We start from the raw sequence: 52,293 nt of genomic DNA, 5'->3' as shown, positions 1-52,293 counted from the left end.
CCGCGCTCGCGTGCAAGTCGGTCGCATCTCGCGCTTCGGCCTGCTGGAAATGTCCCGTCAGCGCCTGCGTCCATCGCTGGGCGAAAGCAGCGGCATCGTTTGCCCGCGTTGCAACGGCACCGGCATCATCCGCGACGTTGAATCGTTGTCGCTGGCGATCCTGCGCCTGATCGAAGAAGAAGCCCTGAAAGACCGCACCGCCGAAGTTCGCGCACAAGTGCCGATCCCGGTGGCTGCGTTCCTGCTCAACGAAAAACGCAACTCGATCACCAAGATCGAACTGCGCACCCGTGCCCGCATCGTCATCCTGCCGAACGATCACCTCGAAACGCCGCACTTCGAAGTTCAGCGTCTGCGTGATGACAGCCCGGAAGCCCACATCAACCAGTCCAGCTACGAAATCGCTGCTGCCGCTGCCGAAGTGGAAGAAGTCCAGCCAGCCGCCGCGACCCGCACCCTGGTTCGCCAGGAAGCCGCGGTCAAGACTGCGCCGGCCCGCGCCAACGCGCCGGTGCCGACCGAAGTCGTTGCTGCCGCCCCGGTTGCTGCACCGGCCGCCGCGCCAGAGCCAAGCCTGTTCAAAGGCCTGGTGAAGTCGCTGGTCAGCCTGTTCGCCACCAAGGAAGAGCCAGCCGCCCCGGTTGTGGTTGAAAAACCTGCGACCACCGAGCGTCCGGCCCGTAACGAAGAGCGTCGCAACGGTCGTCAGCAAAGCCGCAACCGTAACGGTCGCCGTGATGAAGAACGCAAGCCTCGTGAGGAACGTGCACCGCGTGAAGAACGCGCACCACGTGAGCCACGCGAAGAGCGTCAACCACGCGAAGCTCGTGAAGAGACCACCACTACCCCGGTAGTTGCTCGCGAAGAACGCGCACCACGCGCCCCGCGTGAAGAACGTGCACCGCGCGCTCCACGCGAAGACCGCAAGCCACGTGGCGACCGCGAAGAGCGTCCGGTACGTGAACTGCGCGAGCCACTGGATGCCGCTCCTGCTGCACCAGCCGCTGCCGCTGCCGTTGCTGCGACCACTGAAGAGCGTCCAGCCCGTCAGCCACGCGAAGAACGCGCGCCACGCCCACCGCGTGAAGAGCGTCAGCCACGTGCCGAACAGGCTGCCGCCGCGTCCGAAGAAGAACTGCTGACCAACGAAGAGCAGCAACAGGAAGACGGTCAGGAAGGCGCCGAAGGCGATCGTCCACGCCGCCGCTCCCGTGGCCAGCGTCGTCGCAGCAACCGTCGCGAGCGTCAACGTGATGCCAACGGCAATGTGATCGAAGGTTCGGAAGAATCCGAGTCCGCCGAAGGTAGCGAAGCCAGCGAAACCAACGAAGCGCCAAGCGCTGCCGATCTGGCCGCCGGCCTGGCTGTTACCGCAGCCGTTGCCAGCACCGTGATCAGCGCTCCTGCTGAAGCACAGGCTCACGAGCAAGCCGAACGCGCCACTGCTGCTGTTCAGGAAACTGCAGTAGAAGCGCCGGTTGTTGAAGCGACGACTCCGGTAGAAGCCACAGCCGCTCCGGAAGTTGAAGTAGCGCCGGTTCGTGAAGCACAGCCTGAAGTTCAAGCTGCTGCCGAGCCTGCTTTCATCGCCGAGCCAGTGGTTGCGGAAACCTCGTCCGAAACCGTGACCGAAGCGGTCCGCGAAGTGCGTGAAGAGCAAACCGCGTTCAACTGGGTTGCCGAGCCGGTTGTTGCCGAGCCAGTAGCCGCCGAGCCGGTTATCGAAGCGCCAGCGCCAGTCGTTGAAGCTCCGGTTGCGCAAGCGTTGGTCTCCGAGCCAGTGTCCGAGCCAGTGATTGTTGCTGCCGAACCTGCTCCGGTCGTTGAAACCCCGGTTGTCGCCGAAGTGGCTGCACCAGTGGTCGAAGCCGCCCCAGTCAGCGCCCTGACCGAAAATGGCCGTGCGCCGAACGACCCACGGGAAGTGCGTCGCCGCAAGCGTGAAGCCGAGCGTCTGCAGAAAGAAGCCGAACTGGCTGCCGCTGCTGCACCGGCTGTTGCCGAGCCAGCACCGGTTGTGGCTGAAGTCGTTGAGGCAGCTCCTGCCCCGGCCGCTGAAGTCGCTGCCGAGCCGGTTGAATCCGTGATCGACGAAGCGCCACGCTCCGTTCAGGAAGCGGTACAGCAACACGAAGAAGCCCTGGAAAAAGAACACGAGCCTAAACCCCTCGTCTGATTCCATCGGCCACTAAAAAGCCCCGCCTGGTGATCCAGGCGGGGCTTTTTTTATGCCCGTTAACCTCAGCGCAATCCGCTGTGGGAGCGGGCTTGCTCGCGAAAGCGGTCTAACATTCAACATTCATGCAGGCTGACCCACCGCATTCGCGAGCAAGCCCGCTCCCACACGGGATCTATGCCGATGGGTAGATCAACTTCTCAGGCACATCCACATCCCACAACACACCGGGATCATCCACCGCCACCTCGACCACTCGCGTTTGGGCAAACAACGGCTTCGCCCCACGATCACCGGACAGCCCCATCAACCCCGGCCCAAAGCGCCGGCCAAATCCCACCGGATGCCCGAACTCGCCCTCGTGCACTGGCACGCTGATGCAATCGTCCGCAATCCCCGCCACCACTCGCTCGATACTCGACGGCAGCATGAACGGCATATCCCCCAAAACAATCAACCAGCCACTGAGCTGCGAACAAGCCGCCACACCCGCCGCAATGCTGTCGCCCATGCCAGTGGACTCGATCAGTACAACCTCGTAACCATAAGCCTGGGCCATGCGAATCACCTGGGGACGATCCTCGGTGGTCACCAATACGCGCTTCTCAAGGTTCGCGGGCAGATTCACCAACACCTGCTCGATCACCGAGCGCACCGCACCGTCGCGACCGGCGCAGTCGGCCAGTAACTTATCCTTTTCCGCACCGGCAACCTGTTGAAAACGACTGCCCTGCCCCGCCGCCAGCACAATGACGCCGATGGGTTCGCTCATACGCCCTCCCGCAACGGCTTCTTCTGCTTCAGCTCGACGCCGTTCTTGATCGCCACGATTTCGGCCAGCAACGACAAGGCGATTTCCGCCGGGGTGTGGCTGCCGATGTGCAGACCGATCGGGCCGTGCAGCCGCTCGATAGCCTGTTCTGACAAGCCTAGCTGAGCCAGGTTGTCCCGGCGCTTCAGGCTGTTGACCCGCGAACCGAGTGCGCCGACGTAAAACGCCTTGGAATCGAGCGCGGTGAGCAGCGCCATGTCATCCAGTCGTGGATCGTGGGTCAGGGCGACGATGGCGGTGCGTTCATCGGTCTGGATATTCAGCACGGCTTCGTCGGGCATGCCCGGCACGAAGCGGCCGTGCTGCTCTTCCCAACCGTAGACGAACTCAGTGCGCGGATCGCAGATCAACACTTCGAAATCCAGCAACCGCGCCATTTCCGCGACATAGCGCGACAATTGCCCGGCGCCGATCAGCAACAAGCGCCAGCGCGGGCCATAGATCGCGCGCAAGGTGTTGCCGTCAAAACTCAGCACATCGGTCTTGTGCGCCGGTTGCAAAACCACGTCACCGGACGCGAGATCCAGCGAACGGGCGACGATTTCGTGGGCTTCGCAACGGACCAGCAACTCAGCGACCCACGCAGGATCACCGACCCGCTCCTCGGTCAGGCGCAAGGTGCCGCCGCAGGGCAAGCCGAATCGCGCCGCCTCCTCGCGGGTAACGCCGTAGGTGATCAATTGCACCGGCGGCCCGTCGGCCGGGATGCGGCCATCGTGCAGCCGCGCGATCAGATCATCCTCGACACAACCGCCCGACACCGAGCCGATCACCACGCCGTCCTCACGCAACGCCAACATGGCGCCAGGTGCCCGGGGCGCGGTGCCCCAGGTCTGGACCACGCTGTACAACACCACCCGCTGACCGGCGCGGCGCCAGTCGAGTACGCTGCGCAGGACGTTCAGATCGACGCTGTCCATCAGGCGTCCGCCTTCTGCCAGCCCTGCAGTTGAAAGCGGACCGGCAGGCTGCGGATGCGCTTGCCGGTAGCCGCGAAGATCGCGTTGCACAGCGCCGGCGCAATCGGCGGTACGCCCGGCTCACCGACCCCGCCCAACGGCACATCGCCCGGCGGCGTGACCAGATGCACCGCGACTTCTTTCGGCGCCAGGGACATGCGCGCCACTTCGTACATGTGGAAATTGTCCTGCTGGACCTTGCCGTCCTTGAAGCTGATCTCACCGAGCACCGCGTTGCCCAGGCCCATGACGCAGGCGCCTTCGAACTGCGAGCGAATCCGCTCGGGGTTGATCTGTGGACCGCAATCCACGGCGATATCGGCCTTGTGCACAATCAAGGTGCCGTCGTCTTTGACTTCAACCTCGATCACCGCCGCCACATAGGTGACGAAGCTGTAATGCACCGCCAGCCCCAGGCCTCGGCCCTTGGGCAACTGGCGGCCCCAACCGGCAGCTTTGGCGGCGGTTTCCAGCACCGTGCGCAGGCGCGCGGTATCGATCGGGTAACGTTCGGGTGATTCGCCATAGTTCCACTCTTCACTCAAGGTGCGCGGATCGATCTGACGGTCCGGGCCGAGCAACTTAATCTGGTACTTGAGCGGATCCTCCCCGGCCTTGTGGGCCAATTCGTCAACGAACGTCTGAATCGCAAACCCATGGGGAATGTTCGACACCGAGCGATACCAGCCGACCCGGGTGTGAACCGTCGCTTCCGGGTTTTCCAGGCGCACATTGGGGATCGCGTAGGCCATGTTGGTAAAGCCCATGCCCAACTCGAACGCCGCTTCGTGGTTCATGCCCGGGGCGAACAGCGCGGTGATGCTCGGCGCCACGGTGCGGTGTAACCAACCGGAGGGCAAACCGTCCTTGTCGAGGCTGGCCTTCAGGTATTCGGCGGACACGGTGTGGAAGTAGGAACAATGAATGTCGTCTTCACGGGTCCACTGCACTCGCACAGCCTTGCCAGGGAATTCCTTGGCGAGGATGGCGGCTTCGATAACGAAGTCCGGTTTGGACTTGCGCCCGAAACCGCCGCCCAGCAAGGTCACGTTGAAGGTGACGTTATCGAATGGCAGGCCGAGGCGTTCGCCAATCCGTTCGCGGGTAACTTGCGGCGCCTGACTCGGCGCCCAGGCTTCGCACACGCCATCCTTGAACCGGGCGATGGCGACCATCGGCTCCATCGGCGCTTGCGCCAGGTGCGGCAAATAATAGGACGCTTCGAGGGTGCTGCCGGTGCTGGCCAGGGCCTTGTCGATGTCGCCGGTATTGCGCACCACTTTGCCCGGTTTGAGCGAGGCGGCTTCCAGTTCCTTGCGGTAGGCGATCGAGTCGTAACTGGCGTTGGGGCCATCATCCCACTCGATTTTCAGTGCTTCGCGGCCCTTGATCGCAGCCCAGGTGTTGCTGGCGACCACGGCCACGCCACCCAATGGCTGGAACTCGGACGGCAGCGGACGGCTTTCAATCTGCAAGACCTTGATCACGCCGGGGACTTTCATTGCCGCGCTGGCATCGAAGGATTTGACCTTGCCGCCATACACCGCTGGACGGGCGATGGTTGCGTAGAGCATGCCGTCGAAATGCACATCAGCACCGTAGACCGCACGACCGTTGACGATGTCGGCACCGTCGATGGCGCGCACGCCCTCGTTGCCGATGTAGCGAAATTCCGACGGCTGCTTGAGCCGCAGGCTGTCACGGGCCGGCACCGCCAGCGCACCGGCCGCAGCGGCCAAGTCGCCGTAACCGAGTTCGCGCTTGGTAGGTTGGTGAATGACTTTGTGCAACTGGGCGTGGCACTCACCAACCGGCACTTTCCACTGCTCGGCCGCGGCCTGTTCCAGCATGGTCCGCGCGGCGGCACCGCAGCGGCGCATCGGCTCGTACCAGTGGCGCATGCTGCGCGAACCGTCGGTGTCCTGGTTGCCGAAGCGCACTTCGTCACCCGGCGCCTGCTGCACTTTGACCAGCGCCCAGTCGGCGTCCAGTTCATCGGCCACCACCATGCTCAGGCTGGTGCGCACACCCTGGCCCATTTCCGAACGGTTGCAGACCACCGTCACCGTGCCGTCGGCGGCAATGCTGACGTAGACCTTCGGATCGTCGACCGAGCCGTGGGGCATGCCGTCGGCGCCGAACTTCTTCGGTTTGTCTTCGGCGAAAGCGTCTTGCCACCCCCAACTCGCGGCGAGCACCAGCGCACTGGTGGCGCCAACGCCTTTGAGAAAACCGCGACGGCTGAGGTTACTCAGATTGCTCAGGGCGAAATCATTCGGGAGCTGGCTCATGCCTTGGCCTCCTTCAGATGAGTGGAGGCTTGGCGAATGGCGGTCTTGATGCGGTTGTAAGTGCCGCAACGGCAAATATTGCCGACCATCGCCTCTTCGATTTGCTCGTCGCTCGGATTGGGATTGATCTTGAGCAACGCGGTGGCGGACATGATCTGCCCGCCCTGGCAAAAACCGCACTGGGCCACGGCGGTGTCGAGCCAGGCTTGCTGGACGATTTGCCCGACCGGATCAGCGTGCAGGTTGTCGATGGTGCGGACGTCCTGGCCGACCACCGAACCAATCGGCGTGATGCAACTGCGCGCCGGCAAACCGTCGATATGGATGGTGCACGCGCCGCACAGGCCCATGCCACAGCCGAATTTAGTACCGTTGTAACCGGCCACGTCGCGGATCGCCCAGAGCAGCGGCATATCCTCGGTCACGTCGAGTTGATGGTCTTGACCATTGAGCTTCAGGGTAATCATGGGCACGCCCGCATATTGTCATGGTTATGGGGTCGAGCAATCTGCCGCCAGGGGGTTAGCGGTGGGTTCACGCAGATCGGCTCAGGCTAATGGGCTCTCTTACGCAAACGGGAACGTCTGCATCGGGCCTTTGGTGGAGCAAATGCTTGCATCGTTAGGTGGATAAGTTAACCCAGCATTAACAAAGAAGCCCTGCACAATTGAAGTTGTGCAGGGCTTCGAAATTCGCCTGTTTAAAGCGTAGCTTCAATAGCGATTGGGTTCCATTTCCAGCTCGACGCTGAAGCGTTGCGAAATGTCTTTCTGGATCCGTTGCGCCAAGTCCAGCAATTGCAGACCGGTCGCGCCACCGTAGTTGACCAGTACCAGCGCCTGCAATTTATGCACGCCGGCGTCAGCCTCACGGAAGCCTTTCCAGCCAGCCTTCTCGATCAGCCAGCCGGCCGCCAGTTTCATTTGCCCGCCCGGTTGCACGTAGGCCACCAGATCCGGGTATTCCAGCTTGAGCCGAGTCACCAGCGCCGCCGGCACCAACGGGTTCTTGAAGAAGCTGCCGGCATTGCCGAGCACGGCCGGGTCCGGAAGTTTTTCGCTGCGGATGCTGCAAATCGCCTGGCTGACATCGGTCGGCGTCGGGTGATCGATGCCCTGCTCGGTCAGGCGCTGGCGCACCGGGCCGTATTCAAGATGCAGGTGCGCGGTGCGATTCAGGGTGAAACGAACCCGCAGGATCAACCAACGCCCCGGCTGCTGTTTGAACAGGCTGTCGCGGTAGGCGAAGTTGCATTCTTCCAGGCTGAAATCCCGCAACTCGCCGGTCTGGCGATCCAGCGCGGTGAGGCCGGCGAACACGTCTTTGATCTCGACGCCGTAGGCACCGATGTTCTGCATCGGCGCCGCGCCGACGGTGCCGGGGATCAGGCTGAGGTTTTCCAGGCCCGACAAGCCTTGGGCCAGGGTGTGTTGCACGAACGGATGCCAAGGCTCACCGGCCTCGGCTTCGATCACCACTTGGCTGCCGTCATCGCTCAACACGCGAATGCCGCGCGTGGCCATGCGCAGCACCAGCGCGTCGATATCAGCGGTCAGCAGCAAGTTGCTGCCACCGCCAATCACCAACAGCGGCACCGCGTTCGAAGCGGCATACGCCAGGGCTTCACGCACCTCGGCGTCGTTATGGGCCTCGGCAAACAGTCGGGCCTGGACGTCCACACCAAAACTGTTGAACGGCTTGAGTGAAACCCCGGATTGGACCTGCAAACTCATAACCGTCCCTTCAACTCGATCACCAGCAAATCACTGGCGCGCTCGATCAAATCCAGCACTTGTTCAAAGCCCTGGTCGCCGTCGTAGTACGGGTCCGGCACTTCATCGATTTCCGACTGGTAGCGGCGCAGGAACAAGTCCAGCTCAGCCTTGCCCTTGGCCGGTTGCAGGGCCTTGAGGTTGCGCAGGTTGCTGTTGTCCATCGCCAGGATCAGGTCATAAGTGGCGAAATCCGCACGGCTGACTTGCTGGGCACGCTGGGCCGACAGGTCGTAGCCGCGCAATTTGGCCGCCGCCTGGCTGCGCTTGTCCGGGGCCTTGCCGACGTGCCAGTCACCGGTGCCGGCGGAAGCCACTTCGACTTGATCGGCCAGCCCGGCCTCACGCAATTTATGTCGCAATACACCTTCGGCCGTGGGCGAACGGCAGATGTTGCCCAGGCAGACGAACAGAACCCGCATCAGGCCTCCAGCAGGCGACGAACGCGCTCAAGGTCTTCGACGGTATCGACACCGTGCGGCGGAGCGATCAGCGCATCGGCGACGTGAATCCGCACGCCATGCCACAAGGCGCGCAGTTGTTCCAGGGATTCGGTGTTTTCCAGCCAGCACGGGCCCCAGCTGACGAAGTCATGCAGGAAACCGGCGCGGTAGGCGTAAATGCCGATGTGACGACGATACGGCACGCCTTCCGGCATTTGCTCACGCGTCTTGGCGAAAGCGTCCCGGGCCCACGGCAACGTGGCGCGACTGAAAGTCAGCGCCAGGCCATTGAGATCGCTGACGACCTTGACCACATTGGGATTGAACAGGCTTTCCACGTCCTCGATCGGCTCGGCCAACGTGGCCATGCGCGCTTCGGTGTGGGCGGCCAGGTTGGCGGCGACCTGATCGATCACGCTCGGCGGGATCAGCGGCTCGTCACCCTGGACGTTGACCACGATGGCGTCGGGCGCCAGGCCCAGTTTCGTCGCCACTTCGGCCAAACGGTCGGTGCCGGAGTTGTGGTCTTCCCGGGTCAGCACCACTTCGGCGCCAAAGCCTTTGCAGGCCTCGACGATGCGCGCATCGTCCGTGGCGACCACTACGCGCTGGGCACTGCTTTTACTCGCCTGTTCCCAGACGTGCTGGATCATCGGCTTGCCGGCGATCAGCAGCAGCGGTTTGCCCGGCAGGCGGGTGGAGGCGTAACGCGATGGAATGACAACGGTAAAGGCTGTGGTCATTTATCCAGGCGCTCATCGGTGGTCAGGGTGCGGGCTTCGGTTTCAAGCATCACCGGGATGCCATCGCGAATCGGGTACGCCAGGCCGGCGCCCTTGCTGATCAGCTCGGTCTTGTCGGCACTGAGCTTGAGCGGGCCTTTGCAGACCGGGCAAGCGAGGATATCGAGCAATTTGGTGTCCATGAGCATTCCCTGGATAAATACGGTTTTAAGGCAAAAGACGATTCGGCAACAGGCGCATCAGCTGCGTATCGAACCAGGCCACGAAGGCCGGTGACGGCACAGCATCGACCGCCAGGTACCACCAGTCGGCGGCGGCAAAGGCACGGCACTTCACCGCATCCTTTTCGGTCATCACCAACGGCAATGACGGGGTGAAATTCAAGGCCTGCACGCTGTATTCGGCGTGGTCGGCAAACCCATGGGGGATTGGCTGCCAGTGTAGCGTTTCGAGGGTTTTGAAGAAACGCTGGGGATTGCCGATCCCGGCCACGGCGTGCAACGCCTGGCCTGGGGGAAAATGATCGAGCGGCTTGCGTTCGCCGGTTTTCAGATTGATCAGTGCGGTGGGTTGCAGTTGAAAGGCAAAACCGTCGTCGCGGTCATGGGCCGCGCCGTTGTAGAGCACCGCGTCGACGCTTTGCAGGCGCTCGATCGGCTCACGCAACGGACCGGCGGGCAGGCAACGTTTATTGCCCAGGCCACGGGCGGCGTCGATCAGTACCAACTCCAGGTCCCGGGCCAATCGATAGTGCTGCATGCCGTCGTCGGACAGGATCAGGTCCAGCGGTTCACTGGCCAGCAAGGCTTTGACGGCGCGGCTGCGGTCCGGGTCGATCATCAAGGGCACGCCGGTGCGCTGCACGATCAGCAGCGGCTCGTCGCCGGCGATATCGGCGCCTTGATCGGCCTCGACTCGCCACGGCAGTTGCGGCGGCTTGGCGCCGTAACCCCGGCTGACCACGCCCACCCGCAAACCGCTGCGCTGGCAGTGCTGGATCATCCACAGGATCATCGGTGTCTTGCCGGTGCCACCCACGGTGATATTGCCGACCACGATCAGCGGCACCGGCGGCTGGTAGATGTCGCCCTCACCCGCCAGGAAGCGCTGACGCTTGCCCGTGACCACCCGCCGATACAGCCACTCCAGCGGCTGCAACAGCTTCAGGGCCGGATGACCGGCATACCACGCGGCGAGCAATCGATCGGACATGGCCATCAGTGCGTCGGCGCTGCCTCGACAGTAGTCATTCGCAGATGGCTGAAACCGAGCTTGCCGGCGGCGTCCATGGCGGTGATGACGGATTGATGCTGGGTCTTGCCATCGGCGGTGATCGACAGCGGCAGGTTGGTGTCGCCGTTGGATTCTTTCTGCAAGGCGTCCATCAGGCTGCTCAGGTCATTCTTTGGCAACAACTGGTTGTTGACCGAAAACACCCCCTCGGCGCTGATGGCGATGTCCAGTTGCTTGACCTGCTGGTCTTCCGCCGGCGAGCCGCTGACCGCTTCCGGCAGCTCGACGCGCAATTGGGTTTCCCGGGTAAAAGTCGTGGTCACCACGAAAAACAGCAGCAGGACAAACACCACGTCGATCAGCGACACGAGATTGATGTCCACGTTCTCCCGTTGCTTTCGGCGGAATTTCACGCTTTTTTGCCCTCGGACAGGTCCACGTCACGGTCGCCCTGCACCACTTCAACCAGCTTGATGGCTTCCTGCTCCATGCCCACTACCAGTTCATCGATGCGCCGTTGCAGGAACCGGTGGAAGAATACCGACGGGATACCGACGATCAGGCCCGAAGCCGTGGTGATCAAGGCTTTGGAAATACCGCCGGCCAGCACGGCGGCGTTGGTGGTCATGCCGGTGCCCATGAACGAACTGAAGATATCGATCATGCCCAGCACCGTGCCGAGCAACCCGAGCAACGGGGCCATCGCGGCGATGGTGCCCAGAGCGTTGATGTAACGCTCCAGTTCGTGGATGACCCGGGCGGCGGCCTCTTCGATGCACTCTTTCATGATCTCGCGACCATGCTTGGAGTTGGCCAGGCCTGCGGCGAGGATTTCGCCCAGCGGCGAGTTGGCGCGCAGTTCCTTGAGTTTTTCTTTATTGAGCTGTTTGTCTTTGATCCAGACCCAGACCTGCCCGAGCAAATGCTCCGGAGTCACTCGGCTGGCACGCAGGGTCCACAGACGTTCGGCAACGATCGCCATGGCCGCGATGGAACTCAGAATGATCGGCAGCATCATCCAGCCGCCGGATTTGACCAATTCCCACACAGTGACAGTCCCCTCGAAAAAGTGCGCCACTCTAACATAGGGGGTCGGCGCACCGAAGACCGCGATGTCGCATCCCGTCTGGCTGGTTATTTGTTCAACACCGGCACATCACGCCAGAAGCGCCGTTGTTGACGCATCGTTTGCGGTGGCTTGAAGCTGCCCAGTTGCAGACGGACGGCGCCGTGCTCAGCACTGTCATAGATGTGCAGGCCCCGTTTGCGATAGCGTGCCATGACCATGGGATGGGGGTGACCGAAGGAATTGCCTTGGCCACGGGAAATCAGCACAGCTTTGGGTTGCAACGCAGTAAGCAGGGCCATGGATGACGAACTGCGACTGCCATGGTGCGGCGCCGTGAGCCAATCGGTGGGCACCGCCAATGGACTGTCCAGGAGCGCGAGTTCGGCGTGGGTATCGATGTCGCCGGTCAGCAGCAAGCGTTCGCCGTTGGCTTCGATCTGCAGGACGCAGGATTTTTGATTGCTTTCGCTGGCCGATGACCATTGCCAGAGCTGGAAGGTCACGCCGTCCCAGGTCCATTGCCGGCCACTCTCGCAGCCCTCGGCCTGTAACTCGACGGGGAGCGCCAGCGGATCGCCGCTGAACACCCGCGTCACCGGCAATCCTTTTGCAATTGCCCGCGCACCGCCGGCATGGTCGGCATCGGCATGACTGAGCAGCATCAAGTCGAGTCCATTCACGCCGAGTTTGCGCAATGCCGGCAGCACCACCCGTTCACCGAGGTCGAAATCACCGAAACGCGGGCCAGCGTCATACAGCAGCGTGTGCTGGCGAGTGCGCACCAGGATTGCCAAGCCCTGGCCGACATCCAGTTGCCAGATCTCGGCCCGGCCTTCATGCACCTCCTCGCGCGGCGGAAACACCAGCAGCAACAGCATCGGCCAACCCAACGGGCGCAGCGGTACACCTCGGGGCATTAATAGAAGAAAGGCGCCCAAAGCGCCGATGCCCCCTATCCATAACGGCACCGCCACCGGCACCCACGCGGGCAACTGATTCGCCATGAGTGCCAGGCCCTTGAACAACAAGTCGATCAGTCCGCCCGCCAGCCACAGCAATCCTTCCCCCACGTAAGGCACCGGCAACAGCAACGTCCCGAGCAAGGCTGGCGGCAAGACCACCAGACTGATCCACGGCACCGCGAGCAGATTGACCAGTGGCCCGCTGACACTGATAGGCAATCCCAGCATCAGCAGCAAGGGGCACAATCCAATCGCAATCAACCATTGGGCGCGGGTCCAGGTTTGCCACCAGCGCCAGGGACCCAGCCGACCGCCGAAGGTGAAGATCAACACCGCCACCGCCGCAAAGGACAACCAGAATCCCGGCTGCAAACTGGCGAGCGGGTCCAGCAACAAGACACCATTAAACGCCAGCAACAGCGGCCACCACGCACCGAGATGACGAAAGCGCAGCCGCCACAAAAGCACCAGGCCGATCATCACGCAGGCCCGGCGCACCGGCACGTCGAAACCGGCCAGCAACCCATAACCGAGCGCCGCCGCAAACGCCAGTCCGCACGCCCACGGCAGCCAGGGCCAGCGCACCGGCCACAAGCCATAACGGGCAAGCCCGGCGATCAGCAAATACACCACGCCCGCGAGCAAACCAATGTGCTGCCCGGAAATCACCAGCAGGTGCACGGTGCCGGTGTCTTGCAACACCTGCCAGTCCTCACGGCTCAACCCGGCGCCATCGCCCAGCACCAACGCCGCCAGCGCTCCGGCTCGTCCTTGGGCATCGACACTGAGCAAGCGTTGGCGGATGCCATCGCGCCAGGCCCAGCGGGCGGGTGACAGGCGCTGGCCATCCTTGACCGTTCCGGTGGCGCCGATGCCCTGGGCCAGCAGCCAGGCGTCGTAATCGAAGGCATGGGGATTGAGCAACCCGGTCGGGCGCTTCAACTTCACCGCCAGGCGCCAGCGTTCGCCGCTGTTGACCGGCGGCCCTTCATACCAGGCCAGGCGCATCAGCGGCGGCACAGCTCCGTGGCGCGAGCGCGCATCCGCCAACTCGAAACGCACCACCGTCTCGCTGTGCTGCGGCAATCCCACCACTCGGCCTTCGACCCAGCGAGTTTCACCGTCCAGGCTCGCTGGCAGTCGATCATCCAGCGCCGATTGCGCCTGCCCGCACGCCCAACTGAAGCCGAACAGAAAAAACGCCAACGGATAGGTGCGAAACGGCAGCAACATCAAACCCACTGCCGGTAAGAACAGCCATAACCCGACCGGCGGTAAAACCGGTAAAAAACGCAGCGCCAACAACCCGAGCGCCAGCGCCACCATCCCTGTGCGCATAAGCCCGTCCTTGAGAGTTCCCTCACCAGTCATAGACGGCCCGGCGCACGGGCGCGGTTATTAATTGTCACAAAGTCTGAATAGGCCGCTAGTAGAATCCAGACATACTTGCGGCCTGAACCGACCGAGAAGCCTTATGCCCCGGCGCTTATTCAAACGATACATGCCAGACCCGACCAGCATCAGGGAACACAAATCCTTACGCTTTCTCGGCACGCTGCTGCATGACCCGAACCTTTGGCACCTCAATCGCCATTCGGTGGCCCGGGCAATGGCCGTCGGCCTGTTCGCGGCGTTCCTGCCGATTCCGTTGCAGATGCTGGTGGCTGCCGTCCTCGCGATCATGGTGCGCGGCAATATGCCGATTGCGGTGAGCCTGGTCTGGCTGACCAACCCGATCACCATGCCTGCCGTGTTCTTCTGTACGTACCAGACCGGTGCCTGGCTGATGGATGTGCCCGCCCGGCATCTGCCCGATGAGCTGACCTGGGAATGGATCAGCGGCGAACTCTCGACCTTGTGGCAGCCGTTTTTGCTGGGCTCTGTGGTGGTGGGGTTGGTGTTGGGCGCCCTCGCCTATTGCCTGACCATGATGTATTGGCGGTGGTGGGTGGGGCGGCAGTGGGCGCGGCGCAAGAAAAACCGGATGTGAGAATGCAAAACGGCCTCCATTGTTGGAGGCCGTTTTTTATGCGGTGTCTGGGCTGGCGCCTTCGCGGGCAAGCGCGCTCCCACAGGTAAGGTGGTGTCTTATGAGAGCGGGCTTGCCCGCGAAGGGGTCGACGCGGTCCCGAATCAGGTCCGCATCCCGCGTCCACTCACCAGCAACCGCGCGCAACCGATGTACAACGCCACGGTCGCCACCAGCATGAAGGTGATTGCCACGCTGATCTTGATGTCCGACACCCCGAGGATGCCGTAGCGGAACGCGTTGACCATGTGCAGCACCGGGTTGGCCAGGGACACGGTCTGCCAGAACGGTGGCAGCAACGAGATCGAGTAGAACACCCCGCCCAGGTACGTCAGCGGCGTCAGCACGAAGGTCGGGATGATCGAGATGTCATCGAAGTTGCGCGCAAATACGGCGTTGATGAAGCCCAGCAGCGAGAAGATCGTCGCCGTCAGTACTACCACCAAAATGGTCACGCCCAGGTGATGCACCTGCAAATCGGTGAAGAACAGCGACAGGATCGTCACGATGATCCCGACCATCAACCCGCGCAGTACACCGCCCAGGGTGTAGCCGATCAGAATTGTATGCGGCGAGACCGGCGAGACCATCAATTCCTCGATGGAACGCTGGAACTTGCTGCCGAAGAAACTCGACACCACGTTGCCATAGGAGTTGGTGATCACCGACATCATGATCAGCCCCGGCACGATGTACTCCATGTAGGTGAAGCCACCCATGCCGCCAATCTGCTTGCCGATCAGGTTGCCGAAGATCACGAAGTACAGAACCATGGTGATCGCCGGCGGCAGCAGGGTCTGCGGCCAGATCCGGGTAAAGCGCTTAACTTCGCGGTAAACGATGGTATTGAGGGCAACGAGGTTGGGTTGCAGCTCGGAACTCATACCGCCACCTTCGACAGATTTTTCTCCACCAGGGACACGAACAACTCCTCGAGGCGATTGGTTTTGTTACGCAGGCTCAGCACTTCGATGTTCTGCTGCGCCAACTGGGTAAACAGCGCGGTGATGCCCATGGCCTTGTCCACCTGGACTTCCAGGGTGTGGCCGTCGAGCAGCCGGGTCGGGTAACCGAGCAACTGCGGCACCACGTTGAGCGTGTTCTTGGTGTCGAGCAGAAAGGTTTCCACATGCAGTTGGCTGAGCAACTGCTTCATGCTGGTGTTCTCGACGATGGTGCCGTGGTCGATGATCCCGATGTTGCGGCACAACTGCTCAGCCTCTTCCAGATAGTGCGTGGTGAGGATGATAGTGATGCCTTTCTGGTTCAGCTCGGTCAGGAAGGTCCACATCGAGCGACGCAATTCGATGTCCACCCCCGCTGTAGGTTCGTCAAGGATCAGCAGGCGCGGTTCGTGAACCAGGGCGCGGGCGATCATCAGGCGACGCTTCATGCCGCCGGACAATGAACGGGACGGCACATCGCGTTTGTCCCACAGGCCCAATTGCGTCAGGTACTGCTCGGCGCGTTCCTTGGCGATTTTCGGCGGAATGCCGTAGTAACCGGCCTGGGTCACGACGATGTCGAAAGTCTTTTCGAACTGGTTGAAGTTGAATTCCTGCGGCACCACGCCAATGGAGCGCTTGAGCTGCGCAGGATTCTTGTCCAGGTCATGACCGAAGATATTCACCGTGCCCGTGGTCTTGTTCACCAGGGTCGAGAGAATGCCGATGGTCGTGGATTTGCCGGCGCCGTTAGGGCCGAGCAAAGCGAAAAAGTCACCTTCGGCGACATCCAGATCGATACCACTCAAGGCCTGGAAACCGTTGCCGTAGGTTTTGGTTAGCTGCCGGATGGACAGAGCGGAACTCATATCGGATTACGCACCAAGAAGGGAGGAAGGGAATAAATAAGGGCGGGCGGCGATCAATACAACCACGGCGCACGAGCGCAATGGTGCTTGTCGCCGCCACACAAGTACAGTCAAGTGTGTCGATAGTGAGTATTAAGTCAACGCGGTCATGACGGCTTTCTGATACGCCGGGCGCTGTTTCAGTCGCGCATACCAGGCTTGCAAATGTGGCTGCGGTGCGCGCTCGATCGGCATCTCGAACCAGGCATAAATGAAACTGCCCAAGGGAATGTCGCCCATGCCGATTTCATCGCCGGACAGGTACGGTTTCACCGCCAGCGCCTGATCGACCATCGATAGCAAATCATCGCACTCCTTGATAGCAGCGTGGATGGCGGTCCAGTCCTGCTGGTCTTTCGGGGTGCGCAACACGCCCCAGAACACGGTGCGGAACGGGCCGGCGAAACTTGACGTGGTCCAGTCCATCCATTTATCGGCCGACGCCCGGGCCTGAAGATCTTCCGGATACCAGGTCGTGCCATTGGCGTGACGAGCCATCAGGTAACGCACGATGGCGTTGGATTCCCACAGCACAAAACCATCGTCCTGAATCACCGGCACGCGGCCATTGGGGTTCATGGCGCGGTATTCAGGCGTGTCCACCACCCCGAACGCGCCGCCGGCATCAATGGCTTCATAGGCCAGGCCAAGTTCCTCCGCGGCCCACAGTGGTTTCCTGACATTCGACGAGTTTTTCCGACCCCAGATCTTCAGCATGACTGCCTCTTTTTGGATGAATGTGCCGGAAGCATACGCCGGATCAGGCGCGACTCAAATCACTCTGCATGTCTCCCAGCAACACCGGCAGTTGCTCGCCAAACAGATGCGGATAGCACTTTTCCAGGTGTTCGAAAAAGAACGCTTCCGGCACATCGGGAAACTGGCCGTGATCCACGAGATACTCCATCAGCTGCGCGCCGTCGCGGTTGAAGGGATGGAAAACGCTGTCGTTCAACCCATCGAATTCCAGCGGCGCGACATTGAACAATTCGCACAAGCCTTGATTGAACGCGGGCGTGGCTTTCACCCAGCGCTCGTTCAGGTACAACTCGGTGTAGCCGTGCATGGCGAACACGTCGCTCTTGAGCAGTTCGAGCAGGCGTGGAGTCGACAGGTGATTGCGCACGTCCGCCAGGCCAATGCGCGCCGGGATCCCACAGTGCCTGGCGCACGCGGCCAGCAACGTGGCCTTGGGCACGCAATAACTCTCGCCGGCCGCCAGTGCATAACTGCCGCGCAAGGTGTCTGGGTCGCGACTGAAGGTGTAGGGGTTGTAGCGCACGGCCTCGCGCACGGCGTAATAGAGATTGATCGCCTGCTCAAGCGGATCGCGACTGGCACCGCGATGTTTTTCGGCGAACTCCACCACCGCAGGGTGGTCACTATCGATGAAGCGGCCGGGATTCAGATACTCGTGCATGAGGGCGATCTCCTGGGGGAGCTTCGAGTCTAACGACACCTTCAGCACAGAGATAACGACGATTCGGCCAAACATGGGCGCTTTGCCGCTCACCTTGCGAACGATTTTCGAGGCCTGATGCCAACAGGTCTTACAAAACCCATCCAAGGTTTCCCACGAATTCAATCCATTGCTCTGACCACCCGATTTTGCGGATGCCGTCTAAGCTCTGAAAGTTGGTTTTGCCCTGGTTTCACGGAGGATTAAATATGCTGTTGTTGTGGATACTGGTTCTGATCGTTGGAATAGCCTATTTGGCCCACCGCCGCATCGCCCCGCTGCCTGCCTTGGGCATCGTTGCGGTTTATGTGGTGGCGATGGGCGCCTTCAGCCATGCACCGGGCTGGCTGCTGCTGATCATCTGGGTCTTGATCGCGGCGGTCGCAGCGCCATTGTTGCTGCCTGACCTGCGCCGCAAATTCTTCAGTGCGCCGTTGTTCAGCTGGTTCCAGAAAACCCTGCCGCCGATGTCGCAAACCGAACGCGATGCCATCGACGCCGGCACGGTCTGGTGGGACGGCGAGCTGTTCAGCGGTCGTCCGGACTGGGACAAATTGCTGTCCTACCCAAAAGCGCAATTGAGCGAAGAGGAACAGGCCTTTATCGACGGCCCGACCGAAGAACTCTGCGCGATGGTCAGCGACTGGCAGATCGGCCAGGACATGGATCTGCCGCCGGAAGCCTGGGCGCATATCAAGGAAAACGGCTTCTTCGCCCTGATCATCCCCAAGGAGTTCGGCGGCAAAGGCTTCTCCGCCTACGCCCACTCCCAGGTTGCGATGAAACTGGCAACCCGCAGCGGCGACCTCGCGTCCACCGTGATGGTCCCCAACTCCCTTGGCCCCGCCGAACTGTTGCTGCACTACGGCACCGACGAACAGCGCAACCATTACCTGCCACGGCTGGCTCGCGGCGACGATATCCCGTGCTTCGCGTTGACCGGTCCGTTGGCCGGCTCCGACGCCGGCGCGATGCCCGACACCGGTGTCATCTGCAAAGGCGAATGGGAAGGCCAGGAAACCCTGGGCCTGCGCCTGAACTGGGAAAAACGCTACATCACCCTCGGCCCGGTGGCCACCCTGCTCGGCCTGGCTTTCAAGGCCTACGACCCGGACCATTTGCTGGGCGACAAGGAAGATCTGGGCATCAGCCTCGCGTTGATCCCGACTGACACTGCCGGAGTAGAAATCGGCCGCCGTCACCTGCCGCTGGGCGCCGCGTTCATGAACGGCCCGAACTCCGGCAAGAACGTGTTCATTCCGCTGGACTTCCTGATCGGTGGCCAGGAAATGCTCGGCAAGGGCTGGATGATGCTGATGAACTGCCTGTCGGTGGGGCGTTCGATTTCCCTGCCGGCAGTGGGCACCGGCGCGGCGAAGTTCACCAGTCTGGTGACTGGCCAGTACGCTCAGGTACGCGAGCAGTTCAACGTGCCGTTGTCGGCCTTCGAAGGTATTCAGGAAGCCATGGCCCGGATCGGCGGCAACGCCTGGATGATGGACGCCGCACGCCTGCTGACCGCCAACGCGGTGGATCTGGGCGAGAAACCGTCGGTGCTGTCGGCGATTCTCAAATACCACCTGACCGAACGCGGCCGCGAGTGCATCAGCCACGCCATGGATGTGCATGGCGGCAAGGCAATCATCATGGGTCCCAACAATTACCTGGGCCGCAGCTGGAATGGCGCGCCGATCTTCATCACCGTGGAAGGCGCGAATATTCTCTCGCGTAACCTGATGATCTTCGGCCAGGGCGCGATCCGCTGCCATCCGTTCGTACTCAAGGAAATGGCCCTCGCCGGCCGTGAAGACAAGGATCAGGCCCTCACCGAGTTTGATGGCCTGCTGCTCAAGCACATCGGTTTTGCCGTGAGCAACGCCGCCAGCACGCTGGTGCTGAACCTCGGCTTTGGGCACTTCGAACACGCGCCAGGCAATAAACTCAGCCAGGGTTACTTCCGTGCGCTCAACCGTCAGGCTGCCGCGTTCGCCATGCTCGCCGACTTGAGCATGATGTTGCTGGGCGGTGAATTGAAACGCCGTGAACGCCTGTCGGCACGCCTGGGGGATGTGCTCAGCAACATGTACCTGGCCTCCGCCGCGCTCAAGCGTTACCACGACCTCGATTCGCCGGACCACATGGCCCCGCTGTTTATCTGGGCGATGGAAGAAAGCCTGGGCCAGTCCGAGCGCGCGCTGGATGAACTGCTGACCAACTTCCCGAACAAGGTGCTGGGTTGCCTGCTGCGGGTGATCGTGTTCCCGTTCGGTCGCCGCCACAAAGGGCCGTCGGACAAACTCGGCGCCGAAGTGGCGGCGGTGATTGGCCGGGCCAAGGGCGACCCAACCCTGGAAGAGTTGCTCGGCGGTTGCTACCGTCCGCAATCGGCCGACGACGCTGTCGGTGCCCTGCAACATGCCTGCAACCTGCTGAACGCGGCGCAACCCTTGCAGAAAAAACTGCATGTGGCGCTCAAGAGCGGCCAGGTCAAACCGGCCGCCGGGGAGCACGCGATCGATGCAGCGCTGGAAGCCGGGGTCTTGCAACCGGTTGAGGCGCAAACCCTGCGTGACGCCGAAGTGGCGCGGCGCAAGGTGATCGATGTCGATGATTTCGACAAAGAGGAGCTTATGCTGGAGGAGGGAAAAGTCCGCTGATCCAGCCATCGATGTAAAAATGGGCGCGGGAGCTTTATACTCCCGCGCCCGTTTTGCTCTTGAGGACTTATCTCGTGTCCAATGTCGTTGCCGATCATCTCGTCTTGCTTGACCACTTGCGCAGCATCCTGGTCGCCGTGGGTGAGGCCGAACAGGTTCCCGAAGAAAGCCATGCCTTGTTCCTGGAGCGCTTCGACGAACTGCGTGCATTGCTGCCGGTCGATCCGATCGAAAGCCAATACCTGGGCCAGGACATCCTCTGCCAGGTAATCACCCGCTACCCACAAATTGCCCACCTGGTACCGCGCGACCTGCTGTGGTACTTCGCCGGGGACTGCCTGCACTACATGCCCGATGATGAAATCGACTTGTATCAGGCGCTGGAAGAGCGTCGTTTCGAAGCGGAACAGAACGACGAACCGTTCGACTGGAACCAGGAAAAACAGCTGCTGGCGATGTCGCAGGACGACAGCAAGCACTGATTCACGGTTGGAAATGCAAAAGGCCCGCATGGTGATCATGCGGGCCTTTTTTGATCTTGATTTCAGAGCAATCCATCACTCTCCGGCAACTCATACTCCGCCGCGACCTTGCTCAACGCACTGGGCTTACCCGGTTTGCTCAAGGTCGGCTCCTTCTCCAGGCACTCCACCAGATAATCAATAAACACCCGCAACTTGGGTGGCAGGTAACGGGTCGGCGAGTGCAGCAGCCAGGCACCGCCGTGATACGACGCCAAGAAAGTCCAGTCCGGCAACACTTGCACAATCAGCCCCTGCTCCAGCGCATACCGGGCGGTGAAGTACGGCAGACTGCCGATGCCGATGTGCTGCAACACCGCGCCCAATCGCACGCCGGTGTGATTGGCCGCATAACGTCCGCGCACGCCGACGGTCACAGCCTTGGTGCCTTTCTTGAATTTCCAACGGGCATCGCTCGGGGTTTCGCCCAAATAGATGCAGCTGTGATTGAGCAAGTCGTGGGGATGGGTCGGCGTGCCGTGTTCGGCCAGGTACTGCGGCGTCGCGCAGAGCAAATGGTCGATGGTCAGCAATTGCCGCCCGACCAATCCCGCGGGCGGCCGATCGGTAATACGAATCGCCAGATCGACGTTGTCATCGATCAAATCCACTTGCCGATCTTCAAGCAACAACTCCACATCCACTTTGGGATAACGACGCAGAAATTCCGGCATATGCGGGTGAATCACAAAACGCCCCACCGCTTTGGGCACGCTGACCCGCACCAGGCCTTCGGCTTCGTGGGTGAACTGACCGCTGATTTCCATCACCGACTTGGCTGCGCTGACCATCTCCTGACAACGTTTGAACACCTCTTCGCCACCATCGCTCAACCGCAATTTGCGCGTGGTGCGCTGCAGCAACCGGGTGGCCAGGGCTTTTTCCAGGCGCGAAATGCTGCGACTGACCGCCGAGGGCGACGAGCCTAATTGTCGTGCCGCTTCGGAGAAGCTGCCGGTTTCGACAACCTTGACGAAAATCGCCATTTCACCCAACAGCGGCAGCGGTAGATTTATGCTCACAGCGCAACAGTCCTTTGATGTTTGAACGGATTATCACGCAATTCCACGCTTCATATAATAAAAATAGAAACTTTAATAAGGGCATGGAATATGACGCTTCGCCTCTTTTTCCATAGTGATGACCTCAAGGCCAATGTGGAAGTCCTGGATTGCACGCCCCACGAGAATGAATTCGCGGTCGTTTTGCGCGCCACACTGTTTCACCCCCAGGGCGGCGGCCAGCCCTTCGATACCGGCTGGATCGGTGAAAGCCGGGTGCTGCGGGTGGTTCAGGATCCGGACCGGATCGTCCATTACGTCGACCAACCGGTGAAACTCGGCATGACCCAGATCCGGGTCGATGAACCGCGCCGCCGACTCAATACCCGCCTGCATTCGGCCGGTCACCTGATTGGCCATTTTGTCCAGGCGCTGGGCTGGATGCCGATCAAGGCCCATCACTGGCCAGGCGAAAGCCGTGTGCAATTCAAACCGGCAGAGTCGGCCGCCGAAGTGGATATCGAAGCCGTGCAGCACGGCATCGAGCAGTGGATCGCCCACGACCTGCCGCGCCTGACGTCACTGCGCGAAGGCGCCCGGGAAATCGGTTTCGGTGAACTGCCCGCCTACGGTTGCGGCGGCACCCATGTCCGTAGCCTGAGGGATTTGGGCACGGTCACGATCGACTCCCTTTCACAGAAAAAGGGCACGTTGTCCGTCAACTACCACGTGGATTGAGCTTTTTGGCGATGTCGACACCGTCATCGCCTGACGCCGGGGGAGCCTGCATTCGCGAGCTCCGTTGACTACTCGATAGATGGACCTAAACCATGATGCTTGACGTCGAGCGTCTCGATGAGACGTGCATAAAAAAACTGGCCAACGAAGAAGTCCTCGCCATCCGCGTCAAAGGCTTTTTGCCTCAGCCGCTGGCGGTGCAGATTGGCGACAAGATCCTTGCGCCGGGTTTCGAGGGTTACATCAACGCGCCAAGCATCGGTCGCATCGGCATGGCGTTTTACGAGGCGGAAAACCAGCCGCTGCTGATCGAAGATTATTTCGAACGCGCCACCAGCAACATCGAGGAACTGCGCAATCGCTGTGCGCCCTACTCGTCCCCGGTCGACACGTTGCGCTGCATGCTCGACGAGTCCTGGCCGGCGGGCGCGCATCTGGAAAACCTCTACGGCCGCAAGATGTACGTCGGGCTATCGAGGGTGGTGAAACCCGGCGTGTGCTTCCTCGCCCATCACGACATCTTCGCCAAAGACGCCCCGGACAGTTTTCAGGCCCGCAGCCTGGAAGCGCAATTTGCCTGCAATGTTTACCTGAACATGCCCACCGAGGGCGGCGCCTTGCAGATGTGGGACCACGACATTTCCCCGGACCAGTTCGATGAAATGCGTGGCGACAGTTACGGCATCGACCCGGCCCTGCTGGGCCCTCCGACCCTGGAAGTGCGCCCGGATCCGGGGGATTTCATCATGTTCAATTCGCGCTGCATGCACTCGGTGACCCCGGGCGTGGCAGACCCGCGGTTGAGTCTTTCGTTCTTTGTCGGCTATCGCGGCAATGCTTCACCCCTTACTTTTTGGAGTTGAGATGCTTTCGAATTACTTGGGCGAGTTTCTGGCGCTGGCGACCATTCACTTTCTGGCCGTGGTCGCACCCGGACCGGACTTTGCCGTGACCATTCGCCAGAGCGTGCGCTTCGGCCGTCTGGTGGGAATCTGCACCGCGCTGGGCATCGGCGCGGGGATTTCCGTGCACGTGCTTTACACCCTGCTCGGTGTCGGCGCATTGATGCACACACTGCCCTGGTTATTGACGGTGGCGAAGGTCGTGGGCGGCGCCTACATCCTGTATCTCGGCGTCAGCCTGTTACGCAGCAAACCCAAGACGGCACTGGACGGCGACAAACCTGCCGACGAGCCCGTGGTCGAGCAAACCCTGTTGAAGGCGTTCACCACCGGTTTCCTGACCAACGCGACCAACCCGAAAGCCACGCTGTTTTTCCTGGCGATCTTCACCACCATCATCAGTGCCACGACGCCGCTGCAGATCCAGGCGCTATATGGCCTGTGGATGTGCTTCGTCAACGCACTGTGGTTCGTGATCGTCGCGCTGTTCTTTTCCAGCACCCGGGTGCGACTGCTGTTTATGCGCATGGGGCATTGGTTTGAACGCACCATGGGGGTGATTCTGATCCTGTTTGCCGGGCGCCTGATTCTCTCGATGTAAACCAGCCCCCACGCAAAAGGCCCGCTCAGTCAGACTGGCGGGCCTTTTTCGTTTGTGCGTCGCTTTTGCGTTTCTGTGCGACAGATCCCACTTCGGGGACTCCCCTACTGCTTCCCCGTGGTGTTAGGTTGGGGGCCTTTCTGATTATTCGATCAGATATTTCCCACTCACTACCTGCGAAGGAATGCCCCCAGCAATGGATTTTTCTCTCAAGCACCTGGCCGTGACCACCCTTGTATTGGCGAGCCTTTCGTCGTTCACCACGCTGGCCCACGCCAACATCACCCCGCAACAAAGCGCGACCCTCCTCAAGACTTTCAATGATGCATCGGTCACGGATTTTCGCCAGTTCCTGGGCAGCGTGGCCAAGAGCGACCTGGCTAAAACTGCCAACCTCGGCCCGGCCATCAGCACCTTTCTCGACAACAAAACCCTGTCCGCCGAACAGCAGAACGAGATCAATCGCCTTCTGGGTATTTATACCCGGGTGAAATACGGCAGCGCGGCCACCGAAACACTGCGTGAGTTAGTAGCGATTCCGACCTTCCAAGTAGAAGGCGTAGCCCAGCACGACAACCCTGAATTCATCAAGATCGCGGACAAGATCAAGGGACTGGCCCAGGCGTTCAACCTGAACTTCCGCAACATCGACAACCGCGTCTATGAGATTTCCCTGGAAGGCAGTGGCGATGAAGTCGTGGGCATTCACGCCCATGCCGACGTGGTGCCTGTAACACCGGAAAACTGGGTCTTGAAGGACGGCACCAAACTCGATCCGTTCAAGGTCACCCAGATCGGCGACCGCATGTACGGCCGGGGCACCGAGGATGACAAGAACGGCATCGTCGTGGCGATGTACGCGATGAAGGTCATCAAGGAAGAGAAACTGCCGCTGGCGAGGAATTTCAAGCTACTGGTCGACACCACCGAAGAAACCAGCGGCGACGCCATTCCTTATTACTTCGAACACAACCCGACACCGAACTACAACCTGGCGCTGGATGGTGGCTACCCGGTGGTGATTGCCGAAAAAGGCTACGGCACGGTCATGGGCAACTTCCCGCGTCGTCAGGGCGAGGGCAAAGGCGCCGAAATCATCTCGATGACTGGCGGGATGGCCACCAACCAGATTCCGTCGGCTTCGGTGGCCGTCCTTATCACTGACAAGCCCGCCGAACTGGCCGCCAGCCTGCAGAAGGCCGGGGCGGAGTATGCCAAGCGCAATGGCGGTAACTTCGAAGTGAACGCCAAGGTCGACGGCAAGGACGTCAAACTGACCGTCACTGGCGTATCCGCTCACTCCTCCGAGCCCGAGTCCGGCGTGAACCCGGTCGCCAGGATGCTGGGCTTTATCCACAGCATCGACGGCAAAGTCGCGCTCAAGCACAACCACATCACCGATGCTGCTCGCTACGCCGCCGACAACTGGGGCCTGGATTACCTGGGTGGCAAATTGGGGGTGGGCTTCTCCGATGCGTTCATGGGGCCGCTGACCACGTCCCTGACCTTTGTCGGGATGGATGACAAAACCTTCAAGCTCGCGGTCAACCTGCGCGTGCCGAAAGGTGAGTCCCCGGAAGCGCTGAAGGCGAAAATTGCTGACAAGATTGGCGCCTGGAGCAAGAAAACCCACGTCGCGGCGACCTTCACCTACTCGATCGCCGAGCCGATGTACCGCAACCCTGAGGGCGAATGGGTCAAGGCCCTGCTGGCGGTGTCCACTGAAAACCTGGGCATGGAACACAAGTTCGGCTCTTCCGCCGGCGCCACGTCGGTCCATCAACTGCCCAATGGCGTGCAATTCGGCCTGGCCCGACCTGAGGTCAAGTACACCGGCCACACCGACAACGAGTTCAAGACCGTCGACCAGTTCCTGCTGGACCTGCAGATCGTGACCGAGATGATGGGACGCGTCGGGCAGTTGCCGAAACTCTGATCACTCTTGCGGACCCGCTATCCTGGCGGGTCCACTACGTTGATGCGATCGTGAAATGCAAAAAAATGTGGGAGCGGGCTTGCTCGCGAAAGCAGTCTGTCAGTTGATGATTTGTCGACTGATACACCGCTTTCGCGAGCAAGCCCGCTCCCACACGCACAAACAAAAACGCCGCTCATTGCTGAGCGGCGTTTTCGTTAAATATGGAGCGGGAAACGAGACTCGAACTCGCGACCCCGACCTTGGCAAGGTCGTGCTCTACCAACTGAGCTATTCCCGCAAATGGCGTCCCCTAGGGGACTCGAACCCCTGTTACCGCCGTGAAAGGGCGGTGTCCTAGGCCACTAGACGAAGGGGACACGCTAACTGAAACACATGGTGTGTATTCCAGTGCCCAAATACGTATCCGAAGATATCGTTTCTGGTTTCACTCAGCCCCGCCCGAAAGCAGTGCTGTTTAAAAATGGAGCGGGAAACGAGACTCGAACTCGCGACCCCGACCTTGGCAAGGTCGTGCTCTACCAACTGAGCTATTCCCGCATTGGCGTCCCCTAGGGGACTCGAACCCCTGTTACCGCCGTGAAAGGGCGGTGTCCTAGGCCACTAGACGAAGGGGACACACGTACAACATTCACTCCCTACCGCGTTTCGCTGTGTGCTTTACGCTGTAAGTGGCGCGCATTCTATGGATGGATTGAGGGGTCGTCAACCCCCTGATATAAATTTATTTAAATCAATGACTTCGCCGTGCTTTGACAGGCGAATCCGGGTTTTCCGTCGCCCGGTGTTTGACGCCTATATTCTGTCACCCGCCAAGGCGCTATAGTCCACCCACGCCACAAGTGATGGCAATGTGCACCGCGCACGTTGTTACTTATATAAGCGGGGTCACGGCCGATATAAGTAGAGTCGTGGCCGATCCAACTCGTCGAGCGGCCCTATGCGCCCCCAGGCCAAGCCACTACACTCGCACGCGAACCCTATAAAGAGGTCTTACCGGTGACACCACTCATGATCACCCTGCTAGTCGTAGCCGGGATCGCACTATTGATCGCCATTGGCTACATGAACCATGTGGTGGAAAACAATAAGCTGGAAAAGGCCCGTACCAAGGTTGAACTCAACGACCGCCTGCGTCGCTGCGGCGAAATCACCGAGACCTTCCCCGGCCAGTTGATGACGCCAGCGCTCAAGCTGCTGCTGACTCGCCTGGAGTTGAACGTCTGCCAGCGCCTGCTGCACCTTGAAAAAACCAATGCCACAGTCAAGGCCCGAATCGCCGAACTGAGCGCGCTGGTTGCCCAGGGCGAATCGATCCCGGTCAACAACCCGCCGGCACCGATCCAGACCGAAGCCAAGGCCAAGGACGTGCGCTTCCTGCTCGAAGCCTTGCATGGCCAAATCACCCGCGCGGCCCAGGACGGCTTCCTGCCGACCAACGAAGCCAAACGCTGGATCCGCGAAGTCCGCCACATCCTGGTACTGCTGCACATCGAGTTCTTCAACAACCTCGGCCAGCACTCCCTGCAACAAAACCAACCCGGCCAGGCTCGCCTGGCATTCGAACGCGGTGTGCAATACCTGCGCAAACAACAGGAACCCCAGGTCTACGCCGAACAACTCGAATACCTGGAAAAACTCCTGGCCCGCGCCAACGCCCAAGTCATGGACCAGACCGCGCCGGCTGAAGGCGAAGTCAACCAACTGACCGAAGGGTTGAAAGACGTCGAGGCGGATGCTGACTGGAAGAAGAAAGCGATTTACGACTGATCAGAACAGTCAGAGAAAGCCACCGCGAGGTGGCTTTTTTTTGCTTTGGATTTGAAGATCAAAAAATCGCAACCTTCGGCAGCTCCTACAGAGAGGCAGTGCATCCGGGAGGGATTGGTTGGCTGTGAAGCCGCCTTCGCGAGCAAGCCCGCTCCCACAGTTTTGATCGAGTGTATCCGGGAGGGATTGGTTGGCTGGCAGGGCGCCTTCGCGAGCAGGCTCGCTCCCACAATTTGAGCGAGTGTATCCGGGAGGGATTGGTCGTCTGTCAGGACGCCTTCGCGGGCAAGCCTTGCTCCTACAAAATCAAAAGCAGGACGGCGTACACCCGCCCGCTCTTCACCACTCTTCAGGCCGAGCGTTAGCTCGCCTGCAGCTTTTGATCTTGCTCTACCGCCCCTTCGGGAGGCCGAGTGGAGGTTCTGCGTAGTGGGCAGCCCGGCATGGATGCCGGGCTAGCCGCCCCCGGCCATGGATGGCCGATGGCGACGGGCCCACGGAGCAGGACCGGAGCGAGGGAACGCCGAGCCTAAGCGAGGGGCCGGACGCTGGGGCAAGACCTTTTGGTTACTTTTGGCTGGGCCGGCATTCCGGGCGTTTGCCAAAAGTGACTCGCTGTAAGAGCGAAACCATAAGCCGCCGTTACCGCAGCACCGGATATGTACACAAACACCAAGAGCATGGTCGGCCCAAAGGTCGCCAAGTCAAAGCGTCAAAGCCGAAAATGCCCAACCATCCCCTTAAGCTCAACCCCCAACTGCGCCAACTCAATACTGGACGCCGCATTCCCCTGCATGGCGAGCGAAGACTGATCCGCACTAGCCCGAATACTCGTCACACTGCGATTAATCTCCTCAGCCACCGAACTCTGCTCCTCGGCCGCCGCCGCAATCTGCTGATTCATCTGCTGAATCAACGACACCGCCGCCGCAATACTCCCCAGCGCGCTCTCAGTCTGCAACGCATCACTCACCGCCAGCTTCACCAGTTCACCACTGTTCTGAATCTGCTGCACCGACGACTGCGCCGCTGAACGCAAGGCACTGACCAACCGCTCAATCTCCTCGGTCGACTGCTGAGTACGCTTGGCCAACGCCCGCACCTCATCAGCCACCACCGCAAAGCCCCTGCCCTGCTCACCCGCCCGCGCCGCCTCGATAGCCGCGTTGAGCGCCAACAGGTTAGTCTGCTCAGCCACGCTTTTGATCACACTAAGCACCGTACCAATGTTCTGGATCTCGGCACTCAGACTCTCAATGCTGGAACTGGCCGAAGTCGCCGAATCCGCCAACTGCTCGATCCGAGCCATGCTCTGGCGCACCACCTGCTGACCACTCTCAACCTTGTCATCCGCCGTCTGCGCCGCCGTAGCCGCCTCTTCGGCATTGCGCGCCACATCGTGCACCGTGGCGGTCATCTGGTTCATCGCCGTGGCGACCTGTTCGGTTTCTTCCTTCTGGCTGCTGACCTCCAGGTTGGTCTGCTCGGTCACCGCCGACAGCGATTGCGCGGAACTGGCCAACTGCTCGATGCCCGCCTGCAAACCACTGACGATACTGCTCAGGCCCGCCCCCATCTGCTGCATCGCCAGCATCAACTGGCCGATTTCATCGCGGCGGGTCACTTCCACCGTCGCGCTCAAATCCCCGGCGGCAATCTGCTGGGCAACACGGATCACACTGCGCAGCGGCGCCACGATCAACCGGGTAATCACCCACGCCGCAATCAACCCGACCAGCAATGCCAGCGCCGAAGAACCGACGATCAACAAAGAGTTCTTTTTGAGCTCGGCCTGCATCGCCCCGTCTTCGGCCACGTAGGCCTGATCCACCCGCTCCACCACCTGTGCGGCGCGCTGGTGCAGTTGTTCGTAAACGGTTTTTTCCTGGGCCAGCAGCCCGGTGTACTCGGCCAGTTTTTCACTGAAACTGGCGATGTGCCCGGTCACTTCATTGAGGACTGTCTGGTAGCCCTCGTCCTTGACTGTGGTTTTCAGCTGTTCGGCCTGGGTCAACGCCTGGTCGGCCTGCTCGATCTTGCCCTTGCCGGCGCTGTCGTCGTCACCCTTGCGGCTCTGGTCGAGACGTACGCGGGCCTCGTTCATGGCCTGCAACATCAACCGTGACACCTGGCTGACCTGGTTGGCCTGTTCGATGAACTGCGCGCCGTCCTTACCTTCGGAATCCTTCAAGGTATAAGCGCCATCGTCGGCGAGGCCGGCCTGCAATACGTCGAGGTTGTTAGCCACGCTGGACACCGACCAACTGGCCATTTCCAGCGCCAGGTCCTTGGCCTGGGTCAGCGAGACAAACTCATCGAAGGCCTTGCGATAGGCCCCCAACGACTGCTCGACATCGTTCATCACCGGCACGTTGGCCGCCGACTGCGCCTTCAACTGGTCCGCCAACGCGACCAGCGCATCAACCCCCTGCCGCAGGGCATCGGCGGTTTTCGGGTTGCCGTGCAAGGCGTACTCCTGCTCCAGCAAGCGTACCTTGAGCAAGCCACTGTTGAGCGACGACATTTGCTTTAGCCCGTCGAAGCGATGACTGATGGTTTGCAGGGACCATACGCCAATGGCTGCCACCAAGGCTGTCAACAACAGCACCAGGACAAACCCGATGCCCAGTTTTTTCGCCATACCGAGGTTGGCAAAACGTCCTTGCACGGCCGAAATCATTGCTCGTAGTCCCCTGCCATAGTCTGTAGATGGAGATTCGCAACGGGCCTGTGTCAACACAAGTCTCTGGCGTCGGAATAATGGCAAAAAGCTACGCCCACGTCGTTTTCAGAATGTTTTAGGTCGATTCGAAGCCGTGGCCTGGAAAAACCGGCGGGCCCGCGGATCACAGGCATAGGCCACATTGATTCGCTGCCAGTCGTTGGCCTCGCCAGTCGGGCTGAAAGCCGTCGGGGAAGACAGCAGGACACCGAAACGGCGTGCCTGCGTTCGCAACTGAGCATAGTCGGACATCGGTGATCGCGCCCAGATGAACAAGCCGCCGGCAGGCTTGCCGAACACCTCCCATTCGGCATCTTCAAGCACCTGCAATGCCGCGACCCGGTCCACGTTCAGACGCTGGCGCTGGCGCTGTACCAACTTGCGATAGGCGCCGGTGGCCAACAAGCTGGCCAGCACCGACTCGCAAAACCGCGACCCGCCCATGCTGCTGATCATCTTGACCTCGGCCAGCCGCGCAATGAGCCCGGCGTCGGCCACCACAAAGCCAACGCGCAATGAGCTGCTGAGGGTTTTCGAGAAACTGCCGACGTAGATCACCCCGGCACCGTCATCCAGAGCCGCGAGGCGTGTGCCGGGCGCATTGTGCAAATCCGCGTAAACGTCGTCTTCGATCACCCGCGCGCCATGGGCCTTGCTCAGTTCAAGAACCCGTTGCGCCACCACGGGGGTCACGCAACTGCCCGTGGGGTTGTGGTGGAAGCTATTGATGAACAGCGCACGGGGGCGGTGCTTGATCAATAGGCGTTCAAGCACTTCCGTGTCGGGCCCGCGCGGGGTGCGTGGCACTTCAAACATCTGAACGCCGTGCAGCCTGAGCAAATCGAACAGATGGGAAAAGCCGGGATTTTCCACCACCACGCAATCCCCCGGCTTGAGCAACGTGCGCACAATCAGGTCGATGCCCTGGGTAGCACCGGCCGTGGTCAGGACGCGACTCTCGTCGGCTTCGATATTGAGTGGCTTCAAGCGCTTGAGGATCTGCTGGCGCAGCGCGAGCAAGCCCAGCGGCGTGCTGTAGTTGAAGAGGCCAGCCATGTCGGTACGGGCTACCTGGCGGATGGCATAGCTGAGGTCGTCCGTCTCGCGCCAGCTTTCGGGCAACCCGCCACACCCCAGCATCAGTTCACCCGACAAGCTGTCGGGGTAACTCGTTTGCATCAGCTCTGCACCTTCGAACCGGGGCAGATCCCACGCGTCCGGGGCAACCGACGCCGGCGCGGCGACAAAGAACCCCGAGCCGGGACGCGACGCCAGAATCCCTTGGGCGACGAGGCGCTCGCAGGCTTCAACGACACTGGATTGACTGAGCAAATTGAGCCGCGCGATGTGTCGCACGGAGGGCAAACGCGTCGCGGGCGGCACTTCACTTTGACGGATCCAGCTCGCCAGTCCGTCGACGATTTGCTGTACGACGGGCACCATTGCCTGTCGATCAATTCTCAATTCCATGAGCAAGCAAACTCCTGTCCATTTTGCTGACAGCAGTTAATCACAGGAGCGCGTGCGAGGCTGTGCGACAACGCCGCCAAAAGCGGCGGTTCTAACCATTTGAAACACATTCCCCCACGGCTAGCCACAACCCCATGTGGGAGCGGGCTTGCTCGTGAAGGCGGCGTATCAGTCAACATAGATATCGACTGACACTCCCTCTTCGCGAGCTAGCCCGCTCCCACATGAGGGGATTGCGTTATCGACTTTTAGAACGCGGTCACACCGCCATCCACCGCCAGCGAATGCCCGGTGGTGAAGGCCGCGCCGTCGCTGCACAGGTACAACACGGCGCTGGCGATTTCCTCGACCTTGCCGATGCGGCCGACCGGGTGCATCGCGTTGGCGAACTCGGCCTTCTTCGGATCGGCCTCGTAGGCACGGCGGAACATGTCGGTGTCGATCACCGCCGGGCACACCGCATTCACGCGGATTTTCTTCTTGGCGTATTCGATGGCCGCTGACTTGGTCAGACCGATCACCGCGTGCTTGGAGGCGGCGTAGATGCTCATCTTCGGCGCCGCACCAAGGCCGGCCACCGATGCGGTGTTGACGATCGCACCGCCGCCCTGGGCCAACAGCAACGGCAACTGATACTTCATGCACAGCCAGACGCCTTTGACGTTGACGCCCATGATCGCGTCGAACTCATCAATCGTACCGTCGGCGAGCTTGCCTTTTTCGATCTCGATACCGGCATTGTTGAAGGCATAGTCGAGGCGGCCGTAGGTATTGATCACCTCGTCCATCAGATGTTTTACCTCGCTCTCCACGGTGACGTTGCAACGCACGAAGGTCGCTTCGCCGCCCGCTGTACGAATCAGCGCTACGGTGCCCTCGCCCCCCGCGGTGTCCAGATCGGCGACCACGACCTTCAAGCCTTCGGCTGCAAAGGCCTGGGCGGTGGCGCGGCCAATACCGTTGGCTGCACCGGTCACAACGGCTACCTGGCCGGAAAACGTCATGCTCATTGTTCTGTCCTCGAAGAGAAGATGGCGGGGGATCGCGTATTTGCAGTCTATCCACGGGGCGTAGCGTGCGGCAGCACTATCAGAAGGCCGGTTGAGTGCCCATGAGTCACAGTGATAGAGGCGCCCGAGTCACTATCACTGCACTGGATCGGCCTGCATTCGCCGCATCAGCCAACCTTGCGGCATCGGCCATGAAGGTCTATCAACAAGGCTTCGTTCATCTTGAGTGCCTGCCATGACTACCCAGACCAATCGCCAATTCCTGCTCGCCAAACGCCCGGTCGGCGCGGCGACCCGCGAAACGTTCACCTATCAAGAAGTGCCGGTCGGCGAGCCGGGGGCGGGTCAGATCCTGGTCAAGAACGAATACTTGTCCCTGGACCCGGCCATGCGTGGCTGGATGAACGAGGGCAAGTCCTACATCCCGCCGGTCGGTATCGGCGAGGTCATGCGCGCATTGGGCGTAGGCAAAGTCGTGGCATCGAACAATCCGGGCTTTGCGGTCGGGGACTACGTCAACGGCGCCCTGGGCGTGCAGGATTATTTCCTTGGCGAGCCACGGGGTTTCTACAAAGTCGATCCGAAACTGGCGCCACTGCCGCGCTACTTGTCCGCACTGGGCATGACCGGCATGACTGCTTACTTCGCCCTGCTCGACGTCGGCGCACCGAAGGCCGGCGACACCGTGGTGCTGTCGGGCGCGGCCGGTGCGGTGGGCAGCATTGCCGGGCAGATCGCCAAGATCAAAGGCTGCCGCGTGATCGGCATCGCCGGCGGTGCGGACAAGTGCAAATTCCTCATCGACGAATTGGGTTTTGACGGCGTCATCGACTACAAAAACGAAGACGTCGTCGCCGGGCTCAAGCGCGAATGCCCGAAAGGCGTGGACGTGTATTTCGATAATGTCGGTGGTGACATCCTCGACGCGGTACTGAGTCGCCTTGCCCTCAAAGCACGGGTAGTGATTTGCGGCGCCATCAGCCAGTACAACAACAAGGAAGCGGTCAAGGGCCCGGCCAACTACCTGTCGCTGCTGGTCAACCGCGCACGAATGGAAGGTTTTGTGGTGATGGACTACGCCGCGCAATTCGCCGCCGCCGGGCAGGAAATGGCCGGCTGGATGGCCAAGGGGCAGTTGCAGAGCCGCGAAGATATTGTCGAAGGACTGCAGACGTTCCCGGAGACGCTGATGAAGTTGTTCAGCGGGGAGAATTTCGGGAAGTTGGTGTTGAAGGTTTAACGCAACACTTCAATACACCACAAACCAATGTGGGAGCGGGCTTGCTCGCGAAAGCGGTATATCAGTCAATGATGATGTCGACTGACACTCCCTCTTCGCGAGCAAGCCCGCTCCCACATTTTGGATCTTCGGTGTGTCTGGTTAAGCGATTTCGGCTACGACATCGGCCAATGCCTTCGCCGGATCCGCCGCCTGGCTGATCGGACGGCCGATCACCAGATAGTCGGAACCGGCATCCAGGGCCTGGCGCGGGGTCAGGATGCGGCGTTGGTCGTCCTGGGCGCTGCCCGCCGGACGAATCCCCGGGGTCACCAGTTGCAACGACGGGTGAGCCGTTTTCAGGGCCTGGGCTTCCAGGGCCGAGCACACCAGACCGTCCATCCCGGCTTTTTCCGCCAGCGCGGCTAGGCGCAGTACTTGCTCCTGAGGCTCGATGTCCAGGCCGATGCCCGCCAGGTCTTCACGTTCCATGCTGGTCAGCACGGTCACGCCGATCAGCAGCGGCTTGGGGCCGGTACGCTGGTCGAGCACTTCACGGCACGCTGCCATCATGCGCAGACCGCCGGAGCAGTGCACGTTGACCATCCACACGCCCATTTCCGCCGCCGCTTTGACCGCCATGGCGGTGGTGTTCGGGATGTCGTGGAACTTGAGGTCCAGGAACACTTCGAAACCCTTGTCACGCAGGGTGCCGACGATTTCCGCGGCGCAACTGGTGAACAGTTCCTTGCCGACTTTGACCCGGCACAGTTTCGGGTCCAACTGGTCGGCCAGCTTCAGTGCGGCGTCACGGGTGGGGAAATCCAGGGCGACGATGATAGGAGTCTGGCAGACGGACATGTGCGGGCTCTCAGGCAGGACGAAATCGGCGCGCATTGTAGCGGAACCAGCGCCGCTGCGGGACCCGATGATCGGTAAATCGTCCCGCAGACTCTGGTAAGCCTAGCGGGCGCGCCAATTGTGTCGAGCCCGATACACACAGGACACGCCCACAACAAAGGGCATCGCTACCCTCGGCAGCCGCAACACGTCCTTACAGCACTTCCCGCCTTAGGGCTGGACGCCTATGCTGAAGCCACAACCTCGCAGCCCATCTTTGTGGTTGGCAGCCTACCTGGCAGATGAACCCACGCATGCACAACACCCCTGCACCTGTGAACGACGATCAAAAAGCGCCCGGCGACGACAAACGCTGGAGCATTCGTGCCCTGATCGTCGACGATGACGTCCCGATCCGCGAATTGATGATCGACTACCTGGCCCGGTTCAATATCCACGCCAGCGGCGTCACCGATGGCGCAGCCATGCGCCTGGCGCTGCAAGCGGAACATTTCGACGTGGTGGTGCTCGACCTGATGCTGCCCGGCGAAGACGGTTTGTCCCTGTGCCGCTGGCTACGTGCGGAATCGGACATCCCGATCCTGATGCTCACCGCGCGCTGCGAACCCACCGACCGGATCATCGGCCTGGAACTGGGGGCCGACGACTACATGGCCAAGCCGTTCGAGCCACGGGAACTGGTGGCGCGGATTCAGACGATTCTGCGGCGGGTGCGCGACGATCGCACCGAACAGCGTGCGAATATTCGCTTCGACAATTGGCGTCTCAATAGCGTGCTGCGCCAGTTGATCGCCGCCGATGGGCTGGTGGTGCCGCTGTCCAACGCCGAATTCCGCCTGCTCTGGGTATTCATCGAACGTCCGCGCCGGGTGCTCAGCCGCGAACAATTGCTCGATGCCGCCCGGGGTCGTTCGATCGAAGCCTTTGATCGCAGCATCGACTTGCTGGTGTCGCGCCTGCGCCAGAAACTCGGGGATGACCCGAAGAACCCACAGTTGATCAAGACCGTTCGCGGTGAGGGTTATCTGTTCGACGCGAGAGACATCGGCTGATGCGTGCGCGCTTCGATACGCTGTTCGGGCGCCTGTTTGGCGTGCTGTTGATCGCGATTATCCTGGCGCACCTGCTGGCGTTTCTCTGGTTTCGCCATTACGGCCCGCCTCCCCCTCCGCCACCGCCGGGATTTTCCGAGAACTTCGACGGGCGGCGCCCACCGATGGACCCGCGTTTCGAAAAACGCCCGCCCCGGCCGTGGTTCGGCGGGCCGTTGGTGCCGCTGACTTTTCAACTGGTTTCGTTGATCATTGCCGCCTGGTACGGCGCCAAGTTGCTGAGCCGACCGATCCAGCGCCTGAGCGATGCCGCCGAGCGCTTGAGCGAAAACCTCGACAGCCCGCCGCTGGACGAGTCCGGCCCCCGGGAAGCGCGGCAAGCAGCCCACACCTTCAACAAGATGCAGCGCCGGATCATCGAGCAAGTGCAGCAGCGTTCGCGGATGCTCGGCGCGGTGTCCCACGACCTGCGCACGCCGCTGTCGCGGCTCAAGCTGCGCTTGGAACAGATCGACGACGACAAGCTGCAAGGCCAGATGCGTCAGGATCTGGACGACATGATCGGCATGCTCGACGCCACCCTCACCTACCTGCACGAGCAACGCACCAGCGAGGCCCGGCAATGGATGGACGTGCAGGCGCTGGTGGAGTCCCTGAGCGAAAACGCCCAGGACCAAGGCGCGGACGTCCAGGCCAGCGGTCATTGCGCGCCGTTGCAAGTCCAGCCGATGGCCTTGCGCTCGTGCATCAATAACTTGATGGACAATGCCCTGCGGTATGCCGGGCAAGCGCTGATTACCCTCGAAGACAGCCGTGAACATCTGGTGATCCGAGTGATAGATCACGGGCCGGGGATCGCGCCAGACAAACGGGAAGCGGTGTTCGAACCGTTCTTTCGCCTGGAGGGTTCGCGCAATCGCAACTCCGGCGGCGTCGGCCTCGGTATGACGATTGCCCGGGAAGCGGCGGAACGCTTGGGTGGGCAGTTGAGCCTGGAAGAGACGCCGGGTGGCGGGTTGACGGCGGTCATCAACCTGCCCCGCACCTGAGCCACACAAGTCCCCTGTGAAACATAGATCCCCCTGTGGGAGCGAGCCTGCTCGCGAAAGCGATTTAACATTCAACATCTATGTCGACTGTCAGATTACCTTCGCGAGCAGGCTCGCTCCCACAGGGGATCTCGGGCTGGCCAGCTGACTCTGTGTACCCACCGGTACAAACGCCACATACCCACGACAACTTGCCCCTTGAGGCTGCATAAACCGGTGCACTCACCGGTTTTCCGTCCAAAGGAGTGAGCCCAATGATCGGTAGCGTCAGCAGTAACTACACGAGCTATACCAGCACGAGCACCAGCAGCACGACGGCCAACGCCGCCCGCCGCGCGGAGTTCCAGAAACAACTGTTAACCAAGCTCGACACCAATGGCGACGGCTCGGTGAGTCAGGACGAGTTGAAAACCGCCCAGACCGAGAAACCCGATAATCGTCTGTTAGCCGACCTGAGCAAAAACTTCACCGACCTGGACAGCGACGACAGCGGCAGCCTGAGCAGTGAAGAAATGGCCGCGATGGCGCCACCCTCTCCTCCGCAAGATCAGGCACCGAATACTGATCTGGCCGACGCACTCCTTGGCGTGCTGGACGCCGATAGCGACGGTAATCTCAGCAGCGATGAGTTGAGCAATGGCCTGACCGCCGCTGGCAGCACGGCCGACAGCAAGGAAATCTTCTCGGCCCTGGACAAAAATCAGGACGGCACCGTCAGCAAGGACGAACTCGACGCTGCGATGAGCCCACCGCCGCCGCAGCAGGCCTCCAGCGACCAGTTGTTCAGCCAACTCGATACGGATAGCGACGGCAGCGTCAGCGCCACGGAACTGAGCAGCGCGTTGCAGGCAAGCACCAGCAGTTCTTCGACCTCCACCGACACCAGCGCCGCGTTGCTGAAGATCCTCGACAGCGACAGCAGCGGTGGCGTCAGCAGCGATGAACTCAAAGCAGCGTTGCAGGCGGGTCGCGAGAAAAACAGCGACAGCTCTACCGATCAGTCGAATGTGAGCGAAGCGCTGCAGAAAATGATCGCCAATTTGAGCAAGCAGTATTCGCTGGATAACGTGGCGAGCGTGGGGAAATACCTGAACGTTACGAGCTGAGGCAAAAAGCTTCGCGAGCAAGCCCGCTCCCACAGGATTCGTGATCGACACAAAACCAGTGTGGGAGTGGGCTTGCCCGCGAAGAGGCCCTACACCCCAACAAAAAGCCCACTGACCTTTACGGGTCAGTGGGCTTTTTTAGATCAAAAGATCGCAGCCTTCGGCAGCTCCTACAAAAGCCAATCAGCGGCGATCTTCGACTCGCGCCTGGCTCTTGCTCCAGTCGGTCAGCAGGCTATACGCCACCGCCAACAACGTCGGCCCGATGAACAGCCCGATAAACCCGAAAGCAATCAACCCGCCAAAAACCCCCAGCAGCACGATCACCAACGGCAGATTCCCGCCTCGACTGATCAGGTACGGCTTCAGCACGTTGTCCACGCCGCTGATGATGAACGTGCCCCAGATGCCGAGGAACACCGCCATCCCGTACTCGCCCTTCCAGGCCAACCAGGCCGTGGCCGGAATCCAGATCAGCGGCGGCCCCATCGGGATCAGGCTCAACAGGAACGTCACGATCCCCAGCACCAACGCTCCGGGAACCCCGGCGATCAGGAAGCCGATCAACGCCAGGATCGCCTGGGCCGCCGCGGTGCCAATTACCCCGTTGACCACCCGTTGCACAGTGCCGGCGACCAGTTCGATGTAATACCCGGCGCGGTCACCGATCAGGCGTGACAGCAAGCTATGGACAAACGCTGCCAGGCGCGGCCCGTCGCGGTAGAAAAAGAACACAAAGACAATGCTCAGGGTCAGTTCGAGAATGCCGCCGCCAATCTGCGCACTGCGCGCCAGCAACCAGTTGCCGACCTGCCCCAGATAAGGTTTGACCGCCAGCATCAGCGCCGCGCCCTGCTCGTCGATGCTGTTCCAGATGCCCACCAGCCGCTCGCCAACCAAGGGAATGCTGCCCAGCCAGACCGGCGCTTCCGGCAGGCCATCGACCTGCACATCCTTGATGAACACCGTGGCGTCGCGCACGTGGTCCGCCAGGTTGAACCCCAGCCACACCAACGGCACCGCCACCAGCAACATCCAGCCCAGGGTCAGCAAGGCCGCCGCCAGGGATTCCCGGCCATTGAGCCAACGGGTCAGCAAGCGCATCAGCGGCCAACTGGCAAACGCCAGCACCGCGCCCCAGAACAATGTCGACCAGAACGGCGCCATCACCCAGAAGCTCGCACCAAACAGCACCAGGAGCAGAATCTGCACCAACAGCCGATCGTTATTGATCATGCAAATCTCGAAAAAAGTCAGTCAGCCAAAGAGTAGGCGAACGCGCGGGACGCGTTCGCCGGATGCAACTTATCGCAACAGTTCGATGTGCAGGCCAGAGCCCTCGACGCTGCCGGTTTCCATGCGCGCCGCGCGTACGCCCAGGGCGATCAGCGCTTGGCGCCAGGCTTCGGCCTTGGCCCCGGAAACACTGACCCGCAGCGTGGTATCCAGGTTCAGGCCACGGGAAATCAAACGCAGCCAAGTGTCGTCGGGATCGGCACTGAGTTTAGGGAAGTCGAGCTCACCGGTGCTTTTGAGCTGGCGCAGCAGGGTGGCCGAGGTCGGCAACAAATCCCCCAGCGGCGCTGCCGAGTCAAACTGTTCAACGTGCAGGTAGGCTTTGCGATTACCGCGGGTGATGCTGTAGAGCGCCACCAGCGAATTGTCGTTGGGCGCCGCCAGTCGCAGCAGCAAATACGCTTGTTGCTCATCGGCGCCATAAAGCTTGGAGTTGCCGAAGACTTCGTTGGCCCACAGGCTGCTTTCGCCGCAATCACGGGCCTGGCACCAGAACAGCAATTCGGCGCCCTGCTTCTGCAAGGCTTCGCGGGCGGCGGTAAACGCTTCGGTGGAGGAATGTTCCGGCGGCAGCTCGTAGGTCACCGAGGTGGTTTGGCCACGGGCGCTGACTTGACCGTCGAAGCGCAACTGGCCGCTGATCTTGCGGATCGAGCCCAGCGGATAGATCCGCTCAAGCTCCACCGGTGGGCGATAGTCGACAATCTGCGCATCGGCCAGGCGTGGCACGATCGGCAGGTCCTGGCTGCCCGGAATATCGGCAGCAAACAACAAAGGGCTGAAACAACACAACGCCAACAGGCTGAGTGAACGCTTAGGCAGGCTCATCGGATCAGCATGGCCTGGGCGACCTTGAGGCCATTCGGGGTCGCAGCGGTGTAGAGATCTTTCATGGTTGTCTCCGATTTCAACCCGCCCAGCCTCGACAGTTGCCCGGCGCAAGTCAAGGAACGGCGAAGAACCGATTGAAACAGTCTGCGACAAGGTCGGCACCGGTCTCGTCATTCAGGTGCAAATGATGGCCACCTGGCAGCTGTTCACGGCTAAAGGGTAGACGCTCCAGCAATTCGGGATGTTTGGCGAGCATGCCGTCAGCCGCCACCACCAGCAGCGTAGGACAAGTGATGCGCTGGACGAAAGCCATGGCTTGTTCTTGCGTAAGACGCAGCGGCGATGGCAGCGTCAGGCGGCTGTCCGTGCGCCAGGTGTAACCGCCCGGCACCGGCATCAGGCCCCGTTGCGCCAACAGTTCGGCGGCTTCGCGACTGACCGCCACCAGGCCTTTCATCCGCGCTTCGATGGCCCGGTCCAGCGTGTTGTACACCGGTTTGCGTTTCTCCCGCAGGTCCAGTTGCGCTTGCAGGGCCATGCCCATGCGCTCGGCCGCATTTTCGCCTTTGTCTGTAGGAGGAATGACGCCATCGATCAAGGCCAGATGCGTGACCCGCTCCGGCATCGATCCGGCGATGATCAACGAAGCAATCGCGCCCATGGAGTGGCCCAGCAGCGCAAACTTCTTCAGTCCAAGCTGTTCGGCGACTTGCAGCACGTCGTGGGCGTAATCCCACATCGCGTAGCCGGCGCCAATTGGCCGGTGCCCGGAGTGGCCATGACCGGCCATGTCCAGGGCGATGATGCGCAAGCCTTTGAGTTTTGGCGCCAAGCGGGCAAAGCTGTTGGCGTTGTCCAGCCAGCCGTGCAAGGCGATTACCGGCAAGCCATCCTCCGGGCCAAACAGATGCGCCGCCAACTCGATGTGCGGCAGGCTCAGGCGGACTTCTTCGACGACGCTGCTCATGCGCAATCCTGCTGGCGGCGACCTTCCCAGCGGCTGAACAGGTTTTTCAGCAGCGTGGCGGTGTCCTGGGGACGTTCGAGGGGAGACATGTGGCCGCCGGGCATGGTCAGGGATTCGCCCAACGGCATGCGCCCGACGGAGCTGGCGTGATGACGCATGACCACGCGGCTGTTGTTACCGCGCACCACCGCCAACGGTACTTTCAATTGCCGTGCACGACCGGGGCTGGTGTGGGGTACGCCACGGTAAATGCTGATTTCCGTGGCCGGGTCGAAGCGCAGGCGCAGTTTGTCGCCGACCTTGTGCAAACCGTGTTGCAGGTAGGCGTCGAAGCATTCCGGGTCGAAACCGCGAAACAGGGTTTTGTCGGCGAAATAGCGGCGGGCACTCTCCAGGTCGGCAAACTCTTCGCGCCGGCCCAGAGTGCGACCGGCCGGTGTCAGGCGATCGATGAAACCGAAACGCTTGGCGGCGAGGATGACCCATTGATCGGCACGGGTCAGCACCGGCGAATCGAGCATCACCACACCGCGATATAACTCGGGGCAACGCAGGGCCGCGTGCAGGTGCAACACGCCGCCGAAAGAATGGCCGACGCCCCAGACCGGTTCCGATTGGCGCTTGAGGTGATGGATCAGCTCGTCCACCAGGTTGCGCCAGTTGTCATCGGCCGGGAAACGCGGGTCATGGGCATGCTGCTCCAGATGCGTCACCTGATATTCAGGCGCCAACGCCGCGAACAACTTGCCGTAGGTCCCCGAAGGAAAGCCATTGGCGTGGGCGAAAAAGATCTGCTGCGACATACCGGTCAATCCATGGGCGAGAAACGTGCGTTGATTGTCCGTAAGACGGTGGACGACAGCAATGACTGTAACTGACAGGAAGGGTGACAGTCCGGCCAGCGCTATGACGCATATCCCTGTAGCAGCTGGCGAAGCCTGCGTTCGGCTGCGAAGCAGCCGCCAAGTAAAATTACTCGGCATATCTGATGTACCGCGTACTCAGGTTTTACGACTGCTGCGCAGCCGAACGCAGGCTGCGCCAGCTGCTACACAGGGCCGCGTATCAACGGGAGGGCGGATTCTCCCCTAACGGCACCACCGCCATGGTCAACCGCGACACGCAACTGGCCTTGCCTTCATCGCTGGTCAAGCGGATATCCCAGACATGGGTCGTGCGGCCGATATGAATCGCCTTGGCCACCGCCGTCACCCGCCCGCTGCGCAAACCGCGCAGGTGGTTGGCGTTAATTTCCAGTCCCACGCAATAAAACTTGCTGGCGTCGATGCACAAATAACTGGCCATGGAGCCGACCGATTCTGCCAGCACCACCGAGGCGCCGCCGTGCAGCAGGCCATATGGCTGGTGCGTGCGATGGTCGATGACCATGCTCGCGGTCAGGGACTCGTCGTCGAAGCTTTCGAAGCGGATATCCAGCACTTCGCCGATGGTGTTTTTCTGGATGGCATTCAATTGTTCAATGTTCGGAGCGGTACGCCACAGACTCATCGCTGACTTCCTTTATTGATGTTGTTCGTCGCTCAATCCTGCCACAGCACCGCTTCGTTGCGCTCGCTCCATTCTTCAAAACGGGCGCCGTATGCCGCTTCGATCACATTGCGCTTGATCTTCAGGGTTGGTGTGAGGAAGCCGTTTTCCACCGCCCAGCTGTCCTTGACCACCACCAACCGGCGCAAGCGTTCATGTTTGTCGAGGGCGGCGTTGACCTCTTCCAGGAGCTTTTCCAGGCTGGAATGCAAGGCATTGCGCGCCGAACTCGCCGCGTCCTGCAAACCTACCGCCGACAACACACAAAGCCCCAAAGGCGCGCTCAAGCCATCGCCGACCACGCACACTTGCTCGATTCGCGAATGCACCGCCAGGCGATTCTCGATCGGTGCCGGGGCCACATATTTGCCTTTGCTGGTCTTGAAGATTTCCTTCAGGCGCCCGGTCAGGCGCAGGTTGCCTTCGGCGTCTTGTTCGCCCTTGTCGCCGGTGCGCAGGAAGCCGTCCTCGGTGAGGGTGTCGGCGGTTTTCTCCGGTTCCTTGAAATAGCCGAGCATGGTTGCACCGCTGCGCACCATGACTTCGCCCGTCTCGGCGATCCGCACCTCGACCTCCGGGCAGGGCTTGCCGATCCAGCCGGGTTTGTCATCTCCCGGGCGGCCGATGTGCGAGTAGCCACAGCTTTCAGTCATGCCATACACCTCCAGCACGTCCAGCCCCAGTTTGCGATACCACTGCAACAAGGTCTGCGGCACCGGGGCGGCGCCGGACAAGGCAATGCGCAACGCATCCAGCCCCAGCCCGGCAAGGACTTTGTGCCCGACCCGCTTGCCGATGATCGGCAGACCGAGCAGGAAGTCGAGGCGTTTTGCCGGGATCTTGCTGTACACGCCCATCTGGAATTTGGTCCAGATACGCGGCACGCCGAACATCGCGGTCGGCCGGGCGCGTTGCAAATCAGTGAGGAAGGTGTCGAGGCTCTCGGCAAAGAACACGGTTTGTCCGGTATAGATCGACGCGAGTTCGACGAACATCCGCTCGGCGACGTGACACAGCGGCAGGTAGGACAGCAGGCGATCCGACTCATCAAGACCGAACAACTGCGTGCCACGGGTAGTGGCGAAGCCGAGGTTGCCGAAGCTGTGCATCACGCCTTTGGGCAGCCCGGTGGTGCCGGAGGTGTAGATGATGGTCGCCAACTGCTCGGCGGCAGGTTTCGGGTCATCCTGGATCGGCGAGCTCTTGAGCAAATCATCCCAGCTGAAAGTGAAGGTGCCCGGCGGATGCAGGGGCAGGCTGATGGTCGGCAGGTCGGGGCTGACCCCTCGGGACATGCCGGGCCAGTCATCGAGCTTGCCGATGAACGCCAGTGCGGCTTCGGAATGTTCGAGCACTTGGGCGACGGATTCAGCGGTGAGGTTGGGGTACAGCGGCACCGACACGTGGCCAGCCATCCAGATTGCCAGGTCGGCGATGATCCAGTGGGCGCAGTTTTTCGAGATCAGGGCAATGTGGCTGCCCTGGGGCAGTTCCCGGGCGCGCAACCAGTGCGCGGCGCAGCGGGCCTGATGGCCGACGTCCTCCCAGGTCAGGGTTTCGACCTGGCCACCGCCCAGCGGCTGGACCAGAAACCGTTGGCGGGGATGGCGGGCTTCACGCTCGTAGAACACGTCCAGCGGCAAACGAAAGGCAGCAGACATGCGGCTTGCTCCTGTGTTTTTGGTCTGGAGCAAGCGTAGTCAACCAAGCAAGTGCTTGGTTAACTATTTCACACAAAAAAATGGTTCGATGCGGTCCCCTGTGGGAGCGGGCTTGCTCGCGAAGAGGGCGTGTCAGTCGACATCAATGTTGTCTGACACACCGCTTTCGCGAGCAAGCCCGCTCCCACATTGATCCGGTTCCTTCAGGGGCTATGGGTGCTTGATGCCCTTGAGCTTCATCGCCCCCGCCAGCGGCCACTCGCCTTCGAGCTCGGCCAGGCCCGCGGTTTTCACCGCTTCCGGGTCCTGCACATGCCCGTGCTGCAGGTAACCCAGCAGGTTGCCCACCAGCGGGTTATGGCTGACCAGCAACGCGTGATCGACCGACACCAACTGCTCGGCCACCGCTTGCGGGCGATTGTCCGGGGTCAGCCACTCGACGGTGCGGATCTCGGGGGCGAACCCCAGCGCCGTGCGCACAATTTCCGCGGTCTCCTGCGCGCGCAGGTACGGACTGGCATAGATGGCCGTAATCGGCCGGCCGATCAACTCGGCGGCAGTGCGCAGTACTTCTTCACGCCCGTGGGCGGTCAGTGCCCGCTCGGAGTCCGGACGCGTGCCGTGTGGCTCGGCTTCACCATGACGCAATACCCAGAGTTTCATAGTTTCGGTTCCTCATCTCGAACCGGATGGGGAGCAGGCGCCACCACGTGCGGCGCTTCACCTTCCGGTGTACGCGGCGTCGGCCAGTCGGCGAACGGCCAGGGCTTCTGGTCGCTGTGAAACGTGCCGAAACGACCGATCTGCGCCAGGAACTGGCTCAGGCTGTCGCCGAAGTTCATCAGGCTGGCGCTCGGGGCGCCATAGATCAAACGATAGATCAACTGCACCAGCACCACCGCGCCGAGGATGAATTGCGCCACTTGCCAGACCAGCAAGAAGACGATCATCCACAACACCCGCAGCAGGATGGACTCGTACTTGGCTTCCACTTTCGGATCGTTCATATCCCGTACTCCCTGCCCCTGGATTAAGTAATCAGTTGAAACCACTGGTGGAGATAAAGTCGACATCGGTCTTCGGTTCGGCGCGCATTAACAGTTCGATCACCTGCTCAAGCGTGCGCCCTTCAAACAGAATCGCATGCAGTCCGGCGACCAGCGGCATGTACACCCCCGCTTCCTGGGATTTGGCCTTGAGCACTTTCAGCGTGTTCACGCCTTCGGCCACTTCACCCAGGCGCGTCACCGCTTCTTCCAGACTCAAACCCTGGCCGAGGGCAAACCCGACCTGGTAATTACGGCTTTTCGGCGACGAGCAGGTGACGATCAAATCACCCACGCCCGCCAGACCAAGGAAGGTCATCGGGTTGGCGCCCTGATTCACCGCAAAACGGGTCATTTCCGCCAACGCCCGGGTGATCAGCATGCTCTTGGTGTTTTCACCCATGCCCAGCGCCACCGCCATGCCGGCGATGATCGCGTAGACGTTTTTCAGCGCCCCGCCCAGCTCCACGCCGTAACGGTCGGCGCTGGCGTACACGCGAAAGGTACGACCGTGCAGCGCTTCCTGGACCCGCGCGCACAGTTCTTCGTCTTCGCTGGCGACCACCGTGGCGGTCAGTGCGTGCTCGGCGATTTCGCGGGCCAGGTTCGGCCCGGACAACACGCCGATACGGGCTTGCGGCGCGATCTCTTCGAGAATCTCGCTCATCAACTTGAAGGTGTGGGCTTCGATGCCTTTTGTCAGGCTCACCAGCAGTTTGCCGCTCAAGCGTTCGGCGTGCGGGGCCAGTACCGAGCGCAACGCGCTGGACGGCAGCGCGACGAAGCACAGGTCGCAGGCCTCCAGCGTTGCTTGCAGGTCAGTGACGGCTTCCACGCCCGGCAAAATCTTGATGCCTTTGAGGTAACGCGGGTTCTCGCGATTGACCCGGATGGCCTCGGCCTGTTCGGGGTCACGCATCCACTGCCGGACTTGAAGCCCGTTCTCGGCCAGAAGATTTGCCACGGCGGTACCAAAACTTCCGCCTCCCAGGACCGCAATTGGGCGCTGTTCAGTCATATGCAATCCGTTAATCCATACCAGTGGCGATGCCGGCATTATACGGAGCGGCCCAGTGGCGGCCAGCCCCCGCATCAATTACCGACACTTGTAGGAAGAAGACCAACAAATCCTAGGAAAATGCCCGTAACGTGACTGGAAAAGTCACTGAGCTCGGTTAACATGCGCGCCACTTAATCGCTATCAAGGCTGTGTCGTGTCTTTTGGCCCTTCCTCACCTCGTTCGTCGCTGGTCCTGGCGCTGATGTTCAGCCCGGCCTTGCTGGCTGATGATCTGTTCCTCGACAACGAGCCGCTGCCCCAGGTGCTGACGGCCACGCGGCTGAAACAGTCGCCGGCCGCCGTGCCGGGGAGCATGACGGTGCTCGACAGCGAGCTGATCAACGCCAGCGGCGCCCGGGACATCAGCGAGTTGCTGCGGCTGGTGCCGGGGATGATGGTCGGCAACATCAATGGCAACCAGGCGGCGGTGAATTACCACGGCACCAACGCCAGCGAAGCCCGGCGCATGCAGGTGCTGATCGATGGCCGTTCGGTGTACCGCGCCGGCCTGGCCACGGTGGACTGGAGCGATATTCCGGTGGCCATGGAAGACATCGAGCGCATCGAAGTCTTTCGCGGCCCGAACACCGTCAGCTATGGCGCCAACGCGCTGATGGCGGTGGTCAACATCATCACGCGCAACCCGGCGGACAGCCACGGCACGCGGTTGAAAGTGACCCGGGGCCAGCGCGGCATCGATGATTTCTACGCCAGCCAGGGCACCGGTTGGGACGGCGGCGATCTGCGTTTGTCGTTGTCCGGACAGCAAGACGATGGCTTCGATTCGGATCGCACTGGCGCCGATTATCGCGACAGTCGACGCTTGAACCGTTTCAACCTCGCCGTCAGCCAGACGCTCAATGAGAGCCAAAGCATCGACTGGCAATTGAATGCCAAGGACGGCACCAACCAGCGGCCCTACACCTACCGCCCGGTGTTCTCCGGGATTACCGCCGCCGGGAACAATTCCGACGTTGTCGCCAAGGATTACGCTGGTTCCCTGCGCTGGAACCTCGACATCAATCCCGATCACAGCCTGTATATCCAGGGCTCGGCACAGCACTGGGATCGCCAGCAGACCTGGCGCGCCTGTGACGCTGAGGTATCGTTCAGCCCGCAGTTGACGGACCTGTGGCAACTCAACCCGAACTACGCCGAACGCCTGGCACGCAACATGGATCGCTATACCGGCCCCGGCGCACCGGCGGGCACTGCGGCGGAACAGGCGTTGGGCAATCAAGTGCTGGAGCAATGGAAAAACGGCGCCCGCCGAACCCTGTGCGGCGACATCGACCAGAGTGCCCGGGAATCGCGCTACGACCTCGAATTGCAGGACACCTTGAGCCTGTCCGATAGTCTGCGACTGGTCAGCGGCATGAACTATCGTTACGACCGGGCAGATTCCGAGACCTACTTCAATGGCACGCTCGACGACACCACGTGGCGCACGTTCGGCCAACTCGAGTGGCGCGCCAGCGAACACTGGTTGCTCCAGGGCGGCGCCATGTTCGAAGACACGCAATTGACCGGCAGCTCATTGACCCCGCGGGTGGCGGTCAATTACCTGATCAACCCGCGCCATGGCTTGCGCGCGGTGTATTCCGAAGCCATTCGCTCCCCGGACATGTTCGAGAACAACGTGAACTGGAGCTACCAGGTGACCAACCTGCGGCCCAGCGCCTATGGCCAGACCAGCGCCCGTTACTTCGTGAAGACCCGTGGCCCCGGCGACCTCGACAAGGAGCGCATGCGCTCCCGGGAACTGGGCTACAACGGCGTCTTCGCCGAGCTGGGCCTGGCGGTGGATGTGAAGCTGTTCTACGACGAAATCACCGGCATGATCAGTGAGCCGTTGCGCAACAACCAGTACATCGCCAGCAACGCCAACGACTCGCGGTTCACCGGGGCTGAAACCCAACTGGACTGGCACGTCAGCAGCGCCGATCGGCTGCGCCTGACCTATGCCTACGTCGATGCCAAGGCCAGCAATCCGCTGGACCAACAGCAGACCGCGCGCAACAGCGGCTCTGCGGGTTGGTTGCGCGACTGGGGCCAGGGCTGGAACAGCGCGCTCTTCTACTATGGGGACGACGCGCTGAACGGCTACCGCTTCGAACGGATCGACACGCGCATCGCCAAGCGTATCAACCTGGGCAAGGCCAACCTGGAACTGGCCGGCGTGCTGCAACAACGCCTCGACAATCAGCCCACCACCTTCGTCGACAATAATTACGACGAGCGCCGGGTGCTCTACTTCAGCGCGGAGCTGGCGTTTTAGATGCAGCCTCAGTCACGGAAGACGCCAACCCTTGGCCGATTGCTGGCCGGGTTGTGCCTGGTCGTCAGCGCACTGCTGTGCAGTCTGCCGGCCAGCGCCGTGGAGATTCTGTTGACCGGCGCCGAAGACAGCCCTGGCGTGCAATCCTTCACCCAGGCCTTGAGCGAGTTGCGTCCCACCGACAGCGTGCGTTTCCAGCCCCTGGCCAGCCTGCCGGCGCCGGGAAAATTGCCCACCGGCACGCGCCTGATCCTGCTCGACCTGCCGAGCCTCGACTGGCGTCTGCAAGACAACCAGGGGCCGGCGACGCTGGTGTTGCGCATCAGCCGCCTGCAAGCGCGGCAACGCCTGAACAATGAGCTGCCAAACCACTTGAGCCTGTTGTGGAGCGATCCGCCACTGGAGCGGCAATTGCGCCTGACCCGGTTGATCCTGCCCCAGGTTCGTCGCGTTGGCGTGCTGTATGACCGGCACAGCGAGTTTCTCTTGAAAGAACTGCGCCTGGCCGCCCTGCCCCTGGGCCTTGAGATCGTCACCGAACCCTGGGACAACACCAATGACAGCCGCCCGCTACAGACATTGCTGAAAAACAGCGACGTGCTCCTGGGCCTCGACGACCCCGACCTGTACAACCCGAAAACCGCGAAAAACCTGCTGCTCAGCAGCTATGCCCGGCAGATGGCGCTGATCGGCCCCAACGCCGCTTTCGTCAAGGCCGGCAGCCTGGCCAGCACCTACAGCGACCAGAGCGACTGGCTGGCGATTCTCGACGATTTGCTCGACCGGCCACCGGCCAGTTGGCCACGCACGCTCTACCCCAGGCACTTCAAAGTCTTAAGCAATCCACAAGTGGCTCGTTCATTAGGTATTGAACAGATGAATGAAGCATCTGTCGCAACAACGTTGGCCGAAGGAGAAAGCCGCCCATGACCTTCCGACGCCGTTGGGACATCAACACTCGCACTCAAATTATCAGCCTCGGCCCTGCCCTGTTGCTGACGTTGCTGTTGATCAGTTTCTTCACGTTCGTGCGAATCCAGGACCTGCGCCAGGAACTCAACCACACCGGTCAACTGATCGCCAACCAACTGGCGCCGGCCACCGAGTACGGGGTGATTTCCGGCAACAACGACGTGCTGGAAAGTTTGCTCAAGGCCACGCTGGCCACGCCGAACGTGCGGTTCCTGGAAGTGCAGGACAACGCCAACCGGATTCTGGTGTACGTCGAGCAACCGTCGGAATCCCACAACCGCTCGCAGCAAGTCGAGGTGTTCCAGGCGCCGGTGCGGCTGCAACGGATTGCGCTGAACAATGACTTTTTCCAGAACACCCGCACGTCGATCAGTGCGCCGAGCGAAGATTATCTGGGGCGGGTGATCGTCGGCCTGTCCAACGACGCCTTCAGCCAGCGCCAGCAGGAGATCCTGTTCAAGGCCGGGATCCTCGCGTTGTTCGCCCTGCTGTTTACCTTCCTGCTGGCCCGACGCCTGGCAGGCAGTCTGTCGCAACCGATCCGCGACATCGGCAACGCGGTCAAGGCGATCCAGAAAGGCGACTACACCACGCCGCTGCCGATCGTCGATGACACCGAACTGGGCGCTCTGTCGCAACACATCAATAACCTGGCCGAAGGTCTCGAACAGGCCAGCCGCGAACAGCATCAAGCCATGTCGCAGTTGATCCAGACCCGCGAGGAAGCGGAAAAGGCCAACAACGCCAAATCCGATTTCCTGGCGATGATGAGCCACGAACTGCGCACGCCCATGAATGGTGTGCTGGGCATGCTGCAATTGCTCGAAACCACCGACATGACCGAGGAGCAGGTCGAATACGCGGCGCTGGCCTCGGAGTCCACCGAACACCTGCTCAAGGTGATCAACGACATTCTCGACTTCTCGCGCATCGAGCGTTCGGAACTGGAGCTGGAGCATATTCCGTTCAACCTCGCGGACCTGATCGGCAGTTGCGCCCAGTCCTTCCAGCACAGCGCGGCGCAACGCAAGCTCGACCTTGAGCTGTTGGTCCCCAACGACATGCGCGCCTTGCAGGTTCAGGGCGATCCGACGCGGATCCGGCAGATTCTGGTCAACCTGATCGGCAACGCGCTGAAATTCACCGAACAGGGCCGCGTGTCCATCGAGCCGCAGTGGCAATCCCTGGATCACGAATTGTTGTGGTTCACCTGCACCGTGCGCGACAGCGGCATCGGAATTTCGTCCGAAAGCCTGGAATTGATGTTCAACGCGTTCCAGCAGGCCGACAGTTCCATTTCAAGACGTTACGGCGGCACCGGGCTGGGCTTGCCGATTGCCCGCACCCTGGCCGAGCGCATGGGCGGTACGTTGCGCGCCCAGAGCGAAGAGGGTCGCGGCTCGGTGTTCACCCTGGAAATCCCCTTGGCCCTCTATAAGCAGGCGCTGCCGGAACTCGCGCCGCCACGGGTGCCGACGGGCAAGGGCCATGGCGAAGGACGCAATGTGTTGCTGGTGGAGGATAATCCGGTCAACCAGACGGTGATCGAAGCAATGTTGCGCAGTCTGGGCTTTACTGTGAGCGTCGCCACCGATGGCGCGCAGGCGGTACGCAGTGCCGAGAGTCTGATTTTCGAGGCGATTCTGATGGACTGCCGATTGCCGGTCATCGACGGCTATGAAGCCACCCGACAGATTCGCCAACTGCCCGGCTGCCTGGACCTGCCGATCATCGCCCTGACGGCCAACGCCTTGCAGGGGGACCGCGAAGCTTGTCTCACGGCGGGCATGAACGATTACCTGGCCAAGCCGTTCAAACGCACTGATCTGCAGCAAATTCTGCAGCGATGGGTGCAGTAGTGCTGTCCTTTCGGCTATCTGCGACTGGCGTGAAAGGCGAAAGTGCGGCAGTCTTAGGCACCCGAACAGGCCCGAAAAGGGGCTTGAATAATAATTTCAGTGCACAAGTGTACATTCATGTCCTTGGTGCTGTGACTTTCACCACAACGCAATAGTCTATGAGTAGGCTGTCGACTCGAGGCATGAACGCTTCGATCGGCCGGGAAGATTTGCCCCACCCTGCCGCACGGGACTATTGAGGAGCTCGCATGACCAAACAAAACGCCTTTACTCGGGAAGACCTGCTGCGCTGCAGTCGCGGTGAGCTGTTCGGCCCAGGTAACGCGCAACTGCCCGCCCC

At 61.2% G+C, this 52,293-nt stretch carries 46 protein-coding genes, 4 tRNA genes and 2 pseudogenes; 17 read left to right on the top strand and 35 right to left on the bottom strand.

Annotation, left to right across the window (positions count from 1 at the left end):
- Positions 1–2,176: ribonuclease E (locus tag ACIQY3_RS29745; protein ID WP_403027040.1), on the top strand; the 2,176-nt coding region annotated here is incomplete at its 5' end.
- A 175-nt stretch (positions 2,177–2,351) separates the two neighbouring features.
- Here ACIQY3_RS29745 and ACIQY3_RS29740 read toward each other — a convergent pair.
- The 12 genes from ACIQY3_RS29740 to ACIQY3_RS29685 form a co-directional block, all read right to left on the bottom strand.
- Positions 2,352–2,948, bottom strand: a complete 597-nt coding sequence (locus ACIQY3_RS29740) for an NTP transferase domain-containing protein (RefSeq protein WP_403027037.1) — start codon at positions 2,946–2,948, stop codon at positions 2,352–2,354.
- Positions 2,945–3,928 carry an XdhC family protein gene (locus ACIQY3_RS29735; RefSeq protein WP_403027035.1) on the bottom strand — a complete coding sequence of 328 codons (984 nt, stop codon included), beginning with the start codon at positions 3,926–3,928 and terminating at the stop codon, positions 2,945–2,947. Before ACIQY3_RS29735 ends, ACIQY3_RS29740 begins: the two co-directional genes overlap by 4 nt.
- Positions 3,928–6,258 (bottom strand): molybdopterin cofactor-binding domain-containing protein, encoded by a 2,331-nt coding sequence (locus tag ACIQY3_RS29730; RefSeq protein ID WP_403027032.1) that lies wholly within the window; start codon positions 6,256–6,258, stop codon positions 3,928–3,930. Before ACIQY3_RS29730 ends, ACIQY3_RS29735 begins: the two co-directional genes overlap by 1 nt.
- On the bottom strand, positions 6,255–6,725 hold the full coding sequence (locus ACIQY3_RS29725) for a (2Fe-2S)-binding protein (protein WP_403027030.1): 471 nt from the start codon (positions 6,723–6,725) through the stop codon (positions 6,255–6,257). The genes ACIQY3_RS29730 and ACIQY3_RS29725 overlap by 4 nt, the downstream gene beginning before the upstream one ends.
- A gap of 246 nt (positions 6,726–6,971) precedes the next feature.
- Positions 6,972–7,991 (bottom strand): UDP-N-acetylmuramate dehydrogenase, encoded by a 1,020-nt coding sequence (gene murB / locus ACIQY3_RS29720; RefSeq protein ID WP_403027027.1) that lies wholly within the window; start codon positions 7,989–7,991, stop codon positions 6,972–6,974.
- Complete coding sequence (locus ACIQY3_RS29715; RefSeq protein ID WP_054613853.1) at positions 7,988–8,452, bottom strand: low molecular weight protein-tyrosine-phosphatase; 465 nt, start codon at positions 8,450–8,452, stop codon at positions 7,988–7,990. Before ACIQY3_RS29715 ends, murB begins: the two co-directional genes overlap by 4 nt.
- Entirely contained in the window at positions 8,452–9,216 is a 765-nt protein-coding gene (kdsB, locus tag ACIQY3_RS29710; protein WP_403027024.1) for a 3-deoxy-manno-octulosonate cytidylyltransferase, read from the bottom strand. Before kdsB ends, ACIQY3_RS29715 begins: the two co-directional genes overlap by 1 nt.
- Positions 9,213–9,398, bottom strand: coding sequence for a Trm112 family protein (locus tag ACIQY3_RS29705; protein ID WP_007945752.1), 186 nt, complete (start codon positions 9,396–9,398; stop codon positions 9,213–9,215). The genes kdsB and ACIQY3_RS29705 overlap by 4 nt, the downstream gene beginning before the upstream one ends.
- Positions 9,399–9,423: 25 nt before the next feature.
- Positions 9,424–10,434 (bottom strand): tetraacyldisaccharide 4'-kinase, encoded by a 1,011-nt coding sequence (gene lpxK, locus ACIQY3_RS29700; RefSeq protein ID WP_403027021.1) that lies wholly within the window; start codon positions 10,432–10,434, stop codon positions 9,424–9,426.
- Positions 10,434–10,862 carry an ExbD/TolR family protein gene (locus ACIQY3_RS29695; RefSeq protein WP_403027018.1) on the bottom strand — a complete coding sequence of 143 codons (429 nt, stop codon included), beginning with the start codon at positions 10,860–10,862 and terminating at the stop codon, positions 10,434–10,436. The genes lpxK and ACIQY3_RS29695 overlap by 1 nt, the downstream gene beginning before the upstream one ends.
- Positions 10,859–11,497 (bottom strand): MotA/TolQ/ExbB proton channel family protein, encoded by a 639-nt coding sequence (locus tag ACIQY3_RS29690; protein WP_185058243.1) that lies wholly within the window; start codon positions 11,495–11,497, stop codon positions 10,859–10,861. Before ACIQY3_RS29690 ends, ACIQY3_RS29695 begins: the two co-directional genes overlap by 4 nt.
- An 86-nt stretch (positions 11,498–11,583) precedes the next feature.
- Positions 11,584–13,818 (bottom strand): DNA internalization-related competence protein ComEC/Rec2, encoded by a 2,235-nt coding sequence (locus ACIQY3_RS29685; protein ID WP_403027015.1) that lies wholly within the window; start codon positions 13,816–13,818, stop codon positions 11,584–11,586.
- Positions 13,819–13,954: 136 nt separating this feature from the next.
- Here ACIQY3_RS29685 and ACIQY3_RS29680 point away from each other — a divergent pair, with 136 nt between their 5' ends.
- Positions 13,955–14,470 (top strand): DUF2062 domain-containing protein, encoded by a 516-nt coding sequence (locus ACIQY3_RS29680; RefSeq protein ID WP_403027013.1) that lies wholly within the window; start codon positions 13,955–13,957, stop codon positions 14,468–14,470.
- A 143-nt stretch (positions 14,471–14,613) separates the two neighbouring features.
- Here ACIQY3_RS29680 and ACIQY3_RS29675 read toward each other — a convergent pair whose 3' ends face one another.
- The 4 genes from ACIQY3_RS29675 to ACIQY3_RS29660 form a co-directional block, all read right to left on the bottom strand.
- Positions 14,614–15,393, bottom strand: coding sequence for an ABC transporter permease (locus tag ACIQY3_RS29675; protein ID WP_123407003.1), 780 nt, complete (start codon positions 15,391–15,393; stop codon positions 14,614–14,616).
- Positions 15,390–16,322: an ABC transporter ATP-binding protein gene (locus tag ACIQY3_RS29670; RefSeq protein ID WP_403027009.1), complete on the bottom strand. Its 933-nt coding sequence runs from the start codon at positions 16,320–16,322 to the stop codon at positions 15,390–15,392. Before ACIQY3_RS29670 ends, ACIQY3_RS29675 begins: the two co-directional genes overlap by 4 nt.
- A gap of 132 nt (positions 16,323–16,454) precedes the next feature.
- On the bottom strand, positions 16,455–17,078 hold the full coding sequence (locus tag ACIQY3_RS29665) for a glutathione S-transferase family protein (protein WP_403027007.1): 624 nt from the start codon (positions 17,076–17,078) through the stop codon (positions 16,455–16,457).
- A gap of 43 nt (positions 17,079–17,121) precedes the next feature.
- Positions 17,122–17,781, bottom strand: coding sequence for a transglutaminase family protein (locus tag ACIQY3_RS29660; RefSeq protein WP_403027004.1), 660 nt, complete (start codon positions 17,779–17,781; stop codon positions 17,122–17,124).
- A gap of 248 nt (positions 17,782–18,029) precedes the next feature.
- Here ACIQY3_RS29660 and ACIQY3_RS29655 point away from each other — a divergent pair, with 248 nt between their 5' ends.
- Both ACIQY3_RS29655 and ACIQY3_RS29650 read left to right on the top strand, forming a co-directional pair.
- On the top strand, positions 18,030–20,477 hold the full coding sequence (locus ACIQY3_RS29655; RefSeq protein WP_403027002.1) for an acyl-CoA dehydrogenase: 2,448 nt from the start codon (positions 18,030–18,032) through the stop codon (positions 20,475–20,477).
- Positions 20,478–20,551: 74 nt separating this feature from the next.
- Positions 20,552–20,959 (top strand): PA2817 family protein, encoded by a 408-nt coding sequence (locus tag ACIQY3_RS29650; RefSeq protein WP_054051726.1) that lies wholly within the window; start codon positions 20,552–20,554, stop codon positions 20,957–20,959.
- Between the two features lie 62 nt (positions 20,960–21,021).
- Here ACIQY3_RS29650 and ACIQY3_RS29645 read toward each other — a convergent pair whose 3' ends face one another.
- A complete protein-coding gene (locus ACIQY3_RS29645) occupies positions 21,022–22,020 on the bottom strand; it encodes a LysR family transcriptional regulator (RefSeq protein ID WP_054613846.1) in 999 nt (332 codons plus the stop codon).
- A gap of 90 nt (positions 22,021–22,110) precedes the next feature.
- On the opposite strand from ACIQY3_RS29645, the gene ACIQY3_RS29640 reads away from it, so the two are divergent.
- The 4 genes from ACIQY3_RS29640 (at position 22,111) to ACIQY3_RS29625 (ending at position 26,176) form a co-directional block, all read left to right on the top strand.
- The gene (locus tag ACIQY3_RS29640) at positions 22,111–22,737 is read left to right on the top strand and encodes an alanyl-tRNA editing protein (RefSeq protein WP_403026999.1); all 627 of its coding nucleotides are present in this window, start codon (positions 22,111–22,113) and stop codon (positions 22,735–22,737) included.
- Positions 22,738–22,829: 92 nt separating this feature from the next.
- Positions 22,830–23,600 carry a 2OG-Fe(II) oxygenase gene (locus tag ACIQY3_RS29635; RefSeq protein WP_265040315.1) on the top strand — a complete coding sequence of 257 codons (771 nt, stop codon included), beginning with the start codon at positions 22,830–22,832 and terminating at the stop codon, positions 23,598–23,600.
- Between the two features lies 1 nt (position 23,601).
- Positions 23,602–24,240 (top strand): LysE family translocator, encoded by a 639-nt coding sequence (locus ACIQY3_RS29630; protein ID WP_403026995.1) that lies wholly within the window; start codon positions 23,602–23,604, stop codon positions 24,238–24,240.
- A 196-nt stretch (positions 24,241–24,436) separates the two neighbouring features.
- Positions 24,437–26,176, top strand: a complete 1,740-nt coding sequence (locus ACIQY3_RS29625; protein ID WP_403026992.1) for a dipeptidase — start codon at positions 24,437–24,439, stop codon at positions 26,174–26,176.
- A gap of 204 nt (positions 26,177–26,380) precedes the next feature.
- Here the strand turns inward: ACIQY3_RS29625 and ACIQY3_RS29620 are convergent.
- The 4 genes from ACIQY3_RS29620 to ACIQY3_RS29605 form a co-directional block, all read right to left on the bottom strand.
- Positions 26,381–26,456 (bottom strand) — tRNA-Gly (locus ACIQY3_RS29620).
- Positions 26,457–26,459: 3 nt separating this feature from the next.
- Positions 26,460–26,535, bottom strand: a tRNA-Glu gene (locus tag ACIQY3_RS29615).
- Between the two features lie 105 nt (positions 26,536–26,640).
- Positions 26,641–26,716: transfer RNA gene (locus tag ACIQY3_RS29610), tRNA-Gly, on the bottom strand.
- 2 nt (positions 26,717–26,718) lie between these two features.
- A tRNA-Glu gene (locus ACIQY3_RS29605) sits at positions 26,719–26,794 on the bottom strand.
- Between the two features lie 393 nt (positions 26,795–27,187).
- Here ACIQY3_RS29605 and ACIQY3_RS29600 point away from each other — a divergent pair.
- The gene (locus ACIQY3_RS29600; RefSeq protein ID WP_403026989.1) at positions 27,188–27,946 is read left to right on the top strand and encodes a hypothetical protein; all 759 of its coding nucleotides are present in this window, start codon (positions 27,188–27,190) and stop codon (positions 27,944–27,946) included.
- Positions 27,947–28,658: 712 nt separating this feature from the next.
- On the opposite strand, the gene ACIQY3_RS29595 is transcribed toward ACIQY3_RS29600, so the two are convergent.
- The 4 genes and pseudogenes from ACIQY3_RS29595 to ACIQY3_RS29580 all read right to left on the bottom strand — a co-directional run bounded on the left by ACIQY3_RS29595 (position 28,659) and on the right by ACIQY3_RS29580 (position 33,148).
- Positions 28,659–29,522: a methyl-accepting chemotaxis protein gene (locus tag ACIQY3_RS29595; RefSeq protein ID WP_401329210.1), complete on the bottom strand. Its 864-nt coding sequence runs from the start codon at positions 29,520–29,522 to the stop codon at positions 28,659–28,661.
- Positions 29,520–29,744 (bottom strand): annotated as a pseudogene (locus ACIQY3_RS29590) (HAMP domain-containing protein); the annotation flags it as partial. The gene ACIQY3_RS29595 and the pseudogene ACIQY3_RS29590, both read right to left, overlap by 3 nt.
- Before the next feature lie 990 nt (positions 29,745–30,734).
- Complete coding sequence (locus ACIQY3_RS29585) at positions 30,735–32,138, bottom strand: PLP-dependent aminotransferase family protein (RefSeq protein WP_403026986.1); 1,404 nt, start codon at positions 32,136–32,138, stop codon at positions 30,735–30,737.
- Positions 32,139–32,386: 248 nt separating this feature from the next.
- The gene (locus tag ACIQY3_RS29580) at positions 32,387–33,148 is read right to left on the bottom strand and encodes an SDR family oxidoreductase (protein ID WP_403026982.1); all 762 of its coding nucleotides are present in this window, start codon (positions 33,146–33,148) and stop codon (positions 32,387–32,389) included.
- 235 nt (positions 33,149–33,383) lie between these two features.
- Between ACIQY3_RS29580 and ACIQY3_RS29575 the strand changes: the two genes are divergently transcribed.
- Positions 33,384–34,388 (top strand): NADP-dependent oxidoreductase, encoded by a 1,005-nt coding sequence (locus tag ACIQY3_RS29575; RefSeq protein ID WP_403026979.1) that lies wholly within the window; start codon positions 33,384–33,386, stop codon positions 34,386–34,388.
- 141 nt (positions 34,389–34,529) lie between these two features.
- On the opposite strand, the gene pyrF is transcribed toward ACIQY3_RS29575, so the two are convergent.
- Positions 34,530–35,228: an orotidine-5'-phosphate decarboxylase gene (gene pyrF / locus ACIQY3_RS29570; RefSeq protein WP_185066885.1), complete on the bottom strand. Its 699-nt coding sequence runs from the start codon at positions 35,226–35,228 to the stop codon at positions 34,530–34,532.
- Between the two features lie 293 nt (positions 35,229–35,521).
- On the opposite strand from pyrF, the gene ACIQY3_RS29565 reads away from it, so the two are divergent.
- From ACIQY3_RS29565 to xopAW, 3 genes are all read left to right on the top strand, one after another.
- Positions 35,522–36,280 (top strand): response regulator, encoded by a 759-nt coding sequence (locus ACIQY3_RS29565; protein WP_054054921.1) that lies wholly within the window; start codon positions 35,522–35,524, stop codon positions 36,278–36,280.
- Complete coding sequence (locus ACIQY3_RS29560; RefSeq protein ID WP_403026975.1) at positions 36,280–37,329, top strand: sensor histidine kinase; 1,050 nt, start codon at positions 36,280–36,282, stop codon at positions 37,327–37,329. Before ACIQY3_RS29565 ends, ACIQY3_RS29560 begins: the two co-directional genes overlap by 1 nt.
- A 254-nt stretch (positions 37,330–37,583) precedes the next feature.
- Positions 37,584–38,435, top strand: coding sequence for a XopAW family type III secretion system calcium-binding effector (xopAW, locus tag ACIQY3_RS29555; RefSeq protein ID WP_403026972.1), 852 nt, complete (start codon positions 37,584–37,586; stop codon positions 38,433–38,435).
- Between the two features lie 183 nt (positions 38,436–38,618).
- On the opposite strand, the gene ACIQY3_RS29550 is transcribed toward xopAW, so the two are convergent.
- The 9 genes from ACIQY3_RS29550 to ACIQY3_RS29510 form a co-directional block, all read right to left on the bottom strand.
- Positions 38,619–39,671 carry an AI-2E family transporter gene (locus tag ACIQY3_RS29550; RefSeq protein WP_403026965.1) on the bottom strand — a complete coding sequence of 351 codons (1,053 nt, stop codon included), beginning with the start codon at positions 39,669–39,671 and terminating at the stop codon, positions 38,619–38,621.
- Between the two features lie 69 nt (positions 39,672–39,740).
- Positions 39,741–40,559, bottom strand: a complete 819-nt coding sequence (locus tag ACIQY3_RS29545; RefSeq protein WP_403026962.1) for a DUF4892 domain-containing protein — start codon at positions 40,557–40,559, stop codon at positions 39,741–39,743.
- A 115-nt stretch (positions 40,560–40,674) separates the two neighbouring features.
- Positions 40,675–41,529: an alpha/beta hydrolase gene (locus ACIQY3_RS29540; protein WP_403026959.1), complete on the bottom strand. Its 855-nt coding sequence runs from the start codon at positions 41,527–41,529 to the stop codon at positions 40,675–40,677.
- Positions 41,526–42,332, bottom strand: coding sequence for an alpha/beta fold hydrolase (locus ACIQY3_RS29535; protein ID WP_403026956.1), 807 nt, complete (start codon positions 42,330–42,332; stop codon positions 41,526–41,528). Before ACIQY3_RS29535 ends, ACIQY3_RS29540 begins: the two co-directional genes overlap by 4 nt.
- A 262-nt stretch (positions 42,333–42,594) precedes the next feature.
- On the bottom strand, positions 42,595–43,038 hold the full coding sequence (locus tag ACIQY3_RS29530; protein WP_403026953.1) for a hotdog fold thioesterase: 444 nt from the start codon (positions 43,036–43,038) through the stop codon (positions 42,595–42,597).
- Positions 43,039–43,070: 32 nt separating this feature from the next.
- Positions 43,071–44,738, bottom strand: coding sequence for an AMP-binding protein (locus ACIQY3_RS29525; RefSeq protein ID WP_403026950.1), 1,668 nt, complete (start codon positions 44,736–44,738; stop codon positions 43,071–43,073).
- A gap of 210 nt (positions 44,739–44,948) precedes the next feature.
- A complete protein-coding gene (gene sixA, locus ACIQY3_RS29520) occupies positions 44,949–45,401 on the bottom strand; it encodes a phosphohistidine phosphatase SixA (RefSeq protein WP_403026945.1) in 453 nt (150 codons plus the stop codon).
- Positions 45,398–45,745 carry a DUF4389 domain-containing protein gene (locus ACIQY3_RS29515; protein WP_403026942.1) on the bottom strand — a complete coding sequence of 116 codons (348 nt, stop codon included), beginning with the start codon at positions 45,743–45,745 and terminating at the stop codon, positions 45,398–45,400. The genes sixA and ACIQY3_RS29515 overlap by 4 nt, the downstream gene beginning before the upstream one ends.
- A 31-nt stretch (positions 45,746–45,776) precedes the next feature.
- Positions 45,777–46,802 carry an NAD(P)H-dependent glycerol-3-phosphate dehydrogenase gene (locus ACIQY3_RS29510; protein WP_403026939.1) on the bottom strand — a complete coding sequence of 342 codons (1,026 nt, stop codon included), beginning with the start codon at positions 46,800–46,802 and terminating at the stop codon, positions 45,777–45,779.
- A 196-nt stretch (positions 46,803–46,998) separates the two neighbouring features.
- Between ACIQY3_RS29510 and ACIQY3_RS29505 the strand changes: the two genes are divergently transcribed.
- From ACIQY3_RS29505 to ACIQY3_RS29490, 4 genes and pseudogenes are all read left to right on the top strand, one after another.
- On the top strand, positions 46,999–49,122 hold the full coding sequence (locus tag ACIQY3_RS29505; RefSeq protein ID WP_403026936.1) for a TonB-dependent receptor plug domain-containing protein: 2,124 nt from the start codon (positions 46,999–47,001) through the stop codon (positions 49,120–49,122).
- Positions 49,123–50,052 (top strand): ABC transporter substrate-binding protein, encoded by a 930-nt coding sequence (locus ACIQY3_RS29500; RefSeq protein ID WP_403026934.1) that lies wholly within the window; start codon positions 49,123–49,125, stop codon positions 50,050–50,052.
- On the top strand, positions 50,049–51,953 hold the full coding sequence (locus tag ACIQY3_RS29495; RefSeq protein ID WP_403026931.1) for an ATP-binding protein: 1,905 nt from the start codon (positions 50,049–50,051) through the stop codon (positions 51,951–51,953). Before ACIQY3_RS29500 ends, ACIQY3_RS29495 begins: the two co-directional genes overlap by 4 nt.
- 248 nt (positions 51,954–52,201) lie before the next feature.
- Positions 52,202–52,293 (top strand): annotated as a pseudogene (locus tag ACIQY3_RS29490) (beta-hydroxydecanoyl-ACP dehydratase); the annotation flags it as partial.

Source organism: Pseudomonas sp. NPDC096950, assembly GCF_044762525.1.
Lineage (GTDB): Bacteria > Pseudomonadota > Gammaproteobacteria > Pseudomonadales > Pseudomonadaceae > Aquipseudomonas.
This window is presented reverse-complemented; position numbering and strand designations above follow the sequence as displayed.

Coding starts and splice junctions, on each gene's coding strand:
- ACIQY3_RS29740 (WP_403027037.1), bottom strand. CDS start 2,948: ATGAGCGAACCCATCGGCGTCATTGTGCTGGCGGCGGGGCAGGGCAGT.
- ACIQY3_RS29735 (WP_403027035.1), bottom strand. CDS start 3,928: ATGGACAGCGTCGATCTGAACGTCCTGCGCAGCGTACTCGACTGGCGC.
- ACIQY3_RS29730 (WP_403027032.1), bottom strand. CDS start 6,258: ATGAGCCAGCTCCCGAATGATTTCGCCCTGAGCAATCTGAGTAACCTC.
- ACIQY3_RS29725 (WP_403027030.1), bottom strand. CDS start 6,725: ATGATTACCCTGAAGCTCAATGGTCAAGACCATCAACTCGACGTGACC.
- murB (WP_403027027.1), bottom strand. CDS start 7,991: ATGAGTTTGCAGGTCCAATCCGGGGTTTCACTCAAGCCGTTCAACAGT.
- ACIQY3_RS29715 (WP_054613853.1), bottom strand. CDS start 8,452: ATGCGGGTTCTGTTCGTCTGCCTGGGCAACATCTGCCGTTCGCCCACG.
- kdsB (WP_403027024.1), bottom strand. CDS start 9,216: ATGACCACAGCCTTTACCGTTGTCATTCCATCGCGTTACGCCTCCACC.
- ACIQY3_RS29705 (WP_007945752.1), bottom strand. CDS start 9,398: ATGGACACCAAATTGCTCGATATCCTCGCTTGCCCGGTCTGCAAAGGC.
- lpxK (WP_403027021.1), bottom strand. CDS start 10,434: ATGGCCATGTCCGATCGATTGCTCGCCGCGTGGTATGCCGGTCATCCG.
- ACIQY3_RS29685 (WP_403027015.1), bottom strand. CDS start 13,818: ATGCGCACAGGGATGGTGGCGCTGGCGCTCGGGTTGTTGGCGCTGCGT.
- ACIQY3_RS29680 (WP_403027013.1), top strand. CDS start 13,955: ATGCCCCGGCGCTTATTCAAACGATACATGCCAGACCCGACCAGCATC.
- ACIQY3_RS29675 (WP_123407003.1), bottom strand. CDS start 15,393: ATGAGTTCCGAGCTGCAACCCAACCTCGTTGCCCTCAATACCATCGTT.
- ACIQY3_RS29670 (WP_403027009.1), bottom strand. CDS start 16,322: ATGAGTTCCGCTCTGTCCATCCGGCAGCTAACCAAAACCTACGGCAAC.
- ACIQY3_RS29665 (WP_403027007.1), bottom strand. CDS start 17,078: ATGCTGAAGATCTGGGGTCGGAAAAACTCGTCGAATGTCAGGAAACCA.
- ACIQY3_RS29660 (WP_403027004.1), bottom strand. CDS start 17,781: ATGCACGAGTATCTGAATCCCGGCCGCTTCATCGATAGTGACCACCCT.
- ACIQY3_RS29655 (WP_403027002.1), top strand. CDS start 18,030: ATGCTGTTGTTGTGGATACTGGTTCTGATCGTTGGAATAGCCTATTTG.
- ACIQY3_RS29640 (WP_403026999.1), top strand. CDS start 22,111: ATGACGCTTCGCCTCTTTTTCCATAGTGATGACCTCAAGGCCAATGTG.
- ACIQY3_RS29635 (WP_265040315.1), top strand. CDS start 22,830: ATGATGCTTGACGTCGAGCGTCTCGATGAGACGTGCATAAAAAAACTG.
- ACIQY3_RS29630 (WP_403026995.1), top strand. CDS start 23,602: ATGCTTTCGAATTACTTGGGCGAGTTTCTGGCGCTGGCGACCATTCAC.
- ACIQY3_RS29625 (WP_403026992.1), top strand. CDS start 24,437: ATGGATTTTTCTCTCAAGCACCTGGCCGTGACCACCCTTGTATTGGCG.
- ACIQY3_RS29600 (WP_403026989.1), top strand. CDS start 27,188: ATGATCACCCTGCTAGTCGTAGCCGGGATCGCACTATTGATCGCCATT.
- ACIQY3_RS29595 (WP_401329210.1), bottom strand. CDS start 29,522: ATGGGGGCGGGCCTGAGCAGTATCGTCAGTGGTTTGCAGGCGGGCATC.
- ACIQY3_RS29585 (WP_403026986.1), bottom strand. CDS start 32,138: ATGGAATTGAGAATTGATCGACAGGCAATGGTGCCCGTCGTACAGCAA.
- ACIQY3_RS29580 (WP_403026982.1), bottom strand. CDS start 33,148: ATGAGCATGACGTTTTCCGGCCAGGTAGCCGTTGTGACCGGTGCAGCC.
- ACIQY3_RS29575 (WP_403026979.1), top strand. CDS start 33,384: ATGACTACCCAGACCAATCGCCAATTCCTGCTCGCCAAACGCCCGGTC.
- pyrF (WP_185066885.1), bottom strand. CDS start 35,228: ATGTCCGTCTGCCAGACTCCTATCATCGTCGCCCTGGATTTCCCCACC.
- ACIQY3_RS29565 (WP_054054921.1), top strand. CDS start 35,522: ATGCACAACACCCCTGCACCTGTGAACGACGATCAAAAAGCGCCCGGC.
- ACIQY3_RS29560 (WP_403026975.1), top strand. CDS start 36,280: ATGCGTGCGCGCTTCGATACGCTGTTCGGGCGCCTGTTTGGCGTGCTG.
- xopAW (WP_403026972.1), top strand. CDS start 37,584: ATGATCGGTAGCGTCAGCAGTAACTACACGAGCTATACCAGCACGAGC.
- ACIQY3_RS29550 (WP_403026965.1), bottom strand. CDS start 39,671: ATGATCAATAACGATCGGCTGTTGGTGCAGATTCTGCTCCTGGTGCTG.
- ACIQY3_RS29545 (WP_403026962.1), bottom strand. CDS start 40,559: ATGAGCCTGCCTAAGCGTTCACTCAGCCTGTTGGCGTTGTGTTGTTTC.
- ACIQY3_RS29540 (WP_403026959.1), bottom strand. CDS start 41,529: ATGAGCAGCGTCGTCGAAGAAGTCCGCCTGAGCCTGCCGCACATCGAG.
- ACIQY3_RS29535 (WP_403026956.1), bottom strand. CDS start 42,332: ATGTCGCAGCAGATCTTTTTCGCCCACGCCAATGGCTTTCCTTCGGGG.
- ACIQY3_RS29530 (WP_403026953.1), bottom strand. CDS start 43,038: ATGAGTCTGTGGCGTACCGCTCCGAACATTGAACAATTGAATGCCATC.
- ACIQY3_RS29525 (WP_403026950.1), bottom strand. CDS start 44,738: ATGTCTGCTGCCTTTCGTTTGCCGCTGGACGTGTTCTACGAGCGTGAA.
- sixA (WP_403026945.1), bottom strand. CDS start 45,401: ATGAAACTCTGGGTATTGCGTCATGGTGAAGCCGAGCCACACGGCACG.
- ACIQY3_RS29515 (WP_403026942.1), bottom strand. CDS start 45,745: ATGAACGATCCGAAAGTGGAAGCCAAGTACGAGTCCATCCTGCTGCGG.
- ACIQY3_RS29510 (WP_403026939.1), bottom strand. CDS start 46,802: ATGACTGAACAGCGCCCAATTGCGGTCCTGGGAGGCGGAAGTTTTGGT.
- ACIQY3_RS29500 (WP_403026934.1), top strand. CDS start 49,123: ATGCAGCCTCAGTCACGGAAGACGCCAACCCTTGGCCGATTGCTGGCC.
- ACIQY3_RS29495 (WP_403026931.1), top strand. CDS start 50,049: ATGACCTTCCGACGCCGTTGGGACATCAACACTCGCACTCAAATTATC.